Source organism: Streptomyces sp. IBSNAI002 (assembly GCF_052244475.1).
Classification (GTDB): Bacteria; Actinomycetota; Actinomycetes; order Streptomycetales; family Streptomycetaceae; genus Streptomyces.
In genome coordinates this window covers 4,777,501-4,832,607 of sequence record NZ_JBQPXG010000002.1, presented here as the reverse complement: position 1 = coordinate 4,832,607, position 55,107 = coordinate 4,777,501, and the positions used below count along the sequence as shown (strand labels likewise).

The following is a 55,107-nucleotide window of genomic DNA, read 5'->3' as shown; positions in this document are numbered from 1 at the left end:
CGCGCCGCGGGCTTCTCCTCGGAGTCGGAGGACGCCTCCGCGGCGGCCGGCTCGGCCTCCGCCTCCGGCTCGACGGCCACGGCGATCTCGACGATCTCCTCCGAGACCTCGCCGCGCCAGGCACGGACGGCCTGCTCGCCGTGCTCGGCGACCTTGTCGTAGGTCTCCTTGGCACGGACCGCGTACTCCGCGGCCACACCGACACCGCGCAGCGCCAGGTCCTGCGCGGTCTCCCCGATCTTCTTCGGGTCGATCGCGCCGAACACCTCGGCGACCTTGGCGGAGACCGCCTCCTGCGCCTCCTTGGCCGCCGCCGTGGCCTTCTCCTGCACGACCTTGGGGTCGGTGTTCTTCACGGCCTCGATGCGCGCGGGCGCCTCGGCGCGCAGCTGCTCGATGAGCCCCGGCACCTTCTTGGCCTGCTGGACGGCCAGGTCGGCCGTACCGGCGGCGAAGTAGAGGGGGGTGGGGTCGGTGAGGGTCTTCTTCAGGTCATCGGCGATGGCCATGTGCGGGTCCTCCCGGATCCAGTTCAGTTCGTCTTCGGCGGCATCTCGGCGGCGGGCGCGTCGGACCCACCGGGTACGTCGGACCCACCGGGTGCGTCGAGCCCTTCGGGCGCGTCGAGCGCGTTCTCCTTGCGGAACGACTCGTAGATCTGGAGCAGCACCTGCTTCTGCCGCTCGTTGATGGACGGGTCGGCGAGGATGACGGCCCGCGTCTCCACCTCGTCCCGGTCCCGCTCATCCAGGATCCCGGCCTGCACGTACAGCGTCTCCGCGGAGATCCGCAGCGCCTTGGCCAGCTGCTGGAGGATGTCCGCGCTCGGCTTGCGCAGCCCGCGCTCGATCTGGCTCAGGTACGGATTCGACACCCCCGCCGCGTCGGCGAGCTGCCGCAGCGAAAGCTGGGCCTGCCGACGCTGCTCACGGAGGTACTCGCCGAGGTTTCCGACGTTGAGCGATGCCATGCCCCGATCCTGCCCGACTCTGCTAACTATTGCAAGCAGGTGCTTGCAACATCTCCCACCCCTGGCTGTCGGAACGTCGTGCGATGCTGGGGCGGTGACCCTGGAGGACCTGGTACGGCTGCGCCGCGCGCGGGACGTGATGGACCGCGACTACGCGCTGCCGCTGGACGTTCCCGCGCTGGCCAAGGTCGCCCTCATGTCCCCCGGGCACTTCTCGCGCAGCTTCCGCGCCGCCTACGGCGAGACCCCGTACACCTACCTGATGACCCGCCGCGTCGAGCGGGCGAAGGCGCTGCTGCGGCGGGGCGACATGAGCGTGACCGACGTCTGCTTCGCGGTCGGGTGCACCTCGCTCGGGTCGTTCAGCTCGCGCTTCACCGAGCTGGTCGGCGAGACCCCGAGCGCCTACCGGGCCCGCCGGCACGAGGCGGGCGCCCCCATCCCGGCCTGCGTCGCCAAGGTCCTCACCCGGCCCGTCAGGAACAGGTAGGCCGGCAACGGCAGCCGGGCACCGGCCCGTGGGGGAGCGTGATCCGGCTGCGTCTCGTAGCGTCGGGGCATGGACATCAAGCTCTCGCAGTGCTTCATCGCCGTCGACGACCACGACAAGGCGCTCGCCTTCTACCACGACGCCCTCGGCCTGGAGGTGCGCAACGACGTCGGCTTCGAGGGGATGCGCTGGGTGACCGTCGGCTCCCCCTCGCAGCCCGACGTGGAGATCGTCCTCGAGCCTCCGCTCGCCGACCCCAACGCCGCCCCGGCCGACCGCCAGGTCATGGCTGAACTGCTGGCCAAGGGCATGCTGCGCGGGGTGATCTTCTCCACCGACGACTGCGACGCCACCTTCGAGAAGGTCAAGGCCGCCGGCGGCGAGGTGCTGCAGGAGCCGGTCGACCAGCCCTACGGCGTCCGCGACTGCGCCTTCCGCGACCCTTCCGGCAACATGCTCCGCATCACCCAGCCCCGCACGCGGTAGACCTCACCGCGCGGCGATCACCACCGTCGCGTACAGCTCCTCCGAGGTGGCCACGCGGGTCGTCAGCCCCGCCGAGGCCAGGGCCGAAGCGGTCACCGGGCACTGGCGGGCACTCGTCTCGATCAGCAGCCGGCCGCCCGGGGCCAGCCAGTGCGGGGCGTCCGCCGCGACCCGGCGGTGGACGTCGAGGCCGTCCGCACCGCCGTCCAGGGAGACCCGGGGCTCGTGGTCCCGGGCCTCGGAGGGCATGAGGCCGATCTCCTCCGTCGGCACGTACGGGGCGTTGACCACCAGCACGTCCACCCGCCCCCGCAGCGAAGCCGGGAGCGCGGCGTACAGGTCGCCCTCCCACACGCTGCCCCCGTACGGGGCCACGTTGCGCCGCGCGTAGGCCAGCGCGGCCGGGTCGATGTCGGCCGCGTGCAGCTCCACCCCGCCCGGCACCCGCGCCGCGACCGCCGCGCCCAGGGCCCCGACCCCGCAGCACAGGTCCAGCACCACGGCGCCGGGCCGGGCCGAGGCCACGGCCCGTGCCACCAGGAACTCGCTGCGCCTGCGCGGCACGAAGGCCCCCGCGCCCACCGCCACGCGCAGCCCGCAGAACTCCGCCCAGCCCACCACGTGTTCCAGCGGTTCGCCGCCGACCCGGCGGGCCAGCAGCTCCGCCAGGTGGCCGTCGTCGCGCGCGGCGGCGCGCAGCAGGTCCGCCTCCTCCTCCGCGAAGACGCAGCCGGCCGCACGCAGTTGTTCCACCAGGGTCGTCAATGCCTCGGTCCTCGGTTAGCGGGTAGCGGGTAGCGGGTAACGGTTGTCTCGCAGACGCCCGACGCTCTAGAACACGTCCGGGCACCACGGCCGGCGTGCCGTGCGGAACACCGCGTCGGCCAGCGCCAGCCTGCCAGGCCGCAGTTCGGCCACCCGCCCCAGGGCGCCCAGCCGCAGCGCGGACTCGTCGCCGAGGTACAGGGAACCCAGCGCGGACACGTCCAGCCGCAGGTCCGCCGCCTCCTCGGTGCGCTCGCACGTGCCGCTGCCCGCGTCCAGCCGGTAGCGGCCGTCCGCGAGCCCCGCCGCGTCCGCGACCTCGAGCACGAGGACCCCGGGCACGGCGTACGTCCGCGCGCCCAGCGCCCGTACGACGTCCAGCAGCCGCACCCACAGGAAGTCCGCCGAGGTCAGCGGCCGGGCCGAGCGCGGGTCGGGCAGGAACTGCGTGACCAGGTCGTCGGGGGCCCGGCCGCCGGTGCGGACCTTCAGCACCCAGTCGATGGAGCACAGGAAGTGCCACAGCGCCCGCTCGGCCTCCGGCGTGACCGCGATCAGGTCCTTGACCTGCACGGTGTTCAACGGAACCTTCGCGTCCGTCCAGTGGTCGTCGGCGGTGTAGACGGCCAGCCCGGCCACCTCGCCCGCCGCCGTCCGGTACACGGCGTGGAACTTGTCCTTGTACGGACGGTACGACATCTCCTCCAGGCCGGTCGCCAGCCGCCACCAGCGCTCGTCCCGGTTCACCGCGCCGTGCGTGGCCGCGCGCAGCCGCTCGTGCAGCGCCGGCCCCACCTCCCGGACCTCGTCCACGTCCACCAGGTCGATCCTCCCGCCGTCCGCGGGCCCCGACCAGCGCGGGTCCAGTCCGGTGCGCGGTACGTCGATCTCCCATTCCGCGATCGAGGCCGCGGGCCCGTAGCCGTACCGGCCGTAGATCGGGTACTCGGCGGCGATCAGCGTGGACAGCACGTCGCCGCGCGCGCGGGCGGCGGCCAGCTCGGCGGCCATCATCCGGGTCAGCAGGCCCTGGCGGCGGTGCGTGGGCAGCACGGCGACGTTCGAGACCGCGCTGGACGGGACGGCGGCCCCGCCCGGGACGGTCAGCCGCTGGTCGAAGGAGCGGAAGGTCGCCACGCAGCGGCCGGTCACGGCGTCGAAGGCACCCAGGAGCCGGGCGAGGTCGCTGTACTTGGCCCGCAGCGCGACGTCCGACTCCGTCACCCGCGTCGGCGTCAGGAACCCGGTGTTCAGGGTCCGCAGCCACTCGGCGAGTCCGGACGCGGCGATCGGCCGCACATCAGCAGTCATGACAGGCCACGCTAGTTGGCCGGCCGGCCCGCGTCGCCCGGATTTCCGGCGGCCCCGCGCGGGTGCCAGGGTCTGCCTCAGGCCAGCAGGTCGTCCACCTGCGCCTCGCCCTCCCGGTACCGGCGGGTGATCTCCGCACTGCAGTCGTCCACCGTGCGCTGGAGCTGCTGCCGGCGGCGCGAGACCTGCTGCTCGTAGCGCACCAGCTTGCCCATCCCGTCGTACAACTCGCCGTCCGTGCGCGCGGCCAGGTCCGAGAGCTCGACGTCGGCCAGCATCTCCGCCGCCAGCAGCCGGTACTCCTCGCTGTGCGGGGTGCCGAGCGTGACGTGCCGGGCCGAGGCGCTGCGGCTGGACGGTGCGTCGGCGAGGATCTCGGAGAGCCGGTCCACCACCGGCGCCTCCGTGTCCGTACGCCGGGCCAGCTCGGCCCGCAGGATGTCGATGCGGCCCTGGAGCAGGCGGCGCACGTAGCTCAGGTCGGCCTCGTCGCGCTGGGCGTCGCGGCGCAGCGTCCGCAGCTCCGGCAGCCCGAGGGCGCTGGTCGGGGCGCCACCCGTGGCCGGGGCCGTGGCCGGGCTGTCGGCGGTGCGCTGCGCGGGCGGTCGTACCGCGGCGGCGACGGCGGGCACCGGCGACGTGGCCCCGGGTGATGCAGGTACGGAGGTACCAGAAGTATTCATACGAACGGATCCGTCCCCTCGGCCGGTGCGGCGCACCCGCACCGCCTGCGTGCATGGTGCCACTCTCCGTGGCCCGGACGCAGTGCTACTCCACCCGATCGGCCCCGGACGGGTGCAAGCCTGGTACACAGGTGGTATGCGAGCTGTGGTGCAGAGGGTGGACGGCGCGAGCGTCGTCGTGGGCGGCGAGACCGTGGGCGAGATCGTCGGCGAGGGGCTGTGCGTGCTGGTGGGGGTGACCCACGACGACACTCCGGAGAAGGCGGCGGTGCTCGCCCGCAAGCTGTGGTCGGTGCGGATCCTGGAAGCGGAGAAGTCCTGCAGCGACGTGGACGCGCCACTGCTGGTGATCTCCCAGTTCACGCTGTACGGAGACGCCCGCAAGGGACGCCGTCCCACCTGGAACGCGGCCGCGCCCGGACCGGTGGCCGAGCCGCTGGTCGACGAGGTCGTGGCACAGCTGCGGGCGCTGGGCGCGACGGTGGCGACGGGCCGGTTCGGTGCGGACATGCGTGTCTCGCTGACCAACCACGGCCCGTTCACCATCGTCATCGACGTCTAGGCGCGCGCGTACGCCGGCGCCGGGCCCGGTGGGACCCGGGGCCCCGGTCCGGTCAGGGCGCTACGACGACCTCCTGCGCGGCGGCCGTGTCCCCGGCCAGCAGCGACGCGTCCAGCGGAACGTTCCGCTTGACCAGCGCGAGGGCGATCGGGCCCAGCTCGTGGTGGCGTACGGCCGTGGTCACGAAGCCCAGCTGCCGGCCCTCGGCGCCGTCGGCGGCGAGCCGGACGGGTGCGCCGTGCGGCGGGAGCAGCACGTCGGAGCCGTCCAGGTGCAGGAAGACCAGGCGGCGCGGTGGCTTCCCCAGGTTGTGGACGCGGGCCACCGTCTCCTGGCCGCGGTAGCAGCCCTTCTGGAGGTGGACGGCGGTGCCGATCCAGCCGAGCTCGTGCGGGATGGTGCGGTGGTCGGTCTCCAGGCCGAGCCGGGGCCGGTGCCCCTCGACGCGCAGGGCCTCGTAGGCGAGGAGTCCGGCGGCGGGGCCGTGGCCGGCCGCGAAGGCCTCCAGGCCGTCGCGCGGCAGGAAGACGTCCCGGCCGTACGCGGTCTCCCGTACGGCGTGCTCCTTGGCGACCTCGGCGATGGAGCCGGCGGGCAGGTGCACCACCGCGAACTCCTCGGTGCGGTCGGCGACTTCGACGCGGTAGAAGAACTTCATCGACTCCAGGTAGGCGATCAGCTCCCCCTGGGTGCCGGGCTCCACGTGCGCCCACGTGGTCTCGCCGTCGTCGACGAGGTAGAGCGCGTGCTCGATGTGGCCGTTGGCGGAGAGGATCAGCGCCTCGGTGGCCTGCCCGGCCGGCAGCTCGGTGAGGTGCTGGGTGAGCAGCAGGTGCAGCCAGCTCAGCCGCTCCGGCCCGGTGACGGTGACGACTCCGCGGTGCGAGAGGTCGACGAAGCCGCGGCCGTCCGCGAGGGCGCGCTGTTCGCCGTACAGCTCGCCGTAGTGGGCGGCGACGCCCTCGTCGCGGCCTTCGGCCTGCACGGCGCCGGGGAGATGGAGCAAGGGGCTGCTGGTCATGGGACCAAGCGTACGACTCGGCTACGCGTGCCCGGCACGGTGTTTCGCGGCACAGTCCTTGCACAGCCCGAAGATCGCGAAGTGCTTCATGTCGGTCTCGAACCCGAAGGTCGCACGGAGCTTGGCGGTGAACTCGGAGGCGATGTCGACATCCGCCTCGATGACCTCGCCGCAGTCGCGACAGACCAGGTGGATGTGGTGGTGCCGGTCGGCGAGGTGGTAGGTGGGCGCACCGTGGCCGAGGTGGGCGTGCGAGACGAGCTTCAGCTCCTCCAGCAGCTCCAGCGTGCGGTAGACGGTGGAGATGTTGACGCCGGAGGCGGTCTTGCGGACCTCGGCGAGGATCGCGTCCGGGCTCGCGTGCTCCAGGGTGTCGACCGCTTCCAGTACGAGCTGGCGCTGCGGTGTCAGCCGGTACCCGCGCCGCCGCAGGTCGGTCTTCCAGTCGACGTCTTCGGCGCGTCCGGTGCTGTCGGCGCTCTCGGTGCTCACCACCCGGCCAGTGTAAGCGCGGGAAGGGGACCGCGGGTCTTGCCCGCGGTCCCCTTCCCGTCAGCCGGGCGTCGGCGCGTCACGCGTCACGCGTCACGCCTCAGCGGAAGAAGGCGATGCCGTCGTCCGGCATGTCCGGGAGGTTGCGCGCCATCTCGGCGACCTCCTCGGGGGTGACGACCTTCTTCAGCTGGGCCGACATGTACGGGCGCAGCTCCACCTCGGGAGTGGCCTTCTCGCCGACCCACATCAGGTCGCTCTTCACGTAGCCGTAGAGCCGCTTGCCGCCGCTGTACGGGCCGGAGGCAGCGGTGCGCGCGACGGCGTCGGTGACCAGGTCGATCTGGGGCTTCTGGTCGGCGAGGTCGCCGTACCAGACCTCGACGACACCCTGGTCGCGGACCATGACGACCTCGACCTTGCGGTCCTTGTCGATGCGCCAGTAACCCGACTCGGACTCCAGCGGCCGCACCTTCTTGCCCTCGGCGTCGAGGACCCAGGTGTGGGAGGTGTACTCCAGGAAGTCCCGGCCGTCGTGGCTGAAGACGACCTCCTGGCCGAAGTTGCACTTGTCCTCACCCGGGAAGTCGAAGACTCCCGCGCCCTCCCAGTTGCCGAGGAGGAAGGCGAGGGGGACGAGTCCCGGGTTCAGGTCGGACGGGATCTGGATCATGGATGGCTGCTCAGGCGATCTGTGGGAGGGGTTCCGGGGCGGTCGGCGGAGCCGGAGCTCAGCGCTGGCCCTGGTAGAGCTTCTTGACGGCCAGGACCGTGAAGGCCATGACGCCGACGCAGACCAGGACCAGCAGGGAGGTGAAGACTGCCTCAAGCACGGGGTGCTCCTCGGAGGATTCGGTGCGGTGTACGGGCCGGTCCCCAAGCCTACTGGCCCGGGGACCGGCGCACTCTGCGAGGTCCGCCGGACGGACCTCAGCTCAGCAGCTGGCTCTGGAGGATCACCGTCTGGTGGAAGGGAAGCACCGGCAGCCCGCCCTTGCGGGACTGGATGATCACGCCCTGGACGTCACCCGTCTGCAGGCAGCCGAAGCGGACCTGCTCGTCCCCGAAGGGCTTGGACTCCTCGTAGAGGCTGATGTCGCTGGGGCTGAGGGTGCCCGCCCCGGGGCGGTCGCCGCTCCCGGCGTTGCCGGACTGCTCGTTCTTGGCCTTGCTCCACGACAGGTCGACCGAGAGCGCGTCGGCGCCGGTCAGCCGGGTGTTGATGGCGCAGCCGCGGAAGGTGTCCACGAAGCTGGAGGAGTGGAAGCGCAGCAGGTAGACGCGGGTTCGCGTGCCGTCGGGCATGGTCCAGGACCGGCCCGCGATCTGGCGCAGCCCCTCGTACTCGAAGCCCTCCTTGAGCTTCGCCCGGTCGTCGGCGGCGTACTCCTCCAGGAAGGCGTCCGGCTCCACCTTCCCGTCCTTGTCCGCCTTGACGGTGTCGTCGGGCCGGGACCCCTCGGGGGCGGGGAGCAGGAGGGCGCTCAGGGCGGCGTAGTGCGTGCCGTCCGGGTTGTCCGTGGCGCCGGGCAGCGGGGCTCCGGCCGGCAGCTCGGGCTTGGCCAGCTCCGGGTAGGTCCAGCGGCCGTCGGGCAGTGTGGACAGGCCGGGGATCTCCGTCCGCTCCGGCTGGACGACTCCGTACGCGGTGCCCGCGCCGACGGCGGCGAAGACGAGGACGGCGGCGGTCCACCGAAGGGCGGCGAAGAGCTTCCGGCGGTCCTTGGGCGCGGCCGGCACCGCCTCCTCGGCGGCCGGCTCGGGGGTTGCCTCGGGGGCCTGCTCGGCGACCGGCTCGGGGGCCTGCTCGGCCACGAGGTCCGGTGCCGCGGCGGGGGCGGCGTCGGTGGTGTTCTGCTCGGTCACGCGGACTCCCCGGGGGACTTCAGGTGGTTCAGCTGCCTCGTGAACAGATCGACGGCCGTCTTCACGTCGAACCGGGGCCGGGGACCGTACGAACGGAAGGTCACCAGCACGTCGCCCTCGACGGCGACGCAGTCGAGGGATTCGATCGTCTCGGGCTTCGACGACGCCTCGGGCCGTTCCTCGACGATGTCCAGCAGGACGCACTTGGCCTGCGGGAACCCTTCGACGGCGGGCGCCTCCTTCTTCTTCTCGCCCAGCGCCACGAGGACGTCGAGGAGCTTCTTGTTGAGGTCCGCGAACTTCACGAGTGCCTGCGGGTCCGCCTGCGTGAGCTCGATCTCGATGATCGGGCCGGCGTACGTGAGGGTGTAGCTGCGACCGGCCACGCCCTTGAGCTTCAGCTCGGCCACGGCCTTGTCCCGCTCGGCGCGCTCGGCGGCCGACAGCCCCGTCCGGGAGTCCTTCACGGCCTGGACCGCGCGCTCGCCCGACACGTAGAAGTCGTTGCCCTCGTCCTCCAGGTCGGGGCCCAGCTCGTAGCTGGCGGGGACCGGCAGCAGCTTGCCCGTGAGCTCGTTGGGCGGCACGGTCGGAACCGGGGCCGCCGAGGTGGTCGGCCGGGGGCCGTCCGGTACCCAGTAGCGCGTCGGGGAGGTCCGGTCGGCCTGGTCGATCCGGCCGGCGGCCCAGAAGCCGCCGCCCGCGAGGACGGCCAGGCCGAGCCCGCCCGCGGCCAGGGCCAGCGCCCGGCGGTTCACCCGGCGCGGCGGGCGCGCGGAGACCGCTGCGTCCTGCTGGGCCTCCGGACCGGCCACGGCGTCGTTCTGCTGCTCGGTCACAGCCGCTCCATCTGTCGCTTGGCCAGGTCGGTGATCTCGCCCTGGGAGACGTCACCCCGGTTGTTGGTGAGCTCGACGTCCATGACGATGTCCCCGCGCCGGAGGATGGCCCGGGCCTGGCGCAGCGGGAGGTACCCCGCCTTCGTCTTCTGCTTGTAGAGCCAGGCACGGCCGTAACCGTCGGGGACGCCGGGCAGCGCGAAGCCGTCGTTGCCCGCGCGCTTCTCCTCGTCCTGGTACGAGGACTGGCCCTCCTGGTACTTCTGGGCCGAGTGCTGGTCCTGGAACTGGAGCAGCCGGATCTCGATGAAGTCGTTCTCGCCCTGCCGCCAGCCCGCCGTGGCGATCCGGCGCACGTCCTGGGCGATGGCGTCGAAGCCGCGGTCGGGGGACTCGTAGTAGCTCGCCGCGAACATGTCCAGCGACTCGTAACCGGAGTAGCCGTCCTTCGCGCCCCCCGGGGCCTCCAGCAGCTTCTTGGCGAGGTCCTCCTCCGCCTTGTCCCACCGGTTGCCGTTGACGGAGCGGCGGGTGGTCGCCTCGTTCGGCGCGACGGGCGGCTGCACGGCCACGTTCTGCTGCGCCAGCGGCGGCAGCGGGGTCGGGGCCCGGTGGTACTGGACCGCGTAGCCCGTGATCGTCCCGGCGAGCACGCCGAGCACGGCCGCGCCGGCGATCAGGAGCGTGGTACGTCCCCGGCGGCGCCGCGGGACGAGGGCCGGCGCGGGTTCGGCAACGGGGTCGGGAGCCGCGAGTTCCCCCTCTTTCCGCTGCTCGGGGATGGTGTGTTCGTGTTCCAAGGAAGTCCCCCCACAGGCCTGGAGGCGCGGATTCGGATACCCGCGCGTACCGATGACCCGCCCTGGCGAGGACTGGTTGTACGAACCCTTATTACATTTTTATCTCACGGCGTTTCAATCCTCGTGACGCCGCTTTCCATCCAGTTCGTCCCACCACTCGTCGGACTTCGGATCGCCCGAGGGGTCGTCCCACCAGCGGTCCTCCGGTCCGCGCCGGTTCGCGACCACCGCGGCGACCGGCGGGATGACCATGGCGACCACGCACATCGCCACCGCGGCCTCCACCGACCACAGGCGCACGAAGGCCCAGGCGGAGACGAACAGGACCAGGCATCCGCCCATGAGCAGGAAGTAGACGCGTCGGCGCCGGGCGTACATGCCTCCAGGGTAGGAGCAGACGGCACGAAGGGCCGCACCCCGTTCCAGTGGCGTCCAACCCCCGGGGGTGCGGCCCTTCGGCCGATCAATCAGGCGATCACATGTGCGGTGCTCAGACCGCGATCGCCACGTCCGTCACGCCGCCGGCCTCGGCGACGACGACCTTGCGGTCCGCCGTCCCGCCCGGGACGAGCGCGCGCAGCGTCCAGGAGCCCTCGGCCGCGTAGAAGCGGAACTGGCCGGTCGCCGAGGTCGGGACCTCGGCGGTGAACTCGCCGGTCGAGTCCAGCAGGCGGACGTAGCCGGACACCGGCTCGCCCCCCTTGGTGATCTGGCCCTGGATGGCGGTTTCACCGGGCTTCAGCGTCGCGAGGTCGGGCCCGCCGATCTGTGCTCCACACATGTTCTCTGTCCTGTCCTGGAGAGTGGTTCTGATGACTACGGGCCTACGAGGCCCTGCATGCCCGGCAGGGTTACTTGTTGGCGCCGAGCTCGATCGGCACGCCGACGAGGGAGCCGTACTCGGTCCACGAGCCGTCGTAGTTCTTGACGTTCTTCTGGCCCAGGATCTGGTGGAGCACGAGCCACGTGAGCGCGGAGCGCTCACCGATGCGGCAGTAGGCGATGGTGTCCTTCGACAGGTCGACGCCCTCGGCCTCGTAGAGGGCCTTGAGCTCCTCGTCCGACTTGAAGGTGCCGTCGTCGTTGGCGTTCTTCGACCACGGGATGTTGCGGGCGCTCGGCACGTGGCCGGGACGCTGCGACTGCTCCTGCGGAAGGTGCGCCGGGGCGAGCAGCTTGCCGGAGAACTCGTCGGGAGACCGCACGTCGACCAGGTTCAGGGAGCCGATCGCGGCCACGACGTCGTCGCGGAAGGCGCGGATCGAGGTGTCCTGGGCCTTGGCCTTGTACTCGGTGGCCGGGCGGTTCGGGACGTCCTTGCCGTCGACCAGGTCGCGGGAGTCGAGCTCCCACTTCTTGCGGCCGCCGTCGAGCAGGCGGACGTCCTGGTGGCCGTAGAGCTTGAAGTACCAGAAGGCGTAGGACGCGAACCAGTTGTTGTTGCCGCCGTAGAGGACGACGGTGTCGTCGTTGGAGATGCCCTTGGCGGAGAGGAGCTTCTCGAAGCCCTCCTGGTCCACGAAGTCACGGCGGACCGGGTCCTGGAGGTCGGTCTTCCAGTCGATCCGGACGGCGTTGGTGATGTGGTTCTTGTCGTAGGCGGACGTGTCCTCGTCCACCTCGACGACGACGACGTTGGCGTCGTTCAGGTGGGCCTCGACCCAGTCGGCGTCTACGAGGACGTCGCTGCGGCTCATGGTGTTCTCCTCCGGGGCAGTGTGCGGCGGGGCTGTGCGGGGTGCTGAAGGGTGCTGGCGGTGCTGCGCACCTGCCGGCTGCGGATGGTGGTGCTGCCGACTGGTGCGGGCGTGCGTACGTCCGGGTGCACTCGCGGATCCGGTCCGGTGCGAAGGGGCGCCGGGGGATCAGGAGGCAGGTGCGGTCACGCGGGAAGGGCCGTCGTCCGGCGCTGGTGGAGCGATGCGCTCACACGTCACATGGATCGACAGAGCATGGCGGCGACGCGACACAGGTCTACTGCCCGCCGCTTCGTGAGGTCCGCCTGCTGATGCTTCATAGCCATGGATCGTAGGGACGAAACGGCCGCCCTGTCACCGGTGTGTCATATTCCGAGACAGGATCGTCCGCATTGTGGGATCGAAACGGAGTGAACGGCCGCCGCGCCGCTCACCGGCCCCCTCGTACGGCCCGTCCTTCTGCGGATCGGACCGCACCGTCTCACGATCCGGCCAGCACCACGTCCTCGCCGCCCAGCGTGAGGTGCACACCGGCCTCGTCCGAGGTCAGGGCCGACAGGTGCAGACCGGCGGGCAGCCCGCCGTCGAGGTCGCGCTCGAAGTCGGTCTTCTTGCGGACCAGCTTCTCGACCCCGGGGATCCCCTCGCCCGGCACCTCGTCGGCGCGCACCCGGACGATCTTGCCGCCCTTGCCGTCCTTCGCGTCCTCGAGGGTGATGGTCGACACCACACTGCGCGTCAGCGACTTGCCGAGGACGTCCACCGCCGCGGTCACCCGCACCTTGTTGGGCGCCCCGCCGTAGGACAGGGCCGCACCGGTCTGCGAGGCGGCGGTCAGGTCGGCGTAGGTGATGAGGCCGGTGCCCTCGGCCCGCTCGGCGGTGCCGCCGCTGTAGTCCCCGTTCAGCTTCACACCGCGGAAGGTGGCGTCGAGCTCGCTGAGCCGCGTCTTGCGGCCCTCGGCGGCCAGGTCGACGCCCCGGAGCCGCAGGTCGACCCGGTCCAGGTCGTGGCTCAGCGCCTGGGTCAGGAACGGGAACCCGTCGATCTCCACCTCCGAGGTCCCGGCCAGCCCCTGCCGGGCCTGGATCCGTTCGGCCAGCCGGTTCTCGGCGTAGCTCACCGCCCACCGGTCGGCCCCCACGAACAGGGCTCCCAGAACCACCCCGATGATCACAATGGCGCGCAGGAAACGCACGTGCCCTCCCCCTACTTGTCGGTACGTGCGCCCTAGTTGACCATGCGCCCGTCAAGCGGGGCTCAGCCCACCACCCGGCCGATCAGGTAGGCGGCGGGAGCCGCGACCGCCAGCGGCAGCGCGACACCGGCCGTCATGTGCACGAACTTCGACGGGTAGTCGTACGCCGCCACGCGCAGCCCGATCAGCGCGCACACCCCGGCCACGAGGCCGACCAGCGCACCGCCGCCCACCCCGGCTCCGGCCAGCGGGCCGACGGCGATGCCCGAACCGGCGGCCGCGGCCAGCGAGACGCCGACGGAGGGCGCGGTCGGCAGCGGCAGGGCGCGGGCGAAGACGGCCACCGCGACGGCGCCGGCTGCGACGGTGACGGCGGCGGTGTCCGCGGCCAGGTAGCCGGCGCAGACGATGGCGAGGGCGGCCGAGGCCACCGAGGCCATCAGGCCGTACATCCGCTCGTCGGGATCGGCGTGACTGCGCAGCTGGAGGACCAGGGTCAGCAGCACCCAGGCTCCGAGGGTGCCGATGATCGCGCCGGGGCCGTACGCCTCGTCCACCGCGAGCACCGCCGCATCGGCGACGAGGGCTCCGGCGAAGGCCAGCGCGATGCCCTGGCGGGCGGGCCACATGCCGTTGAGACGGAACCAGCCGGCCGCGGTGAGCCCCTGGAGGACGATCAGCGGCATGAGCAGGGCGTACTGGCCGACGGCCGCCGCCGCGGCGAGCAGCACTCCGAGGACGGCGGTCAGTATGGCGGGCTGCGGACCCGGGTCGATGACCGGCGACCGGCCCTCGGCACGGGCCTGCGCCGGGTCGACGGCGCGCAGGGTGTTGCCGCCGAGGGTGGGCGGGGAGTACTCCGGCTCCTCACCGGCGGCCGCGGCCTCCGACGGAACGGGCACCACGGGCCGCGCGGGCCGTACGGGCTCCGCCTCCGCCACCGGCGGCAGGTATGCGGTCTGCTCGGCGGCGGGCTCCGCGGCGGCCACGGGCGGCAGGTACGCCGTCTGCTCCGCCGGGGGCTCCGCGGCCTGCGGCGGGAGGTACGCGGGGTTCTCGGCCCAGCCCGCGGCGGGCGCGGGGGCCGCGGCCTCGTCGCGGAACCAGCCCTCGGGCGCGGCCGGCTGCTGCGCGGAGCCGGGGGCGTGGCCGTGGGCGGGGACGGAGTCCGGGCCGGCGTACGGCGGCAGGTACGCGGTCTGCTCGGCGGCCGGGGCCTGCTGCGACCAGTCCTGGGCCGCAGCGGGCGCCTGAACCGGGGCCTCGTCACGGAACCAGCCCTCGGGGGCGGGCGCGGCGGGCGGCGGATGGCCGCCCTGCCCGGCGGCCGGCGCCTCGTCGCGGAACCAGCCCTCGGGTGCGACGGGCTGCCCCGGCACCCCGCCCAGCGGCGGATGCACCGGCTGGTACCCGGTGTCCCAGGTGTCGGACTGCCAGGTCTGGGTCCCGTACGGGTCCTGGTACTGCTGCGGGGGCCCGTCCTGCGGCTGCTGCTGGTTCTGCTGCTGCTCGTACCGCTGCCGCTCGTACTGCTGCTGCTCGTACCGCTGCCGCTCGTACTGCTGCTGTTCGTAGCGCTGCTGTTCCTCAGGCGTGCTCATCGGCTCCCGCTCACCCGCCCGCGAACGGCGGGAGCACCTCGACGGTGCCCCCCTCGGTCAGCAGGACGGCATCGTGCGGGCGCTTGCCCACAGGCTCGTCGTTCACCAGGAAGGAGCAGCGCAGCAGGACCCGGGTCAGTTCCCCGGGGTGGCGTTCCCGCACGGCGTCGAGCGCCTCGGCCAGGGTGCGCGCCGAGTACGGCTCCTCCGCAGTCTTGGCCGCGGCCTTGGCCGCCGCCCAGTAGCGGATGGTTCCGGTTGCCACTGCAGCTCCTATCGTCGGCTCTCTACCGTCGGCCTCCATGATGACGCCTCCGCGCCTCCGCATCGGTGTGCGTGGCGGGAACCACAGAAGTGGACCCGCCGGAGTCCTCGGCCGGGCGAGGGGCCGTGGGCTATTCTGCTGGCGAGAGGATCCGGGCAACGTTGCCCCCGGGTCCTTTTGTGCTTTCAGCACGTTGAACGAACCGAGAACAGTGGTATCCATCCGGGCCTCAGGGCGCGGGGCCCGCATGGAGACCGGCAGAGTCACCGCGTCACCGTACGAAGCAGTACCGCGCATGTCCTCGACGGGACCGAGGAGGAACCGACGTGATGGACCAGCGATCCGTGCAGAACCGCCAGACCCGGGCAGGTGGTCGGGCATGAGCTCCCTTCTGCTGCTGACCAACGCCCTGCAGCCGTCGACCGAGGTGCTGCCCGCCCTCGGCCTGCTGCTGCACAACGTCAGGGTGGCCCCCGCCGAGGGCCCGGCGCTCGTGGACACCCCGGGCGCCGACGTCATCCTCGTGGACGGCCGCCGCGACCTGCCGCAGGTGCGCTCCCTGTGCCAGCTGCTCCGCTCCACCGGTCCGGGCTGTCCGCTGATCCTGGTCGTCACCGAGGGCGGCCTCGCGGCCGTCACCGCCGACTGGGGCATCGACGACGTGCTCCTGGACACCGCCGGCCCGGCCGAGGTCGAGGCACGGCTGCGGCTGGCCACCGGCCGCCAGCAGCTGGGCTCGGACGACTCCCCGATGGAGATCCGCAACGGCGACCTGTCCGTGGACGAGGCGACGTACTCGGCGAAGCTGAAGGGCCGGGTCCTGGACCTCACCTTCAAGGAGTTCGAGCTGCTCAAGTACCTCGCGCAGCACCCGGGCCGGGTCTTCACGCGCGCCCAGCTGCTCCAGGAGGTCTGGGGCTACGACTACTTCGGCGGCACCCGGACGGTCGACGTCCACGTACGGCGGCTGCGCGCGAAGCTCGGCCCCGAGCACGAGTCGCTGATCGGTACGGTCCGCAACGTCGGCTACCGCTTCGTCACGCCGGAGAAGGTCGAGCGGGCGGCGGCCGAGGCCGCGGCCCAGGCGGCGGCGAAGGTGGCCGCCCAGGCGGCACAGGCGGCCCAGGCCACCGCGTAGACAGGGGCTCGGGCCACGGCGCAGACCGGGGCTCGGGCCGCCCGCGTGGACAGGGCTCGGGCCGGTGCGCGCGGGCGTCACCCGGTCGGCCGAAGATCCTGTGAGCATCCACTCCGCAGGACGCCCTGCCCAGAGGGCGGTCACCCCGCGTAGACTTCCGCGCGTGGCCAAGGTGACGCGGGATGACGTGGCGCGACTTGCGGGTACCTCTACCGCCGTCGTGAGCTACGTCATCAACAACGGACCCCGGCCGGTTGCCCCGGCCACGCGCGAGCGTGTACTCGCCGCGATCAAGGAGCTGGGCTACCGCCCGGACCGGGTCGCCCAGGCGATGGCGTCACGGCGCACCGACCTCATAGGCATGATCGTCCCCGATGCGCGGCAGCCGTTCTTCGCGGAGATGGCGCACGCGGTCGAGCAGGCCGCCGCCGAGCGCGGGAAGATGGTGCTCGTCGGGAACTCCGACTACCGCGACGAGCGCGAGGTCCACTACCTGAGGGCCTTCCTCGGCATGCGGGTCTCGGGCCTGATCCTGGTCAGCCAGGGCATGAGCGAACGCGCGGCGTCCGAGATCGAGGCGTGGGACGCGCGCGTCGTGCTGCTGCACGAGCGGCCCGAGGCGATCGACGACGTCGCGGTCATCACGGACGACATCGGCGGCGCCCAGATGGCGACCCGGCACCTGCTGGAGCACGGCCACGCCTACGTCGCCTGCATCGGCGGGGTCGAGAACACCCCGTCGGTCGGCGACCCGGTGGCCGACCACGTCGAGGGCTGGCGCCGGGCCATGCTGGAATCCGGCCGTTCGGTGGAGGGCCGGCTCTTCGAGGCCCCGTACAACCGGTACGACGCGTACCGGGTGGCCCTCGAGGTCCTGTCCGGCCCGGACCGTCCGCCGGCGATCTTCTGCGCCACGGACGACCAGGCCATCGGCGTGCTGCGGGCGGCCCGCGAGCTGCGGATCGACGTACCGGGCGAGCTGGCCGTCGCGGGCTTCGATGACGTGAAGGAGGCGGCCCTCACGGATCCGCCGCTGACCACGATCGCCTCGGACCGGCCGGCGATGGCCCGCGCGGCGGTGGACCTCGTCCTGGACGACGGCCTGCGCGTGGCGGGCTCCCGCCGCGAACGCCTGAAGCAGTTCCCGTCGGCCCTGGTGATCCGCCGCTCCTGCGGCTGCCGCTAGGCGGGCCGGGGCGGGGCGGGTTTATATCGGGCATACGCGGTTCTGTCGGGCTTCTCAGGCCAGACTCAGGAAGCTCTCATCATCGGCGGACAGAGTCATAGCCATGAACGAGAGCTTCCGCCGCGAAGGTGAGTACCCGCAAGAGCACCGCCCGACCCTGGCCGGGGCGGCCTACCCGCCGCCGCCCTCGTACCCGCCCGCCGCACCCGGCTGGCACGAAGCGCACGAACCCCCGGTCATCCGGGGCGAGACCGTACCCGCGTCCCCCGTCCCGACGGCCACCGAGACCGCTCCCCCGGCCCGCCACCGCGCCAAGAAGCCCGTCGCCCTCATCGCCGCCGTGGCCCTCGCCGCGGCCGTGGTCGGCGGCGGCACCGCGGCCGCCGTCCAGCATCTGATGGGCAGCCAGGGCAGCACCGGGGGCGGCGGCGTCAACGGCACCAACGTCTCGCAGTCCTACACCGGCACGGTCTCCGGCGTCGCCGAGCAGAACAGCCCCTCCGTGGTCCGCATCGACACCCGCACCGGCTCCGGCCAGGGCACCGGCTCCGGCATCGTCATCACCGCCGACGGCGAGATCGTCACCAACAACCACGTCATCAACGGCGCCTCCGAGATCCAGGTGACGATGAGCGACGGCAAGAAGTACACGGCCAAGGTCCTCGGCACCGACCCCGACAAGGACCTCGCCCTCATCAAGCTGCAGGGCGCGAGCGGGCTCAAGCCCGCCAAACTCGGCGACTCCGACAGCCTCAAGGTCGGCGACCAGGTCGTCGCCATCGGCTCCCCCGACCGCCTCACCGGCACCGTCACCAGCGGCATCGTCTCCGCCCTGGACCGCGAGGTGAAGGTCGCCAAACCGGAACAGCAGTCCCCGCAGCGGCAGGGCGACGGCTGGCCCTTCTCGTACGGCGGCCAGCAGTTCAACGGGAAGACCGGCTCGGACACGGCCTCGTACAAGGCCATCCAGACGGACGCCTCCCTCAACCCAGGCAACTCGGGCGGCGCCCTGTTCAACATGAACGGCGAGATCGTGGGCATGCCCTCGGCGATCTACTCCCCCAACAACGGCGGCGACGCCGGCAGCGTCGGCCTCGGCTTCGCCATCCCGGTCAACACCATCAAGGCCGACCTGGACTCCCTGCGCAAGGGCGGCCCCGGCGGGGCGGGCTCCGGCGGCAACAGCTCCGGCAACAGCTCCGGCAACAACGCCCTCAACGGCTACGGCGCCTCGTACTAGCACCGCGGGCACCGCACAGGCCCGGCGTGCGAGGCTGGGAGACGCCCACCCGCACCGAACACCACCCAGGGGGACCACCCGTGCAGTCCACCGAAGGCGACCAGCACCGCATCCTCGTCGTCGACGACGAGCCGGCCGTCCGCGAGGCACTGCGCCGCAGCCTCGCCTTCGAGGGGTACGCCGTCCAGACCGCCGTCGACGGGATCGACGCCCTGGACAAGGCGGCCTCGTACGCCCCCGACCTGATCGTCCTCGACATCCAGATGCCCCGCATGGACGGCCTGACGGCCGCCCGCCGGCTGCGCGCCGCGGGCGGCACCACCCCGATCCTGATGCTCACCGCCCGCGACACCGTCGGCGACCGCGTCACCGGCCTCGACGCGGGCGCCGACGACTACCTCGTCAAGCCCTTCGAGCTCGACGAGCTGTTCGCCCGCGTCCGCGCCCTGCTGCGCCGCAGCTCCTACGCGGCCCCGCAGGCGGGCGACGACGGCCCCGAGGACGCCCTGACCTTCGGGGACCTGCGCATGGACCTGGCCACCCGCGAGGTGACCCGGGCCGGGCGCCCGGTGGAGCTGACCCGCACCGAGTTCACCCTGCTGGAGATGTTCCTCGCGCACCCGCGCCAGGTCCTGACCCGCGAGCAGATCCTCAAGACCGTCTGGGGCTTCGACTTCGAACCCAGCTCCAACTCCCTGGACGTGTACGTGATGTACCTGCGCCGCAAGACCGAGGCGGGCGGCGAACCCCGCCTGGTCCACACCGTCCGCGGAGTGGGCTACGCCCTGCGCGCAGGCGAGAGCGGTCCCGAGTGAGCCCCGCCGCCAGATTCCGCGCCCTTCCGCTGCGCTCCCGCCTCGCGCTGCTGGTCACGGTCGCGGTGGCACTGGCCGTCGCGGCCGTCGCCGCGGTGTCCTGGGTGATGGTGCGCACCCAGCTCCGCGACCAGCTGGACAGCTCGCTGCGCGCCACCAACGCGGGCGCCCAGGCCAATCAGGTGTTCGACGCCTTCGGCGGCTGCGTGTCCGGCGACGCCCTGCCGGAACGGCCCGCGAACAACCTCAGCGCGCAGGTGCAGATCGTCCTGCCGGACGGCAGGACCTGCTGGGTCGACGGCAAGAACACCCTGAAGGCCACCGACATCGACCGACAGGTCGCCCAGCGCCTGCGCGGCCCGGCCCTCTACGACTCGACCACCTCCGACGGCGTCCCGGTCCGCGTCTACACCCAGCCCGCCCTGGTGAACCGGCAGCTCGCCGCGCTGTCCGTGGCCAAGCCGCTCGCCGACGTCGACAAGCCGCTGTCCACGCTGGCCTGGGTGCTGCTGCTGGTGTCCGGCATCGGCGTGGTCGGGGCGGGCGCGGCCGGGCTGTGGGTGGCCCGGACCGGGCTGCGGCCCGTCGACGAACTGACCGGGGCCGTCGAGCACATCGCCCGTACCGAGGACCTCACCGTCCGCATCCCCGACGAGGGCGACGACGAGATCGCCCGGCTGTCGCGGTCCTTCAACTCCATGACGGCCGCCCTCGCCTCCTCCCAGGACCGGCAGGCCCAGCTGATCGCCGACGCCGGCCACGAACTGCGCACCCCGCTGACCTCGCTCCGGACCAACATCGAGCTGCTGGCGCGCAGCGAGGACACCGGCCGGGCCATCCCGCCCGAGGACCGCAAGGAGCTGCTGGCCTCGGTGAAGGCGCAGATGACGGAGCTCGCCGCGCTGATCGGCGACCTCCAGGAGCTGTCGCGCCCCGACGCCGTCTCCCCCGGCCCGCTCGGGGTGGTGGCCCTGCACGAGATCGCCGGGGCCGCGTTGTCCCGGGCCCGGCTGCGCGGGCCGGAGCTGGACTTCAGCTCGGCCCTGGAGCCCTGGTACGTACGGGGCGAGGCGGCCGCGCTGGAGCGGGCGGTGGTCAACGTCCTGGACAACGCCGTGAAGTTCAGCCCGCCGGGCGGCGCGGTGGAGGTGACGCTGCGGGCCGGGGAGCTGCGCGTACGGGACCACGGTCCCGGCATCCCGGCCGAGGACCTCCCGCACGTCTTCGAGCGGTTCTGGCGCTCGCCGACGGCCCGCGCCCTGCCCGGCAGCGGCCTCGGCCTGTCGATCGTGGCCCGTACGGTGGCCCGCGCGGGCGGCAGCGCCGAGCTGCGGGCGGCGGCCGGCGGCGGCCCGGGCGCGGAGGCGGTGCTCCGCATCCCGGGGGCGCCGTCCCCGCCGCCGCCCGCGGCCTCAGTTGTGCCGGATCAGTGAGGCGACGAGGCCGGAGCGGGTGTTGGGGAAGTCCATCGGGACGATCCCGAGGCCGGTCCGGCCGGCCATCTCCCCGCCGTCGACGAAGCCGTGCACCTGCGGATTGAGCCGGTCGGAGTTCCAGCGCGGCGGCATGTAGGCGGCGGTGCTGACGTAGTTCACGAAGAGCTTGCCGGGCTGCTGGACGGCCTTGCGGAAGTGGTTCTCGATCCGGCCGCGCTTGGCGAAGGGCTCGGTGTTGTAGTCGTCCTGGATGTCGAAGACGTTGCCGTCGCCGTAGCGCAGGCCGGGCAGCCCGGCGTTGTCGGCGAGCAGCACCACCTTGCCGCGGGCCTGGCCGAGCGTGGGCAGGGTGTCGGCGATCCGGAACAGCGGCCGCCAGCCGCGGTGGTCGAGGTAGTCGTCGAAGACCGCGCGGAAGGTGGCGTCGCCGTCGGTGGAGTACTCCTGCTTGACGCGCATCAGGACGGTCTCGGACGGGCGCGCCGCGAGGAAGTTCCAGCAGGCGGCGAGCACGTCGCCGAACATGAGGTCCTGGAAGAAGGCCGCGTGGTGGATGGCGAAGGAGCCGCCCGTGACCCGGCAGCGGACGTCGAGGAAGCGGATGCCGGAGTCGAGCTGCTGGGCGATCGAGGTGTTCTGGCAGGCGACGTAGAGGCCGCCCTTGGTGGCGCCGGAGTCGTGGGTGCCGGGGATGGTCATCCGCTGGAGGGGCGTCGAGTCGCCGAGGCCCGCCATCCAGTCCTGGGTGCCGAGCGCGGCGGCCGCGGCGGGTGGCGCTCCGAGCCCGACGGCCGCACCCGCAGCCAGTGCTCCGGCCAGAAACGTCCGCCGGTCCAGTCCCGTGCCCATGCCCATGTCCGCCCCTTTGCCGACCCAGTGGTGGGACCGGATTATGGCGTGCGGAACCAGTCTTTACTACCCGTCGGTACAGCCGAACTTCGAGACAACCACCTTGCACATCAGGCGAGTTGGGGCAGAGTGCGGCAGACGGTCTAGCCGTCCAGCAGTTCCGTCATCGCGCGCAGTCCCCGGGCGATCGCCTGCCCGTCGGGCGTGTGCTCCGGGTCGGTCAGGTGCTGGACCATCACGCCGGTCAGCAGCGCGATGTGCACCGACCCGAGGGCCCGTACGTCCTCCTCGGTGACCGCGTCCTCGGGCACCCCGCGCAGCTGCGCGGCCGCCATGCGCCGGGACCGGCGCTGGCCCTCGGCCAGGGTGGCGAGCAGTTCGGGGGAGGACTGCGCGTGCACGAAGGCCTCGACGTTGGCGGTCCACAGCCACCGCATGTCGCCGAAGTCCCGGATCTTGCGGTCCCAGGTGTCGGCGTAGCGCTCCCCGGCGGTGGCGCCCTGACCGGTGAGCCGCCCGGAGCCCGCGGCCCATTCGTCCATCGCGGCGAAGAGCGCCTGGTTGAGCAGCGCCTCCCGCGAGCCGAAGTGGTAGCCGATCGCGGCCATGCTGACCTTCGACGCCGTGGCGATATCGCGCACGGTCGTGCGGAGGTACCCCTTCTCCTCAAGGCAGCGCCGGGCTCCGGCCAGCAGGTCCTCGCGATTTCCCATGGCGGGATCGTATCCGCGCCAGGAATTGGGCAAGCGCCCTAAACAACCGTATTGCACGCTTGCCCAAATCCTGGCAGGGTGGAGTCACCGGAAGATCCACGGACCCACGGGAGGCACGAGCCATGCGCCACGAGCTGAAGATCGACGACCGCACCCTCTCCTACCTGGACTTCGGCGGCACCGGCCGCCCGCTGCTCGCCCTGCACGGCGGCCTCTCCGAAGCGGCCGCCTACACCGGCCTGGCCGCCGCGCTCGGCGACGACTGGCGGGTCATCGCCCCCGACCAGCGCGGCCACGGCGACTCCGACCGCACCCCCGCGTACGACCGCGAGGGCTACGTGGGCGACGCCGCGGCCCTGCTCGAACACCTGGACCTGAGCGGCCCGGTCCCCGTGCTCGGCTTCTCCCTCGGCGGCGCCAACGCCTACCACCTGGCCGCCGCCCGGCCCGACCTGGTCTCCGCCCTGATCAACGTGGACTCCCCCGTGGAGTTCGTCCGCAAGGACGGCCCGGACGCCTGGGCCTTCCTCCACGACCTCCCGTACACCGCGCCGACCCGCGAGGAACTCATCACCGCCCTCGGCCCGATGGGCCCCACCTACGCCCCGGCACTGCGCCCCGAAGGCACCGGCTGGCGGCTTCCGTTCCACCCGCAGGACACCCTGGCCACCCTCGCCGGCGGCCACGGCGACCGCTGGGACGCCTGGCTCGCCAGCGACTGCCCGGCCCTGCTCATCCACGGACTGCGCAGCGAGGTGCTCCCCCGGGAGCAGGCCGACGCGATGGTCGCCCGGCGGCCCGGGACCTCGTACACCGCCCTCGACACCGAGCACTTCGTGCCCTTCCAGGACCCGGAGGGCTTCAACCGGGCCGTCCGCACCTTCCTCGCCACCCTCCGGTGACCGCGGGAACGCCGGAGGGGCGGCGGGCCGTCGGGCCCACCGCCCCTCCGGGCGCGCTCTACGCGGGTGTCGCGGGTGTGGCAGGTGCTACTTGACGACCGTGATCCGGTCCGCCGCCGGCGGGACGATCGGGTTCTCCGCAGTCGACTTGCCCAGGTAGGCGTTGAAGCAGTCCAGGTCGGGCGCGCCGACCAGCTTGTTCTTGTGCTCCTTCAGGACGGTGAAACCGTCACCGCCGCCCGCGAGGAACTCGTTCATCGCGACCCGGTAGGTCTTGGCGGGGTCGATCGCCGCGCCGTTCAGCTTCACCGAGTCCACGACGATGCGGTCCGCACCGGACTTGGTCATGTCGAGGGTGTACGTGAAGCCCTTCGACACCTGGAGGATCTTCGGGTTCGCACCGTTGACCGGACCGCTCACCTGCTGCTGGAGCGCGGTGATCAGCTGCGCGCCCGTCAGGTCCACCACGTTCATCATGTTGTTGAACGGCTGGACCGTGTAGGACTCGCCGTACGTCACCACACCGTCGCCCTCGTCCCCGGAGGCCTGGTAGGCCAGGTCGGCACGGATGCCGCCCGGGTTCATGACGGCCAGCTGCGCGCCGCCCTTGTCGGCCGGGGCGAGCGCCTCGAGCTGGGCATCGGCGATCAGGTCGCCGAGCGGCTTCTCCGGCGCCTCCGAGCCGCGGCCCGGGATGTCGGCGGAGATGAAGCCCTGCGGCCGGTTCGCGATCGGGGCCGCGAGCTCGCTCCAGCGCTGGATCAGCTCGGTCATGTCCGAGGCCTTGGGCTGGTCACGGGTGACGACCTTGTTGACCGGCTTCGGCGAGCTGACCGGCGTACGGACGATGTCCTTGGTCTGCCGGTCGTAGGTGAGCGTGGTGTCCGTGAACAGCCGGCCGTAGGAGGCGGCCGAGGTCACCATGCGCGGGTTGCCCGCCGGGTCCGGGATGTTGCAGGCGTACGCCTGGTGCGTGTGGCCGGTGACCAGCGCGTCGACCTTCGGGTCGAGGTTCTTGGCTATGTCCACGATGGGGCCGGAGATGCCGGCGCCCGCGCCCGGGACGTCGCAGTCGTAGTTGTACGCGCCGTTGGCGGGCAGACCGCCCTCGTGGATCAGCGCGACGATCGACTTCACGCCCTGCTTGTTCAGTTCGGCGGCGTACTTGTTGATCGACTCGACTTCGTCCTCGAACTTCAGGCCCTTGACGCCCTCGGCCGTGACGACGTCCGGAGTGCCCTCCAGGGTGACGCCGATGAAGCCGATCTTCACGTCCCCCTTCTTCCAGATGAAGGTGGGGTTCATCATCGGACGCTTGGTCTTCTGGTCCGTGACGTTCGCCGCGAGGAACGGGAACTCGGAGCCCGTGAACTCCTTGCCCGGCTCGAAGCAGCCCTCGACCGGGTGGCAGCCGCCGTACGCCATGCGGCGCAGCTCGGCCTTGCCCTCGTCGAACTCGTGGTTGCCGACCCCGGTGACGTCCAGGTCGAGCTTGTTCAGCGCCTCGATGCTCGGCTCGTCGTGGAAGAGCCCGGACAGCATCGGGCTGCCGCCGATCATGTCGCCCGCCGCGGCGGTGACGGAGTACTCGTGGCCCTTGCGGGCTTCGCGCAGGCTGGTGGCGAGGTATTCGACACCGCCCGCGGGTATGGCCTTGGTGGTGCCGTCGGCCTGACGTTCGCTCACGTTGCCGGAAGAGCCCTGCGGGGGCTCCAGCGTGCCGTGGAAGTCGTTGAACGACAGCAGCTGCACGTCGACGGTCCGGCTCTTGGCGGCACCGCCACCACTCGCGGCGCCGGCCGGCAGAGCGGCGGCGACCATCGCCCCGGCCCCTGCCGTGACGGCGAGAGCGGTGAGGGTCAACCGGCGGGTGCGGCGGTGCCGTTGTGGCGTCGCTGACATTTAGTCCCCTTTGTGGACAGCGAGACAAACTTGGGAGGTCCGCCGCAGCCTATTGTCAACGCGCGTAGCACGACAGGGGGTATCGGGTATCGAGGTGGTTACGCGCAGAAGACGGACCGCTGCCCGGGGCCGCACCCGCCGGGCCGCCCGCCGCGGTCGTAGGCTCAGGGCATGACTGACGCAGCAGCGGCCCTGGAGCCGGGACGGCAGATTGAGACCCTCGACGAGCTGACGGAGGAACAGGCCGCAGCCGTACTCACCCTGATCGAGGACGCCGCACGCACCGACGGCACCACCGCCGTGTCCGAACAGGGCCGCCTCCAGCTGCGCGGCGGGCCGCGCGAGGGCATCCGGCACTTCCTGCTCACCGAGGGCGGCCGGCTCTGCGGATACGGACAACTGGAGGACACCGACCCGGTCGAGGCCCCCGCCGCCGAGCTCGTCGTCCACCCCGCGCTGCGCGGCCGCGGCCACGGCCGGGCCCTGGGCTCGGCCCTGCTGGCCGCCTCCGGCAAGCGGATCCGGGTATGGGCCCACGGCGGCAAGTCGGCCGCACGGCACCTGGCGCAGGTGCTCGGGCTGACCCTCTTCCGCGAGCTGCGCCAGCTGCGACGGCCGCTCGGCCCGGACGCGCCGGCGCTGCCCGAGCCGGTGCTCCCGGCCGGCGTGACGGTCCGCACCTTCGTGCCCGGCTCGGACGACACGGCCTGGCTCGCGGCGAACGCGGCCGCCTTCGCCCACCACCCCGAGCAGGGCGCGCTGACGCAGCGGGACCTGAACGACCGGATCGCGCAGCCGTGGTTCGACGCGGCGGGCTTCTTCCTCGCCGAGCGCGCCGGAGAGCTGGTCGGCTTCCACTGGACGAAGGTCCACGCCGCCGAGCAGCTGGGCGAGGTCTACGTGGTCGGCGTCCGGCCGGGCGCCCAGGGCGGCGGCCTCGGCAAGGCCCTGACCGCGATCGGCCTGCGCCACCTCGCCACGGCGGGCCTCCCGACGGCCATGCTCTACGTCGACGCCGACAACCCGGCGGCCCTCTCCGTCTACGAGGGCCTGGGCTTCACCACCCACGAGGTAGACCTGATGTACCGCACAGAAAGCTGACCCGCACCCGCCGGACCAGGGGGGTCCCTCCGGAGTGTCTCCTCGGCTCGCGCACCAAGCCCCGGCTGCGAAGCGCATGCCCGCGCAGGACGCGAGGGGTATGGGGCCCCGCTGTCGACTGCCCCGCCGCCGGGGTTCGGGAGGCGAGGGGGGTGGGGCCGTGCAGGGGTGTCCCCGCAGGACGAGCGCGCAACCACGGCCGAGACCCTCGCAGCCAAGCCATGGTGCGCGAGCCGAGGAGACACCCCGGAGGGGCCCCGCACCCCTCGCCTCCCGAACCCCGGCCCCCACCAGCCCCGCCGGCGATTGAGGCGCGGGGCCCCGGGGCAGCGCCCCCGCAACAAAGCCGCACCCGCAACCCCCGGCCACGGCCCAGCCGCAAGCGCCGTGCACCACCCCGGACCCCGGAAGCCACGCGCCATTAACCAGCCATTCAGACGCGCTTGCGACCCTCCCCGCATGCAGCCCCGACTCCGACTGACGGCCGACCCGTCCGACGCGCCTGTCCTCCCGCTTGCGCGGAAGAATGGAGTCATGAGCCACAAGCCCAGCGCAGGCCCCACCGAGGTCCCCGCCCAGCACCCGTCCCACACCTCCGCCGCCCCCGCAGGAACGGCCCCCACGGGCACGCCGGGCACGCCGGGCAACATGGCCGTCACCGGAGCCCACGCACGCATAGGTTCCATCAGCGCGCACCGCCCGCACGTCGACCTCGAGCCCGACCTCGACGCCGACCTGGACGCCTACGACGACAAGGACGGCGGTGAGCTGCCGCCCGGCCGCTTCCTCGACCGGGAGCGCAGCTGGCTCGCCTTCAACGAGCGGGTGCTGGAGCTCGCCGAGGATCCGACGACCCCGCTCCTGGAGCGCGCCAACTTCCTGGCGATCTTCGCGAGCAACCTCGACGAGTTCTTCATGGTCCGCGTCGCCGGCCTCAAACGCCGCATCGCGACCGGCGTCGCCACCCGTTCGGCCTCAGGCCTCCAGCCCCGTGAGGTGCTGGACCTGATCTGGACCCGCTCGCGCGAGCTCATGGCCCGGCACGCCGCCTGTTTCCAGCAGGACATCTCCCCGGCCCTGGCCGAGGAGGGCGTCCACCTCATCCGCTGGCCGGACCTCACCGAGAAGGAGCAGGCGCGCCTCTTCACCCTGTTCCGCAACCAGATCTTCCCGGTGCTGACCCCGCTGGCCGTCGACCCCGCGCACCCCTTCCCGTACATCTCCGGCCTCTCCCTCAACCTGGCCGTCGTCGTGCGCAACCCGGTCAGCGGTCACCGCCACTTCGCCCGGGTCAAGGTCCCGCCGCTCCTCTCCCGCTTCCTGGAGGCTTCCCCGCAGCGCTACGTCCCGCTGGAGGACGTCATCGCCGCGCACCTGGAGGAGCTGTTCCCCGGCATGGAGGTGCTCGCGCACCACATGTTCCGCGTGACCCGCAACGAGGACCTCGAGGTGGAGGAGGACGACGCCGAGAACCTCCTCCAGGCCCTGGAGAAGGAGCTCATGCGGCGCCGCTTCGGCCCCCCGGTGCGCCTGGAGGTCGAGGAGTCCATCGACCCGGGCGTCCTGGACCTGCTGGTGCAGGAGCTGAAGGTCAACCCCTCCGAGGTGTACCCGCTGCCCGGCCCGCTGGACCTGACGGCCCTGTTCGGGATCGCCTCGCTGGACCGGCCCGAGCTGAAGTACCCGAAGTTCGTCGCCGGCACCCACCGGGACCTGGCCGAGGTCGAGTCTGCGTCCGCTCCGGACATCTTCGCCGCGCTGCGCGAACGGGACGTGCTGCTGCACCACCCGTACGACTCCTTCTCCACGTCGGTGCAGGCCTTCCTGGAGCAGGCCGCCGCCGACCCGGACGTCCTGGCGATCAAGCAGACGCTGTACCGCACCTCCGGCGACTCCCCGATCGTGGACGCCCTGATCGACGCCGCCGAGGCCGGCAAGCAGGTGCTCGTACTCGTCGAGATCAAGGCCCGCTTCGACGAGCAGGCCAACATCAAGTGGGCGCGCAAGCTGGAGGAGTCCGGCTGCCACGTCGTCTACGGGCTCGTCGGCCTCAAGACCCACTGCAAGCTGTCGCTCGTCGTGCGCCAGGAGGGCGACCAGCTGCGCCGCTACTCGCACGTGGGCACCGGCAACTACCACCCCAAGACGGCCCGGCTGTACGAGGACCTCGGCCTGCTCACCGCCGACCCGCAGGTCGGTGCGGACCTCTCCGACCTCTTCAACCGGCTGTCGGGCTACTCGCGCCGCGAGACCTACCGCCGGCTGATGGTGGCGCCCCGCTCGCTGCGCGACGGGCTGGTGGCCCGCATCGACAAGGAGGCCGCCCACCACCGGGCCGGCCGCCCCGCGTACGTGCGCCTGAAGATGAACTCGATCGTCGACGAGGCCCTCATCGATTCGCTCTACCGGGCGTCCCGGGCCGGAGTGCCCGTCGACATCTGGGTCCGCGGCATCTGCGCGGTGCGCCCCGGAGTACCCGGACTCTCGGAGAACATCCGGGTCCGTTCGATCCTCGGCCGCTTCCTGGAGCACTCGCGGGTCTTCGCCTTCGGCAACGGCGGCGAACCCGAGGTGTGGATCGGCAGCGCCGACATGATGCACCGCAACCTCGACCGCCGTATCGAGGCACTGGTCAGGGTCGCCGACCCGGCCCACCGCGCGGCCCTGGACCGGATGCTGGAAACCGGGATGTCCGACGTCACGTCCTCCTGGCACCTGGGCCCGGACGGCGAATGGACCCGGCACAGCACGGACGCGGAAGGCCAGCCGCTGCGGCACGTACAGGAGATGCTCATAGACGCCCGGAGGCGCCGGCGTGGCTCAGCCAAACCATGACCCGATGGCAATGACGGGATGCGCGGGTGACGTGCTGGGCACGTACCTGCGCACCCAGGCCACCGCCTTCTTGCGCGGGCTGCGCCTGCACGAGGAATGGGGGTCGCCCCGGACGGAGCCGGGGGGAGGGGCGGACGCCTCGGAAGGAAGCGATGCGGCGCGCAGCCTGCGGGGGGCGGCGCGCCGGATCAGCGGTTCCCTGGCCACTTTCCGGGTGGTGACCGAGTCCTCCTGGGCGGACGGGCTGCGCACCGAGCTGGTATGGCTGTCCTCGACCCTGGCCGACGAGCACGCGTACGCCGCCCGTCTGGCGCGGCTGATGGACGCGCTGCACCGGCTGTCGGGCTCGGCCGAGGTCCCGCCGCCGCGGGGGACGGCCGGCGCGCTCACGGTGGGCTCGGCGCGGGCGGGCGCGCTGCTGGAGCGGCAGCTGACCCTGGCCCGTACCCGCGCCCATTCGGCGACCCTGCAGGCCCTGGGTTCGGCCCGTTTCCACGCGGTGGCGGACGCGGTGGCGGTGCTGGCCTCGGAGGTCCCGCTGGATCCGGTCGCGGCCCGCGGCCGTATCGAGGACGTCCTGGTGCCGCTGGCGGCGGTGGCCGAAACCCGCCTGTCGGCGGCGGTCGGGGCGCTGCCGCCGGCCGAGGGCACGCACCCGTACGACGCGGACCGCGACGGGCCCTGGCACGAGGTGCGCCGCCTCCTGCGGGTCCACCGGTACGCCCGGGAGGCGCTGGGCGAGGACGTGGCGCGTGCGGCGGCGGCGGGCGAGGCCCTGGACCGGCACCGGGACGCGGCGGAGGCGGCGAACGCCTCGGCGACGGCGGCGCGCACCCCGCGGATCGCCCCGGCGACGGCTTACGCCCTGGGGATCCTGCACGCGGACCAGCGTCACGCGGTGGAGTCGGCCCGTTTCGACTTCCGGCAGATCTGGCTCCCGGCCCCGTCGGACCAGCGCGGTCACGTCGAGATAACGGCGGGGTAACGGAAGCTTACGTCCGTGGGCGGACCGGCCGGATCACACCGGGTCGTCCGCCACGGTTCACCATCCGTTCACTCGGGCCGGTCGGCCGCTTCACCTGATCTGACTAATTTCTGCTGTGCAAGGTGCGAGCCGCCCGGAGGTCCGAGCAGCTCAGCCGGGCAACCGACGTAGTCCTCTTCGCACGCCGCCCCGATACAGAAAGCGGCCGGCGGCTTCTGGAAGGAACACCCGAAAGTGAAGCTTCAGCGCAAGAACATGCTTCGTGCCTCCGCCCTCGGGGCGCTTGTCGTGTCCGGCGCCCTGGTCCTCACGGCGTGCGGCTCGGACGACAACACGAAGACCGCCGACGGCACGGCGAAGCCCTCCGCCGCCGCCGGCGACATCAAGTGCGACGACGCCAAGGGCAAGCTCCTGGCCTCGGGCTCGTCCGCGCAGAAGAACGCGATCGAGCTGTGGATCAAGAACTACATGGCCGCCTGCTCGGGCGTCGAGGTGAACTACAAGTCCTCCTCCTCCGGTGAGGGCATCGTCGCCTTCAACCAGGGCACCGTCGGTTTCGCCGGCTCCGACTCGGCGCTGAAGCCGGAGCAGGTCGAGGAGTCGAAGAAGGTCTGCACCGGCGGCCAGGGCATCAACCTGCCGATGGTCGGCGGCCCCGTCGCCCTCGGCTTCAACGTCGCCGGTGTGGACAAGCTGAACCTCGACGCCGCCACGATCGCCAACATCTTCAACGACAAGATCAAGAAGTGGGACGACGAGGCGATCAAGAAGCTGAACCCCGGCGTCACGCTTCCCTCGACCGCGATCCAGGCCTTCCACCGCTCTGACGACTCGGGCACCACCGAGAACGTCACCAAGTACCTCAAGGCCGCCGCCCCCGACGCCTGGCCGCACGAGGCCGCGAAGAAGTGGGCCGCCCCGGGTGGCCAGGCCGCGTCCGGCTCCGCCGGTGTCGCCGCCCAGGTCAAGCAGGTCGACGGCGCGATCGGTTACTTCGAGCTCTCCTTCGCCAGCTCGCAGGGCATCAAGACGGTCGACCTGAACACGGGCGCCGCCGCCCCGGTCAAGGCCACCGGTGAGAACGCCTCCAAGGCCATCGCCGCCGCCAAGGTCGCCGGCACCGGCTCCGACCTGGCCCTGAAGCTCGACTACACCACCAAGGCCGAGGGCGCCTACCCGCTGGTCCTGGTGACCTACGAGGTCGTCTGCGACAAGGGCAACAAGCCGGAGACCCTGTCGACGGTCAAGTCCTTCCTGAACTACACCGCGTCGGACGCGGGCCAGAAGGTGCTCCTCGAGAACGGCTACGCGCCGATCCCGGCCGAGATCAACGCCAAGGTCCGCGAGGTCATCACCAAGCTCGGCTGATTTCCGAACCCTCCCGGTGCCGGGCGGATCCGGGGTCTCCCCCCGATCCGCCCGGCGCCCGGGAACCCTCCCCCTCCACCCGGGGGAATCCGGTGCACCGCCGCCAGGGGGCCTGCCCCCCACACAGACCGGAAAGACCATGGCTTCCACCACACCCACCCAGATAGACACGGCTCCGCCTGTCTCCAAGAGCAAGGGATCCACCGGCCGGGCCGGTGACAAGATCTTCGCCGGGCTCTCCAAGGGCTCCGGCATCCTGCTTCTGGTGATCATGGCGTCGATCGCCGCCTTCCTCACCTACCGCGCCACGATCGCCCTGTCGGAGAACGAGGGGAACTTCCTCACCACCTTCGACTGGAACGCGTCGGCCAACCCGCCCGTCTTCGGCATCGCCGTCCTGCTCTTCGGCACCGTCGTCAGCTCGATCATCGCGATGGTCATCGCGGTTCCGATCGCCGTCGGCATCGCCCTGTTCATCTCGCACTACGCGCCGCGCAAGCTGGCGGCCCCCCTCGCCTACGTGGTCGACCTGCTGGCCGCCGTGCCGTCGATCATCTACGGCATCTGGGGCGCCCTGTTCCTCGTCCCGCACCTGGCGGGGCTGAACCTGTGGCTCGACGAGTACCTCGGCTGGACCTACGTCTTCGAGAAGACCCAGGTCGGCGTGGCCCGCTCGCTGTTCACCGTCGGCATCCTGCTCGCGATCATGATCCTGCCGATCGTGACGAGCGTCAGCCGTGAGGTCTTCCTCCAGGTCCCGCGCATGAACGAGGAGGCCGCCCTGGCCCTCGGCGCGACCCGCTGGGAAGTCATCCGGATGTCCGTGCTGCCCTTCGGCCGCTCCGGTGTCATCTCCGCCTCGATGCTCGGCCTCGGCCGCGCGCTCGGCGAGACCATGGCCGTCGCGACCGTCCTCTCCCCGAGCTTCCTGATCTCGTTCCACGTCCTCAACCCGGGCGGCGGCACCTTCGCGCAGAACATCGCGGCGAAGTTCGACGAGGCCAACGAGTTCGGCCGGGACGCGCTGATCGCCTCCGGTCTGGTCCTCTTCCTGCTCACCCTGCTGGTCAACGGTGCAGCCCGGCTGATCATCGCTCGCCGCAAGGACTTCTCGGGGGCGAACGCCTGATGAGCCACGCACTCCAGGACCAGCGGCCCGCCCGGGCCCCGAAGTCCGCCGCCCCGGCAAGCCTCACCCGAGGCGGCCTGCCCCGCTGGGCCCCGGCCGCCATCGCGGTCCTCTCGCTCGCCCTCGGCAGCGGCATCGGCCTCGTCTTCGGCCTGCACAGCAAGGTCCAGTGGGGCCTGCTCGCGGCCCTCCTCTTCATCGCCGTCACGTACACGGCCAGCTCGGTCGTCGAGAACCGCCGCCAGGCCAAGGACCGGGTCGCGACCTCCGTCGTGTGGGTCTGCTTCGTCCTCGCGGTCATCCCGCTGCTGTCCCTCATGTGGACCACGGTCAGCCGCGGCATCGGCCTCCTCGACGGTGCCTTCCTCACCCACTCGATGAACGGCGTGACCAGCTTCGACGAGGGCGGCGGCGTCTACCACGCCCTGCTCGGCACCATCGAACAGGTCGCCCTGGCCACCCTGATCGCCGCGCCCATCGGCCTGCTGACCGCCGTCTACCTGGTCGAGTACGGCAAGGGCTCGCTCGCCAAGGCCGTGACCTTCTTCGTCGACGTCATGACCGGCATCCCCTCCATCGTCGCGGGCCTGTTCATCCTGACGACCTGGAACCTGATGCTCGGCTTCGGCCCCTCCGGCTTCGCCGGCGCCATGGCCCTGTCGATCCTGATGATGCCGGTCGTGGTGCGCTCCACCGAGGAGATGCTCAAGCTCGTCCCGAACGAGCTGCGCGAGGCCGCCCTCGCCCTCGGTGTGCCGAAGTGGCGCGTGATCCTCAAGGTCGTGCTCCCCACGGCCATCGGCGGCATCTCCACCGGTGTCATGCTGGCAGTGGCCCGCATCGCCGGTGAGACCGCGCCGATCATGCTGCTGGTCTTCGGCTCCCAGCTCATCAACGGCAACCCCTTCGAAGGCGCCCAGTCCTCGCTCCCCCTCTACATCTGGGAGCAGTACAAGGTCGGCAGTGAAGCCTCCTACGACCGGGCATGGGCCGGAGCGCTCGTCCTGATCGCCTTCGTCATGATCCTCAATCTGGTGGCCCGCGGCATCGCCCGCTGGAAGGCCCCGAAGACCGGTCGCTGACGCGACTGTATGAAAGCGAAGTGACCCCTCATGGCGAAGCGAATCGACGTCAGCGGACTGTCCGCCTTCTACGGCACCCACAAGGCCATCGATGACATCTCGATGACCGTGGAGCCCCGCTCCGTGACGGCCTTCATCGGCCCGTCCGGCTGCGGCAAGTCCACCTTCCTGCGCACCCTGAACCGCATGCACGAGGTCACCCCCGGTGGCCGCGTCGAGGGCAAGGTGCTGCTGGACGACGAGAACCTGTACGGCGCCGGCGTGGACCCGGTCGCGGTCCGCCGGACCGTCGGCATGGTCTTCCAGCGTCCGAACCCCTTCCCCACCATGTCGATCTTCGACAACGTGGCGGCGGGCCTGCGCCTGAACGGCTCCTTCAAGAAGTCCGAGCTCTCGGACATCGTGGAGAAGTCCCTCCAGGGCGCCAACCTCTGGAACGAGGTCAAGGACCGCCTGAACAAGCCCGGCTCCGGTCTCTCCGGCGGCCAGCAGCAGCGTCTGTGCATCGCCCGCGCCATCGCGGTCGAGCCGCAGGTCCTGCTGATGGACGAGCCCTGCTCGGCCCTGGACCCGATCTCCACCCTCGCCATCGAGGACCTGATCGGCGAGCTCAAGGAGCGCTTCACGATCGTCATCGTGACGCACAACATGCAGCAGGCGGCCCGCGTCTCGGACCGCACCGCCTTCTTCAACCTCTCCGCGGTCGGCCAGCCCGGCAAGCTCATCGAGATCGACGACACGGACCGGATCTTCTCCAACCCGTCCGTCCAGGCGACCGAGGACTACATCTCCGGCCGCTTCGGCTAGACCGACCGGACACCACGCGGCTGAGCCGCGTGCCCACAGACGTCCTGCGGTGCTGCATGGCGGTGCCACCGCAAGGCGAAAGAAAGAAAAGGGCCGGCTCCCCCTGGGTGGGGGGAGCCGGCCCGCTTTCACATCCGTACGCCGGTCAGTTCACGAAGGCCAGGTTCACGAGCCAGAAGCTGATCGCGGCCACCAGGGCCGCGGCCGGCATGGTGATGAACCAGCCGAGGATGATGTTCTTGGCGACGCCCCAGCGGACCGCGTTCACCCGCTTCGTCGCACCCACACCCATGATCGCCGAGGTGATCACGTGGGTGGTGGAGATCGGCGCGTGGAAGAGGAACGCCGAGCCGAACATGATCGAGGCACCGGTGGTCTCGGCCGCGAAGCCCTGCGGCGGGTCCAGCTCGATGATCTTGCGGCCCAGCGTGCGCATGATGCGCCAGCCGCCCGCGTACGTACCCAGCGACAGCATCACGGCGCAGGCGATCTTGACCCACAGCGGGATCGCGTCGTCGGCCGCCTGCACGTCGGCGATGACCAGCGCGAGCACGACGATTCCCATCGTCTTCTGCGCGTCCTGCAGACCGTGGCCCAGCGCCATGGCCGCCGCCGAGACCGTCTGCGCGATACGGAAACCGCGCTTGGCCTTGTGCGGGTTGGCCCGGCGGAACATCCACAGGATGACGACCATCACCAGGTAGCCGGCCACGAGGCCGACGACCGGCGAGACGAACATCGGGATGACGACCTTGTCGACCACCCCGTCCCACAGCACGCCGATGCCACCGGCCAGCGCCGCGCCCACCATGCCGCCGAACAGCGCGTGCGAGGAGGACGAGGGCAGGCCGAAGTACCAGGTGATCAGGTTCCAGACGATCGCGCCGACCAGCGCCGCGAAGAGGATCCACATGCCCCGGTTGCCGTGGGGCGTCTCGATCAGGCCCTTGCTGACCGTCTTGGCGACCCCGCTGCCCAGGAAGGCACCGGCGAGGTTCATCACCGCGGCCATCGCCAGCGCCGCGCGCGGGGTCAGCGCACGCGTCGAGACGGACGTCGCGATCGCGTTCGCCGAGTCGTGAAAACCGTTCGTATATGTAAAGCCGAGCGCGACACCGATGGTCACGACCAGTGCGAAGGTGTCCACGAGGTTCAGGACTCCTTGACCGCGATGGTCTCCACCGTGTTCGCAACGTGCTCGAACGCGTCGGCCGCCTCTTCGAGCACGTCGACGATCTGCTTGAGCTTCAGCACCTCGATGGCGTCGTACTTGCCGTTGAAGAGCTGGGCGAGCAGCTTGCGGTGGATCTGGTCGGCCTGGTTCTCGAGGCGGTTGACCTCGATCCAGTACTCGGTCAGGTTGTCCATCGTCCGCAGGTGCGGCATGGCCTCGGCGGTCAGCTCGGCCGCCCGCGCCAGTACCTCGATCTGCTGCTCGACGCCCTTGGGCAGCTCCTCCACGTTGTAGAGGACGACCAGGTCGACCGCCTCCTCCATGAAGTCCATGATGTCGTCGAGCGACGAGGCCAGGTTGTAGATGTCCTCGCGGTCGAACGGCGTGATGAAGGAGGAGTTCAGCTGGTGGAAGATCGCGTGGGTCGCGTCGTCTCCCGCGTGCTCCGCAGCCCGCATCCGCTCCGCGATCTCGACCCGGGCGGAAGAGTCCGCTCCGAGCAGTTCCATCAGGAGCTTGGAGCCCGTGACGATGTTGTCCGCGGATGCGGCGAACATGTCGTAGAAGCTCGTCTCCCTGGGGGTCAGACGAAATCGCACGTGAGGTCCTCGGGGTGCATTGGATTCGGTCAGGCTGATGCTAGGCGCATCCCCCGGCCACGGCTAACCGGCGGTTCCCCAGTGTCCTCCATCAGGCAGAGTGAGGACCACGGACCCCTGACCCCGCGGCCAGGGCCCAGTACCCTATACCCATGAGGGGTATGCACCCCTCGTTCCGGACCACGGGAGGACGCATGACGACCATCGAGGCGGAAGGTTCCCACGACGGCGGCGCCGTCCACGGCTACCACCACCAGAAGGACGAGCACCTCAAGCGGCTGCGCCGGATCGAGGGCCAGATCCGCGGGCTCCAGCGGCTCGTCGACGAGGACGTCTACTGCATCGACATACTCACCCAGGTCTCGGCGAGCACGAAGGCACTCCAGTCCTTCGCCCTCCAGCTCCTGGAAGAGCACCTGCGCCACTGCGTCGCCGACGCGGCCGTCAAGGGCGGCGGAGAGATCGACGCGAAGGTGGAAGAGGCCACCAAGGCCATCGCCCGCCTCCTGCGCACCTGACCGCGGGCGGTCAGCCCGACCAGATCCCCATCAGCACCTCGTCGATCCGGTCCTGACTGAGCCGCTCCTCCGCGGCCGCCGAGGCCGCGATGATCAACTCACCGCAGAGCTCGATCTCGGCGAGCGCCACATGATCCTGCACGGTCGTACCGCCTGCGGGAGTCACGCGTGTCACCTCAATCTGCCGTCTTCGGTCGTCGGCGCTCGACTTCTCAGCCTAGGGAGGACACCGCCCGCGGCGCATGACACGGATGGACCATTTCCGGATACCGGCCATGGCCCGACCGCACCGCTACTCGGCGATCTTCCCGGCGTAAATGTCCCCGCTTGCGGGCAATACGACGGTCACCGGTGTCCCGAATCCGTACAGCAGCGTGGTCGACGAGACATCGATCACGCCATTGTTGACGTACGTGAAACGGTGGCGGACCTTCCGCAGCCGTCCCTGCTCGTCCAGGTACGCGTCGAACGGCACGGTGTCCTTGCTGAACCCTTTCGCCGCCGCCTCGAGCGCCCCTTTCACCTCCGCCGACGCACTCCCCGCGGCCCGCCCGATGTCGGTGGTCCCCCGGTAGTGCCGCACCTTCGTGCCCGCCACCTCGGTCTCCCCCACGTACGTCACCTCCTGCACGCCGCGCAGCAGTTCGGCCGCGACCAGCGGATCGGTGGCCCCGCCCGTGACGAGGTTCCCGTCGGCGAGGGCCGTGGTGTCGACCCGGACCCACTTGTCGTCGGGGACGCCCGCGCCCCGGTTCTTCATGTAGAGAGCGCCGGGAACCAGCAGCTCCGTGATGGGCCGGTGCTCGGCCTTGCCCTTCACGTCGGCCGGGAGCATCACCAGCAGCTGGCCCATCCGGTTCTTGAAGTCGACCCCGCCCTCGCCGCGGATCGTGACCCTGGTCCCGCCGGTGGCCATCTCCATGGCCGTACGGGCCCGGGCACTGCCCGTCTTCGTCAGCGCGTCGGCCGCCCCGCGGATCACCGCCGCCGCGTCCGCGGGGGGCCGGTCGTCGTCGCCGGCTCCCGCGCACCCGCTCATCGCCGTGACCGCCAGGGTGACGCCGACGGCGAGCACGGCCTCACCCGCACGCTCGCGCCGCCGCTTGTGCTGGTGCACCACCATCGCCTGCCAACCCCCAACGCATGACCGCTGTTTGCCCGAGGCCCCCACCCGCTCCGGTTAACGAGGTCAAGGGTTTCCCGTCACGGCCCAGGGCCCTCCGCACCCGCTTCCGGTCCAGGTACCGTGGAGGCGTGGATCCGCACATGAAAGCGCCTCTGGCCCTTCCGCTTCCCGCCGCCGTGCCGCACCGGCCACAGCCGCCCACCACCGGGCACACCACTTCCACCGCCGACCGAGGATCGTTCTGCCTGGCCGTGTGCACCTGCGGCTGGAAGGGCCCGGCCCGCCGCTCCCGCGACCTGGCCCGCAAGGACGCCACCCGGCACATGGCGGGGTAGCGGGTACCCATGGGCCCGGAGCGGGCTCAGCCGGCCCAGGCGGTCCAGGCGGTCCAGGCGGTCCAGGCGGTCCAGGCAGTCCAGGCTGCCGGGGCAGTCCAGGCTGCCGGGGCAGGTAGCCCGTTCGGACGGCCCGGCTGGCCGGGGCAGGCCGGAACGGATGCCCTTGAGTCATGCCAGGACCCGCAGCCCGCCTCGCGGCCCTTCTCTGGGCCCTGCTCCTCTCGCTGACCCCGGCCGCCGCGGCCTGGGCCCGGCCGGTCGGCTCGGCGGACGGCCCGGCCGACGTGGCCCTGGCCATCGGGCTCACCGGCGCCGCCGCCGTGGCCACCGGCCTGTGGCTGCGCTCCCGCTACCGCCGCGACACCGAGACCGACCCCGACGGCGGCGACCGGTGACCCCGCGGCCCCGCCCGACGGCGGTCCGCCTGCTCTTCGGCGCGGCAGGCCTGTGCCTCGTGGTGGCCCTGCTGCTCTCGGTGTGGAACTCGTCCTAGCCGTCTCCCGGCCCGGTCAGGCCCGATCCCGCCCGGCCCGAACTGACCCGATCCGGCCCGATCGCGGCCGTCCCCGCGCGCGACGCTACGCGGCGAGGTCGCTCTCGTGCGGGCGCTGCCCGGCCGGCGGGGTGGGCTGCGCCTGCGCCAGGCCGACCGGCAGGGGCAGCACCCGGCCCTTGGCCCGGACCAGACGGCCCAGGCGCGGGGAGCCGGCCACCGCCCGCACCACCGGGGTCAGCAGCGCCATCGCGAGCGGCGCGAGCACCAGGACGACCGCGGTGCCGAGCGCGAACCCGCCGATCACGTCGGTGGGGTAGTGGACGCCCGCGTACACCCGGCAGACGCCCTCGACGACGGCCAGGGCGATCCCGATGAGCCCGAGCCTGCGGTTGGCGACGAACAGGCCCACGCCCAGGGCCATCGCGAGGGTGGCGTGGCCGCTGACGAAGGAGAAGTCGGAGCCCGACAGTTCGGCCCCGAAGCGCGTCCCGGCGCCCGAGTCGAGCACCTGGATCCCCTCGTGCTGCCGGAACGGCCGCGGCCGTCCCACGAATTCACGCAGCGGCGCGTTCACGAGGAGCGCCAGCCCGGCCGCGAGCGGGGCCCACACCAGCGCCGCGAAGGACTCGACGGCCGTGCTCTCGTCCTGCCGTCGGGCGCCGCGCCAGCACCACAGGACCAGCAGCACGAGCGCCAGCGGAATCCCGTACGCGCCGACCAGGCCGACCGACCGGTCCACCCAGTCCGGCGCGCGCAGGGCCAGTCCGTTGATCTCGTACAGCAGGCTGACATCCACGTTCGGCCCACCGGTCGTGAGTCCAGCCATGGTGATGCGGCCCCTTGCCCTTGCCGTGGTTCCCCTGCGGGCGCACGACGGTGTACGCCCCTTCGCCCCCCGATTGATCAACCCCCGTGTCCATGGAACGCCCGTTCTGGCAACTACGTTCCACTCTCCACCGAATGATCACTCCAACGTTATCGAAGAGAGACTCATCGCCGCAGCTCAGGGCCTTGGCTTAACGGAGCGTGGCTAGGGCGCCCGGTTGGCCCCAACTCGCTCCGGAAGGGCCTCCGCACCGTCCTTCGTCACGCGCGTCGCACCGAAGTAGTCAGGCGTGTCGATCTTGTCGAAGCGGATCACGGCGCCGGTGAAGGGTGCGTTGATCATGTAGCCGCCGCCGACGTACAACCCGACGTGCCGGATCTCCCGAGAGTTCGTCAGATCATCGGAGAAGAACACCAGGTCGCCGGGGAGCAGTTCGGCACGCGAGGGATGCGGACCGGCGTTGTACTGGTCGTTCGCCACGCGCGGCAGCTGGATCCCGACCGTCTCGTACGCCGCCTTGGTCAGCCCCGAGCAGTCGAAGCGCCCGTCCTGGTCAGGCGTTCCGTTGCCGCCCCACAGGTACGGCGTCCCCAGCTGCTTCTGCGCGAAGTAGATGGCGCCCGCGGCCTGTTGCGAGGGCGCGACCCGCCCGACGGGCCGGGCGAAGCTCTTCGCGAGCGTCGTGATCGTCTTCACGTACCCCTGGGTCTCCTTGTACGGCGGCACGCCCCCGTACTTGATGACCGCATAGGCCCCCGCGTTGTACGCGGCCAGCATGTTCGACGTCGCGTCACCCGGCACGCCCGCCACGTCCTTGGCCAGCTGGCAGTCGTACGAGGCCGCCGACGGGATCGCGTCGCTCGGGTCCCAGATGTCCCGGTCCCCGTCGCCGTCACCGTCGATGCCGTGGCCCGCCCACGTGCCCGGGATGAACTGCGCGATGCCGCGCGCGTCCGCGGGACTGACCGCGCTGGGGTTCCAGCCGCTCTCCGAGTACAGCTGGGCGGCGAGCAGCGCCGGGGTTATGGCCGGGCACAGGTTGCCCCACTTCTCCACCAGGGCCTGGTACTTGGCGGGCACCGCCCCCTTCACGAGCCCCACGGCACGGCCGCCCGCTCCGGCGGCCCCGACCAGGCCCGCGGCGGCCGAGTACGTCCCCACGACGAGCAGCGCCACGAAGGTCAGACACAGCCCGATCCCGATCCCACCGGCCATCCAGAATCTGCGCACCCGTCAACCCTCCCCCATCCCGGTCACTTCAACGTGTGATTCGGCCGTGTCGCATGCCCTGCCGGCCCACTCGGAAACCCGAACAGGCGATGCGGGCGCACGTCACCGCCTCATCCTCGACGCGACCGGAGCCCACCGTCCAGTCCGCACGGACGGCGGCCGGGGGCACGCCCTACCGGGGAGCGACGAACAGACTCTGCGCGCTGCGCCCGATGGGGCCCTTCTCGTCGTGGAGCCGCGCGTCGACGAGCCCGATGCCGCCCGCGTCCACACTCGTACGGGACTCCACGCAGGCCCACTCGCCGACCGGATGGCGGTGCAGATGGACCGTCAGGTCACCGTTGACGAAGACGAACCGGCCGTAGTCCAGCACGGAGCTGATGCCGTTGCCGGAATCGGCGGCGACGAGCACCCGGTCCAGCGGACGGACCTCCTCCCCGGCGACGAGCGGCACCCTCATCCGCATCCAGCAGGTGCCCGGACCGAGCTCCACGAAGGCGCCCTCGGTGAAACGGGCTTCCATGGCCGTGTGGTAGCCGGTCTCCCACGGCACCGGGAAGAACGGCACCGCCCCGGCCTCCCCCGGCGGCGGCAGCTGCGGCCCCGGCACCACGGCCGGCACCACGTCCTCGGCCACCCGGATCCGCAGCGCCCGCGCCACCATCACCGGCGCGGCCCCGCCCGCGGGGGTGAGGGAGGCCTCGACCACCTCGGTGCCGCGGCCCGCCCGCAGCACGCCGGTCGTGACCTCCAGCGCGCCGATCGGCACCGGCCGCAGGATCTCGTACGTGATCCGGGCGATCCGCATGTCGGCGCGCGCGTCCGGCCGCTCCTCCACGGCCCGCCCGAGCAGCGCGGCCGGCGGGCCGGCGTGCTGCGCGCCCGGGTCCCACGGCCCGCGCGTGTACTCCGTGGCCAGGAAACGGCCGGCGTCGATCCGCTCGAAGAACCCCTCCGCAGCACCCATGCCACTCACGCTACCCACAGGTAACCCCCACCACCAGCCCCACCACCGGGCCCACTCAGCGGGCGAAGCCGAGACCCAGCCCCAGCCCCACCAGCACCGACCCGATCGCCCGGTTCAGCGCCTTCTGCGCCTTCAGCATCCGGTCCCGCAGCCGGGAGTTGGAGAAGAACAGCGCCACCGCCCCGAACCAGCCCAGGTGCGCGGCCGACATGAACAGCCCGTACCCGGCCTGCTGCCACACCGGAGTGCCCGGGTTGACCACCTGCGTGAAGGTCGACACCACGAACAGCGTCGTCTTCGGGTTGAGCACATTGGTCAGGAACCCCGACCGCATCGCCCCGAGCCGGGTCAGCTGCGGCTTCGACTCCAGGTCCACGGTCACCTCGGCCCGCGCCCGGAAGGTACGTATCCCGATCCACACCAGATAGGCCGCGCCGGCCAGCTTGATCACGGTGAAGAGGGTGGTGGAGGAGGCGATCAGCAGACCGACCCCGAGCATCGTGTAGGAGACGTGGACCAGGACCCCGGCCGCCACCCCGGCGGCGGCGAACAGCCCGGTGGGCCGCCCGTACAGATAGCTGTTGCGGACGACCATGGCGAAGTCCGCGCCCGGACTGATCACGGCGAGCATCGTGATGACGGCGACTGCGATCACTTCTGTCATGGGCCGATGCTCACCGCCCACCCGCCCCGGGATCAAGCCCGTCCGCTCTCCTCGCACGTGAGAAACGCCCTCGGCCCGCCCGCCCCGGAATGCGGCTCACCGCCCCCGACCGGTGACAATGGACGACGTGTCCACGCGTCGCCCCCGCCCCCCGGCCGTCCCGGCCCTCCCGGCCGTCCCGGCCCTCCCCGTCCTGCAGGCGGACTGCTCGAGCTGCTTCGCGCTCTGCTGCGTCGCCCTGCCCTTCGCCAAGTCCAGCGACTTCGCGATGAACAAACCGGCCGGAACCCCCTGCAAGAACCTCCGGGAGGACTTCCGCTGCGGGATCCACACCCGGCTGCGCGACTCCGGCTTCCAGGGCTGCACCGTCTTCGACTGCTTCGGGGCCGGCCAGCAGGTCTCCCAGGTCACCTTCGGCGGCCGCGACTGGCGCACCCACCCCGAGACCCGGGCCGAGATGTTCGACGCCCTCCCGGTGATGCGGCAGCTGCACGAGCTGCTCTTCTACGTGGCCGAAGCCCTCACCCTCCCGGCCGCCGCCCCGCTCCACCCCCGGCTGCGCCACGCGCTCGCGGAGACCGAGCAGTGGACGCGCGCGGACGCGGCCGCCCTCGCCGCCCTGGACGTCGGCGCCCTCCGCCAGAAGATCAACACCCTGCTCCTGAAGACCAGCGAGCTCGCCCGGGCCGAGGTGCCGGGCCGCAAGAAGAACCACCGCGGAGCCGACCTGATGGGCGCCCGCCTCTCCGGCGCGGACCTGCGCGGCGCGAACCTCCGCGGCTCCTACCTGATCGCCGCCGACCTCATCGGCGCCGACCTGCGCACGGCCGACCTCATCGGCGCCGACTTCCGCGACGCCGACCTCCGCGGGGCGGACCTGCGCCAGGCCCTCTTCCTCACCCAGCCCCAACTCAACGCGGCCCGGGGCACCCCCGCCACCCGCATCCCCCCGCACCTGACCCACCCGGCGCACTGGGCCTGACGGACCATCGGACAAATCCGGCCGATATCCCCCGAGGACACACCGACCACTGCGCCGAACGGCGGCCACTCACCCCACCCCCCGTACGCCGAGACGACAATCATTGCCCGGCGTCACCCCCCGTGATACACAGAGTGACCATACGTTCTTTCGCATACACACCGCACCTGCGCAGGTCAGAGCACAGGGGCGGGACGCAGGCCGGGAGATCGGGTAAAGAGAGCCGTCAAGTCGACGACGGCGGCGGTTTCATCAGCGAAGATAGTGCGTGACCCCTGCCGTCGGGCACGGGCTTCCGGAACTACCCATACAGGGGCGGTGAGTTACATGATCCTGGCAGCCGAAAAGGGCGACATCACCACCATCATCGGCGGAATCGCCCCGAACTGGGGGCCGTTCGGCAGTCTCGGCAACGAAGCGAAGGTCATGATCGAGGTGGTCATGGCCGTAGCGATCCTCCTCTGCCTCGGCATCGCCATCTGGGGCGCGGCCAAACAGCGCATCGGCGCCACCGCCCTGCGCGACACGTTCAGCGCGGAACAGGGCAAGGGCCTGATCGTGGCCGGCCTCACGGGCGTCTTCATCATCGGCTCGCTGGGCACCCTCTTCACCATCGTCTACGGAATGGCCGTCTAGCCGGGCCACCCCGGCCGTAGCGCCGTACCGCAGGACCTGATGAGGACTCATCACACCGCACCCACGCGGTAACCAGCACTACCGTCGTACGACGCGGAGGGGGCCGAAACGGAATGAGCAGCGAGGACCAGTACGGCGGCACGGGCCAGACCCGCACCCGCCTCCCGGACTCCCCCGCCGACCCGTACGGCCCCACCCGCCGCGCCCCGCGCACCTCCCGCAGCCTCATCACGGTGGTCGGCGTGGTGGTCCTCCTGATCGCGGCCATCGCGTTCGCGAACCAGGGCCCGGACACCCCCACCTCCCCCCAAACGGACAACGCCCCGTCCACCACCTCCACAGCCCCAACAGGCACAACCCCGGTCACGGGCAAGAACGGCACCCTCCCCAAGGGCTTCGCCCACGACGAACAGGGCGCCCAGTCGGCCGCGGCCAACTACGCCGTGGTCCTCGGCTCCGACGGAATGTTCAAGAAGAACAGCCGGAACGCCATCGTGGACGGGATCTACACGTCCGAGGCCGGCCAACAGTTGAAGGGCCCACTGGACCAGGCCTACTCGGCGGCGTTCCTGAGCCAGATGGGGCTGGACGCCAACGGCAACGCCCCGCAGGGCAGCATCTTCGTCTCCCGGACCATCCCCGTCGGCACCAAGGTCGAGAACTACAGCCCGACCGCTGCCAAGGTGTCCGTCTGGTACATGGGCCTCATCGGTATGTCCGGGCCCCAGTCCACCGACCCCGTGCGGACCGTGTGGAAGACGTGGACGTTCTCGCTGGCCTGGACCGGCAACGACTGGAAGGCCGTCTCCGACGACCAGACGGACGGCCCCGCTCCGGTGCCCGGCGACCTACGGGCCTCCACGTCCGACGACATCAGCAAGGCCATCAAGGACTTCGGAGGGTTCACCTATGCCCGGTAACCTCCGGCGCACGGCAGGCCTCGCAGCCGCCGCGCACCTGGCCGTCGTCGCACTGGCGTCCCGCGCCTACGCTGCTCCCACGCCCACGCCATCGGCCCCTCCGTCGCCGCAGGCGAGCAACGACCCGTGCGACCTTCTCATCGGCCCCGCCAAGCAGTACTGCGAACGCGGCGAAGGCGCCACAACCGGAGGCGCGCCAGGCCTAGCGCCGAGCGACCCCGCCGACGCCCTGAACCCCCTGGCCTCCCTGGCCAAGGGCTGCGCCGACGCCGCCGCCTGGATCGTCGGCAAGCTCAGCGCAGCCGTCAACGGCTCGGCCAACGTCGACTTCACCAACGGCACCTTCCTCAAGCAGTACGCCGTCGTCTTCGCCGCCTCCACCATCCTGACCCTCGTCCTGTGGCTCTTCGCCGTGGCCAAGCGGGCCGTCCGCGGCGTCCCCCTCACCACCGCCCTCTCCGAGGCGATCGGCTTCCTCTGGCTCACCGTCCTCGCCTCCGCCTTCACCCCCCTGATCCTCTACACCGTCGTCTCCGCCACCGACGGCGTCACCGAGGTCATCGCCTCCGCCTCCGGCAGCCAGACCGACGTCTTCTTCGGCTCCTTCTCCGAAGCCCTCAAGAAGGGCGACGACATCGGCGGCGGCCCGATCATGCTGATCGTGGTCTCGCTCGTCACCGTCCTCGCCGCCGGCATCCTCTTCCTCGAGCTGTTCATCCGGGCCGCCCTCCTCTACGTCGGCGCCCTCCTCGGCGTCGTCGTCTACGCGGGCCTGGTCGACCGGAACCTCTGGGGCCACGTCCGCCGCTGGGCGGGCATCATGATCGCCGTCATCCTCGTGAAGCCGGTCATCGTCATCGTCCTCGGCCTCGCCGGAGCCCTCGCCGGCGAAGAGGGCCCCGACGCCTTCTCCGCCGTCGTCACCGGCCTCGCGATCATCCTCCTGGCGATCTTCGCCTCCGCGATGATCTACCGCTTCGTCCCCGGCTTCGGCGACGAGATCGCCTCCGCCCGCTCCAACCGCAGCAAAGCCACCGACGGCGCCCAGGCAGCCGCCGTCATCAGCTCCCCGGCCTCCCTCGTCTCCCAGGGCATCAAGACCCACAGCAGCCGCGGCGCCCACCGCGGAGGCGACGGCGGCGGCACGCCCCGCCCCGCCAACCCCCTCTCCGGAGGCGTGGCCGCCCACAGCAGCCGCCCCACCTCCGGCGGCGGAGCCGGCGGCGGATCTGTCCCCTCCGCCACACCCGCACCCCGCACGAGCTCGAGCACGAGGAACACAGGAGGTGACGGGCGTTGACGACCCAGTCCCACCAGATGCACCCGGTCGCGCCCCGCCGCACGTATCTCATCGGCCGGGCCCGGCCGAACGCGATCGTCGGCAAGAACCGCGAGACCGGCGAGATCGCCCTGATCATCGCCGGGGCGTTCTTCGGCATGATGAGCGGACTGCTCGTCCCCGACCTCACCCTGCGCATCGTCAGCCTCGCCGGCTTCCCCATGCTCGCGCTCGCCGCCGTGTACGTCCCGTACAAGGGCCGCACCTTCTACCGCTGGTTCGAGATCAGCCGCAGCTACAAGCGCACCCTGCGCCGCGGTACGACCTACCGCTCGGGCGCCATGGAAGCCGGCGTACGCGGCGCCGACGGGCGCGAGGTCGAGGTCGGCCCGCCCCCCGGCATCGGCCGCATCAGCTGGCTCGCCGCCCCCTTCGGCCCCGACGAGATCGCCGTACTCCTCCACGCCGACCGCAGAACGGTCACCGCCGCCATCGAGATCGAGGGCCCCGGCGTCGGCCTGCGCGACAGCGAGGACCAAGAAGCCCTCGTCGACCGCTTCGGCACCCTCCTCAAGCACGTGGCCAACGGCGACGGCTTCGTCACCCGCCTCCAAATGCTCGCCCGCACCCTGCCCGCCGACCCCGACGCCCACGCCAAGGACGTCGCCCAGCGCGGCGACACCCAGGCCCCCGGCTGGCTGCGCGAGTCCTACGACCAGCTCCAGTCCATGGTGTCGACCTCCTCCGAGCAGCACCGCGCCTACCTCGTCGCCTGCATGCACTACACCCGCGAACTCGCCGCCGAGGCCCACACCATCGCCCGCGCCGCCACCCCCCAGAAGGGCCGCAAGCTCAACCGCGACGCCGGCCTCGCCATCGTCATGGCCCGCGAGCTCACCGACATCTGCGCCCGCCTCGCCGAAGCCGACATCCGCGTCCGCCAGCCGCTGGGCCAGGGCCGCCTCGCCTCCCTCGTGCACTCCATGTACGACCCGGACCACCCCATCGACCACATCCAGGCCATGACCAAGCGCAACGCCTGGCCCGCCGAACTCGACGCGGTGGAACCCACCTACCTCCAGGCCAAGACCCGCGAATCCTCCACCCGCGCCCCGTGGTGCCACGCCACCGCCTGGGTGAAGGAATGGCCCATGACCCCCGTCGGCGTCAACTTCCTCGCCCCCCTCCTCGTCCACACCCCCGACGTCATCCGCACCGTCGCCGTCACCATGGACCTGGAGCCCACCGAGGTGGCCATCGAGCGGATGCTCACCGAGAAGACCAACGACGAGGCCGACGCCTCCCGCGCCGCAAAGATGAACCGCACCGTCGACCCCCGCGACATCGCCGCCCACGGCCGGCTCGACCAGAGGGGTGAAGATCTCGCCAGCGGCGCTGCCGGAGTCAACCTCGTCGGGTACATCACGGTGTCCTCGCGTTCACCGGAGGCCCTCGCCCGCGACAAGCGCACCATCCGCGCCTCCGCCGGCAAGTCCTACCTGAAGCTCGAATGGTGCGACCGCGAGCACCACCGCGCCTTCGTCAACACCTTGCCGTTCGCCACCGGCATCCGACGCTAGCTGGAGGGAAGTGCCGCCCATGCGAGATCCCATGACAGCGCTGACGGACGCCTTCACCAGCTTCCTCTTCGGCAAAGTCGAAACCACGCGCCTGCCCGTACGCACCTCCACCGGGCAGGCGCAAGCCGTCTACCTGCCCACCGCCGCCCCCGGACTCGGCGACTCCGGCGTCATCATCGGCCGCGAGGTCTACAGCGGCAAGGGCTACATCTACGACCCCTTCCAGCTGTACGGCCAGCAGCTCCCGGCCCCCCACTGGCTGGTCCTCGGCGAATCCGGAAACGGCAAGTCCGCCCTGGAGAAGACGTACGTCCTGCGCCAGCTCCGCTTCAAGGACCGCCAGGTCGTCGTCCTCGACGCCCAGGGCGAAGACGGCGTCGGCGAATGGAACCTCATCGCCCAGCAGCTGGGGATAACCCCCATCCGCCTGGACCCCATCGCAGCCAACGACTCCGGGATCCGCCTCAACCCCCTCGACCCGGCGATCACCACGACCGGCCAGCTCGCGCTGCTCCGCACCATCATCGAAGTCGCCATGGGCCACGGCCTCGACGAACGCGCCGGCTTCGCCCTCAAGGTCGCGCACGCCTACGTCGTCGACGCCATCCGGGACCGCCAGCCCGTCCTCACCGACATCGTGGAACAACTGCGCCACCCCGAAGCCGAATCCGCCCTCGCGATGAACGTCGACATAGACGACGTACGGGCCTGGGGCCTGGACGTGGCCCTCGTCCTCGACCGCCTCGTCGACGGCGACCTGCGCGGCATGTTCGACGGCCCGACCACCGTCGGCATCGACCTCGACGCGCCACTGATCGTCTTCGACCTCTCCCACATCGACCGCAACTCCATCGCGATGCCGATCCTCATGGCGATCGTCGGCGTCTGGCTGGAGCACACCTGGATCCGGCCCGACCGGAAGAAGCGCATCTTCCTCGTCGAAGAGGCCTGGCACATCATCAACAGCCCCTTCGTGGCGCAGCTGTTCCAGCGCCTCCTGAAGTTCGGCCGCCGCCTCGGCCTGTCCTTCGTCGCCGTCGTCCACCACCTCTCCGACGTCGTCGACGGAGCAGCCGCACGCGAAGCCGCGGCCATCCTCAAGATGGCCTCGACCCGCACCATCTACGCCCAGAAGGCCGACGAAGCACGCGCCACCGGCCTCGTCCTCGGCCTGCCCCGCTGGGCGGTGGAGATCATCCCGACCCTCACCCCCGGTATCGCCGTCTGGGACGTCAACGGCAACGTCCAAGTGGTCAAACACCTGATCACCGAGGCCGAACGCCCCCTCGTCTACACCGACCGCGCCATGACCGAGTCCTCGGTCCCCTCCCAGCTCCCCGACGAACTCCTCGCCGCCGAACTCGAGGCGGAGGAACGCGCCCTGTCCATCGAACGCCGCCGCGGCAACGGCGGCCCGGGTTCCGCGACCACGGTGGCCTGACCATGCACGACACGAGACGCACGGAGCCCCCCGCCCGCGCAGGGGGCGTCCCGGACGGCCTGCTGGTCGGACTCCTGGCCTTCCTGCTCGGCCTCGCGCTCCTGGTCTGGTCGGCGACCGGCCTCGCCGCGTTCTTCGCCAAGGGCGCCTGGCCCGACACCGTCACGTTCACCCGCACCCCGGAGGCCGTACGCGCCCTGATAGCGCAACCGCACGACCTCCCGGGCGCCTGGCCCGACACCGACCCGGCGGCCCTCTCCGGCTGGGGCCTGTTCTGGGGCCTGTTCCTCAGCCAGCTCCTGGTGCTGTTCGTGCTCACCGTCTTCGCCATCGGCGTGATCGCCCGCACCAAATCCCGCCGCGCCCTGGCCAGACAGGCAGCCGCCCAGTCCTCCGCACCGTACGAACCCCCGCCCGCGGCCCCGGCCCCCGATCCGGCCCAGGCGACCACGCACAAGCCCCAGCCCTACATCCCCACCCCGACCCCCGCACCGGCACCGGCACCGGCACCGGCCCAGGTCACTACGCCCCCGGCCCCACCCGTCACCCCCGCCCCTGCCCCTGCCCCTGCCCCCACGGACGAGGCCTACCGCTACGGCTTCGGCTACGCCCCGGCACCGCCCGCCCTCGCCGCACCCCACGCCCTCGCCACGCCCCAGCCCCGCCTGGCCTACGCCGGCCCCGCCGAACGCCACCGGCTGGCAGCGCAGAGCATCGCCACCGCCGAAGGCGCGGCCCTGGTCGTGACCTCCTCCCCCGCCCTCTGGGCCGAGACCAAGGACGCCCGCGCCAAACTGGGCCCGGTCCTCCTCTACGACCCCTCGCACCTGTGCGACACCCCGGCCCGCATGCACTGGAACCCGGCCGAGGGCTGCGCCGACCGCGAGACCTCCGCCGCCCGCGCCATCGCCCTGCTGGCCCCCGTACGCCCCCAGGCCCGGATGGACGCCGCGGTCGCCGACACCGCCGAGACCCTGCTCCGCAGCTGGCTCCAGGCCGCCGCCCTCGACGACCGCCCCTTCAAACAGCTCCACCGCTGGACCCAGGGCAACAGCGCCCAGGACCCGGTCCGCATCCTGCGCACCCACCCCCAGGCAGCCGCCGGCGCGGCCGGTGAACTGGAGAGCGCCCTCACCGCCCACCCCGAACGCCGCGAGCTGGCCCAGCACCTGACGGCCCGTGCCCTCTCGTGTCTGACCTCGATCCACATCCGCGAGGCCTGCAATCCGAACCGAACGGATTCGCTCACACTGGCTTCGTTCGTGACCGAGGGGGGCACCCTCTACATGGTGGGTGAGTCCCTGGAAGACCCCCGCACCCACCCGGGTGCGATGCCGTTGCTCACCGCACTCGCCGCTGACGTGGTCGAGCACGGCCGCCGCATGGCCGCACGGTCATCCCACGGTCGGCTCGACCCACCACTCACGCTCGTCCTGGACGACATCGCGGCGGTCGCCCCGATCCCCCAGCTCCCGGACCTCCTGACGGACGAGACGCTGCCGCTCCTCGCCCTGTGCCGCAGCCGCGAACAGGCCCGCTCCCGCTGGCCGGAAGCCGACCTGGCCTAGCCGGTCACAGGCCTCGGGAACACGTACTCGAGGTCCTTCGCGGACGGATCGGCCGACACGTACGCGACCGTGCCCGTCGCCTCGAACCCGAACCGCCGGTAGAACGCCTCGGCCCGCGCGTTGTCCTCGTGCACGAAGAGTCGTACGCACTCCAGCGCCGGCTGCTCCAACGACCAGCACCAGTCCAGCGCGGCCCGGAAGAGCCCCTCAGTGAGCCCGGTCCCCCGCTGCTCCGGCCGTACGAACACCCCGACCAGATGCCCCTGGTCCCGCTCGATGACCTGGTCGAAGATATCGGCGGACCCGCTCTCCTCCACGAGCACCGTCACCGACCCGACCCACTCCCCACCGGGCCCCTCGGCGATGAACTGCCGCGCCGACCGCCCGTGCGAAGCCCCCTCGGCACGCGCCTGCCAGAACTCGTCGGGCCGGCCCTCGGCCTCCGCCACGGTCTCCAGGAACGCCACGGGAGCCGCGGGATCCTTCAACGCGGCGATCCGCAGCTCCTTGACCTTGTCCCACTCATCGCCCCGCACCGGCCGTATCACGTACTGATTCATGGACCGACACTAACCCCGCCCCCATCCGGCCGTAAACGCAGAAAAGCCCCGCACCAGATACCTGGTGCGGGGCTTCCGCAATGATTGTTCGGCGGCGTCCTACTCTCCCACAGGGTCCCCCCTGCAGTACCATCGGCGCTGAAAGGCTTAGCTTCCGGGTTCGGAATGTAACCGGGCGTTTCCCTAACGCTATGACCACCGAAACACTATGAAATTTGAACGCTGGCATGAACACAGCTGTTCGTTATTTCAGAACTAACACAGTGGACGCGAGCAACTGAGGACAAGCCCTCGGCCTATTAGTACCAGTCAGCTTCACCCGTTACCGGGCTTCCACATCTGGCCTATCAACCCAGTCGTCTACTGGGAGCCTTACCCTCTCAAGGAGGTGGGAATACTCATCTTGAAGCAGGCTTCCCGCTTAGATGCTTTCAGCGGTTATCCCTCCCGAACGTAGCCAACCAGCCATGCCCTTGGCAGGACAACTGGCACACCAGAGGTTCGTCCGTCCCGGTCCTCTCGTACTAGGGACAGCCCTTCTCAATATTCCTACGCGCACAGCGGATAGGGACCGAACTGTCTCACGACGTTCTAAACCCAGCTCGCGTACCGCTTTAATGGGCGAACAGCCCAACCCTTGGGACCGACTCCAGCCCCAGGATGCGACGAGCCGACATCGAGGTGCCAAACCATCCCGTCGATATGGACTCTTGGGGAAGATCAGCCTGTTATCCCCGGGGTACCTTTTATCCGTTGAGCGACGGCGCTTCCACAAGCCACCGCCGGATCACTAGTCCCGACTTTCGTCCCTGCTCGACCCGTCGGTCTCACAGTCAAGCTCCCTTGTGCACTTACACTCAACACCTGATTGCCAACCAGGCTGAGGGAACCTTTGGGCGCCTCCGTTACCCTTTGGGAGGCAACCGCCCCAGTTAAACTACCCATCAGACACTGTCCCTGATCCGGATCACGGACCGAGGTTAGACATCCAGCACGACCAGAGTGGTATTTCAACGGCGACTCCACAACCACTGGCGTGGCTGCTTCAAAGTCTCCCACCTATCCTACACAAGCCGAACCGAACACCAATATCAAACTGTAGTAAAGGTCCCGGGGTCTTTCCGTCCTGCTGCGCGAAACGAGCATCTTTACTCGTAGTGCAATTTCACCGGGCCTATGGTTGAGACAGTCGAGAAGTCGTTACGCCATTCGTGCAGGTCGGAACTTACCCGACAAGGAATTTCGCTACCTTAGGATGGTTATAGTTACCACCGCCGTTTACTGGCGCTTAAGTTCTCAGCTTCGCACGCCCGAAAGCGCACTAACCGGTCCCCTTAACGTTCCAGCACCGGGCAGGCGTCAGTCCGTATACATCGCCTTACGGCTTCGCACGGACCTGTGTTTTTAGTAAACAGTCGCTTCTCGCTGGTCTCTGCGGCCACCCCCAGCTCACGGAGCAAGTCCGATCACCAGTGATGGCCCCCCTTCTCCCGAAGTTACGGGGGCATTTTGCCGAGTTCCTTAACCATAGTTCACCCGAACGCCTCGGTATTCTCTACCTGACCACCTGAGTCGGTTTAGGGTACGGGCCGCCATGAAACTCGCTAGAGGCTTTTCTCGACAGCATAGGATCATCCACTTCACCACAATCGGCTCGGCATCAGGTCTCAGCCTTATATGAGGGACGGATTTGCCTACCCCTCGGCCTACACCCTTACCCCGGGACAACCACCGCCCGGGCTGGACTACCTTCCTGCGTCACCCCATCGCTTACCTACTACAAGTCTGGTTCGTCGGCTCCACCACTTTCCTTTCCCCGAAGGGTCCGGAACGGCTTCACGGACTTAGCATCGCCTGATTCGATATTGGGCGTTTCAAAGCGGGTACCGGAATATCAACCGGTTGTCCATCGACTACGCCTGTCGGCCTCGCCTTAGGTCCCGACTTACCCTGGGCAGATCAGCTTGACCCAGGAACCCTTAGTCAATCGGCGCACACGTTTCTCACGTGTGTATCGCTACTCATGCCTGCATTCTCACTCGTGAACCGTCCACAACTAGCTTCCGCTGCTGCTTCACCCGGCACACGACGCTCCCCTACCCATCACAGCAGGCGTTGGCCCTATTGCTGCAATGACACGACTTCGGCGGTACGCTTGAGCCCCGCTACATTGTCGGCGCGGAATCACTTGACCAGTGAGCTATTACGCACTCTTTCAAGGGTGGCTGCTTCTAAGCCAACCTCCTGGTTGTCTCTGCGACTCCACATCCTTTCCCACTTAGCGTACGCTTAGGGGCCTTAGTCGATGCTCTGGGCTGTTTCCCTCTCGACCATGGAGCTTATCCCCCACAGTCTCACTGCCGTGCTCTCACTTACCGGCATTCGGAGTTTGGCTAAGGTCAGTAACCCGGTAGGGCCCATCGCCTATCCAGTGCTCTACCTCCGGCAAGAAACACACGACGCTGCACCTAAATGCATTTCGGGGAGAACCAGCTATCACGGAGTTTGATTGGCCTTTCACCCCTAACCACAGGTCATCCCCCAGGTTTTCAACCCTGGTGGGTTCGGTCCTCCACGAAGTCTTACCTCCGCTTCAACCTGCCCATGGCTAGATCACTCCGCTTCGGGTCTAGAGCGTGCAACTCAATCGCCCTATTCGGACTCGCTTTCGCTACGGCTTCCCCACACGGGTTAACCTCGCTACACACCGCTAACTCGCAGGCTCATTCTTCAAAAGGCACGCAGTCACGACGTTGCATGCAAGCATGCAACGCGACGCTCCCACGGCTTGTAGGCACACGGTTTCAGGTACTATTTCACTCCGCTCCCGCGGTACTTTTCACCATTCCCTCACGGTACTATCCGCTATCGGTCACCAGGGAATATTTAGGCTTAGCGGGTGGTCCCGCCAGATTCACACGGGATTTCTCGGGCCCCGTGCTACTTGGGAGATTCTTAAGCAAGCCGCTGATGTTTCGTCTACGGGGGTCTTACCCTCTACGCCGGACCTTTCGCATGTCCTTCGACTACATCAACGGTTTCTGACTCGCCGACCGGCCGGCAGACCGATCAAAAGAATTCCCACAACCCCGCATGCGCAACCCCTGCCGGGTATCACACGCATACGGTTTGGCCTCATCCGGTTTCGCTCGCCACTACTCCCGGAATCACGGTTGTTTTCTCTTCCTGAGGGTACTGAGATGTTTCACTTCCCCTCGTTCCCTCCACACTGCCTATGTGTTCAGCAGTGGGTGACAGCCCATGACGACTGCCGGGTTTCCCCATTCGGACACCCCCGGATCAAAGCTCAGTTGGCAGCTCCCCGGGGCCTATCGCGGCCTCTCACGTCCTTCATCGGTTCCTGGTGCCAAGGCATCCACCGTGCGCCCTTAAAAACTTGGCCACAGATGCTCGCGTCCACTGTGTAGTTCTCAAACAACGACCAGCCACCCATCACCCTGCACTCCGAAGAGAACAAGTTCACTGGGGCCGGCACTGAAGACATGACCATACGGCCGTACCTTCAGGACCCAACAACGTGCCAAGCATCTTCGTTCGTCCATCTCCTCTTTCCACGCCGAAGCAGTACTCGAGAACCATCAGACCGAAGATGCCAACTAATCAACGTTCCACCCATGAGCTGACCGTGCAGAACATTTGCCTGCAATC

Annotated in this window: 56 protein-coding genes and 2 rRNA genes (1 of these 58 only partly in view); 26 read left to right on the top strand and 32 right to left on the bottom strand. The window is 70.5% G+C overall.

Annotation, left to right across the window (positions count from 1 at the left end; translation table 11 throughout):
• On the bottom strand, positions 1 to 509 hold the 5' portion of the coding sequence (locus tag ACTVZO_RS23440) for a hypothetical protein (RefSeq protein WP_443300253.1). 64 nt of this gene lie to the left of the window's left edge; the window shows 509 of its 573 coding nt (coding positions 1-509); its start codon is at positions 507 to 509; the stop codon falls past the left edge of the window.
• 23 nt (positions 510 to 532) lie between these two features.
• Positions 533 to 970: a helix-turn-helix domain-containing protein gene (locus tag ACTVZO_RS23435; RefSeq protein WP_443300252.1), complete on the bottom strand. Its 438-nt coding sequence runs from the start codon at positions 968 to 970 to the stop codon at positions 533 to 535.
• A 94-nt stretch (positions 971 to 1,064) separates the two neighbouring features.
• Here ACTVZO_RS23435 and ACTVZO_RS23430 point away from each other — a divergent pair, with 94 nt between their 5' ends.
• On the top strand, positions 1,065 to 1,460 hold the full coding sequence (locus tag ACTVZO_RS23430) for a helix-turn-helix transcriptional regulator (RefSeq protein ID WP_443300251.1): 396 nt from the start codon (positions 1,065 to 1,067) through the stop codon (positions 1,458 to 1,460).
• Between the two features lie 69 nt (positions 1,461 to 1,529).
• Positions 1,530 to 1,946, top strand: coding sequence for a VOC family protein (locus ACTVZO_RS23425; protein ID WP_443300250.1), 417 nt, complete (start codon positions 1,530 to 1,532; stop codon positions 1,944 to 1,946).
• A gap of 3 nt (positions 1,947 to 1,949) precedes the next feature.
• Here ACTVZO_RS23425 and ACTVZO_RS23420 read toward each other — a convergent pair whose 3' ends face one another.
• The 3 genes from ACTVZO_RS23420 to ACTVZO_RS23410 all read right to left on the bottom strand — a co-directional run bounded on the left by ACTVZO_RS23420 (position 1,950) and on the right by ACTVZO_RS23410 (position 4,705).
• Positions 1,950 to 2,711 carry a putative protein N(5)-glutamine methyltransferase gene (locus ACTVZO_RS23420; RefSeq protein ID WP_443300249.1) on the bottom strand — a complete coding sequence of 254 codons (762 nt, stop codon included), beginning with the start codon at positions 2,709 to 2,711 and terminating at the stop codon, positions 1,950 to 1,952.
• Between the two features lie 66 nt (positions 2,712 to 2,777).
• Positions 2,778 to 4,022 carry a GNAT family N-acetyltransferase gene (locus ACTVZO_RS23415; protein WP_443300248.1) on the bottom strand — a complete coding sequence of 415 codons (1,245 nt, stop codon included), beginning with the start codon at positions 4,020 to 4,022 and terminating at the stop codon, positions 2,778 to 2,780.
• Positions 4,023 to 4,099: 77 nt separating this feature from the next.
• Positions 4,100 to 4,705, bottom strand: a complete 606-nt coding sequence (locus tag ACTVZO_RS23410) for an RsiG family protein (RefSeq protein WP_443300247.1) — start codon at positions 4,703 to 4,705, stop codon at positions 4,100 to 4,102.
• A gap of 136 nt (positions 4,706 to 4,841) precedes the next feature.
• Between ACTVZO_RS23410 and dtd the strand changes: the two genes are divergently transcribed.
• The gene (gene dtd / locus ACTVZO_RS23405) at positions 4,842 to 5,267 is read left to right on the top strand and encodes a D-aminoacyl-tRNA deacylase (RefSeq protein ID WP_443300246.1); all 426 of its coding nucleotides are present in this window, start codon (positions 4,842 to 4,844) and stop codon (positions 5,265 to 5,267) included.
• Between the two features lie 52 nt (positions 5,268 to 5,319).
• On the opposite strand, the gene ygfZ is transcribed toward dtd, so the two are convergent.
• From ygfZ to ACTVZO_RS23340, 13 genes are all read right to left on the bottom strand, one after another.
• Positions 5,320 to 6,288: a CAF17-like 4Fe-4S cluster assembly/insertion protein YgfZ gene (gene ygfZ / locus ACTVZO_RS23400; RefSeq protein ID WP_443300245.1), complete on the bottom strand. Its 969-nt coding sequence runs from the start codon at positions 6,286 to 6,288 to the stop codon at positions 5,320 to 5,322.
• A 21-nt stretch (positions 6,289 to 6,309) separates the two neighbouring features.
• Entirely contained in the window at positions 6,310 to 6,783 is a 474-nt protein-coding gene (locus ACTVZO_RS23395; protein ID WP_443300244.1) for a Fur family transcriptional regulator, read from the bottom strand.
• A 97-nt stretch (positions 6,784 to 6,880) separates the two neighbouring features.
• Complete coding sequence (locus tag ACTVZO_RS23390) at positions 6,881 to 7,453, bottom strand: FABP family protein (RefSeq protein ID WP_384218519.1); 573 nt, start codon at positions 7,451 to 7,453, stop codon at positions 6,881 to 6,883.
• A 257-nt stretch (positions 7,454 to 7,710) separates the two neighbouring features.
• Positions 7,711 to 8,646 (bottom strand): hypothetical protein, encoded by a 936-nt coding sequence (locus ACTVZO_RS23385; RefSeq protein ID WP_443300243.1) that lies wholly within the window; start codon positions 8,644 to 8,646, stop codon positions 7,711 to 7,713.
• Complete coding sequence (locus ACTVZO_RS23380; RefSeq protein WP_443300242.1) at positions 8,643 to 9,485, bottom strand: hypothetical protein; 843 nt, start codon at positions 9,483 to 9,485, stop codon at positions 8,643 to 8,645. The genes ACTVZO_RS23385 and ACTVZO_RS23380 overlap by 4 nt, the downstream gene beginning before the upstream one ends.
• A complete protein-coding gene (locus tag ACTVZO_RS23375; RefSeq protein ID WP_443300241.1) occupies positions 9,482 to 10,285 on the bottom strand; it encodes a hypothetical protein in 804 nt (267 codons plus the stop codon). The genes ACTVZO_RS23380 and ACTVZO_RS23375 overlap by 4 nt, the downstream gene beginning before the upstream one ends.
• A gap of 114 nt (positions 10,286 to 10,399) precedes the next feature.
• Positions 10,400 to 10,663 (bottom strand): DUF3099 domain-containing protein, encoded by a 264-nt coding sequence (locus ACTVZO_RS23370; RefSeq protein WP_443300240.1) that lies wholly within the window; start codon positions 10,661 to 10,663, stop codon positions 10,400 to 10,402.
• A 112-nt stretch (positions 10,664 to 10,775) separates the two neighbouring features.
• Positions 10,776 to 11,066, bottom strand: a complete 291-nt coding sequence (locus ACTVZO_RS23365) for a DUF1416 domain-containing protein (protein ID WP_361759364.1) — start codon at positions 11,064 to 11,066, stop codon at positions 10,776 to 10,778.
• A gap of 70 nt (positions 11,067 to 11,136) precedes the next feature.
• Positions 11,137 to 11,982 carry a sulfurtransferase gene (locus tag ACTVZO_RS23360; RefSeq protein ID WP_443300239.1) on the bottom strand — a complete coding sequence of 282 codons (846 nt, stop codon included), beginning with the start codon at positions 11,980 to 11,982 and terminating at the stop codon, positions 11,137 to 11,139.
• A gap of 236 nt (positions 11,983 to 12,218) precedes the next feature.
• The gene (locus ACTVZO_RS23355) at positions 12,219 to 12,302 is read right to left on the bottom strand and encodes a putative leader peptide (RefSeq protein ID WP_350206375.1); all 84 of its coding nucleotides are present in this window, start codon (positions 12,300 to 12,302) and stop codon (positions 12,219 to 12,221) included.
• A gap of 161 nt (positions 12,303 to 12,463) precedes the next feature.
• Positions 12,464 to 13,180, bottom strand: coding sequence for an LmeA family phospholipid-binding protein (locus tag ACTVZO_RS23350; RefSeq protein WP_443300238.1), 717 nt, complete (start codon positions 13,178 to 13,180; stop codon positions 12,464 to 12,466).
• A 62-nt stretch (positions 13,181 to 13,242) separates the two neighbouring features.
• Positions 13,243 to 14,781, bottom strand: coding sequence for a hypothetical protein (locus ACTVZO_RS23345; RefSeq protein ID WP_443300237.1), 1,539 nt, complete (start codon positions 14,779 to 14,781; stop codon positions 13,243 to 13,245).
• A 10-nt stretch (positions 14,782 to 14,791) separates the two neighbouring features.
• On the bottom strand, positions 14,792 to 15,046 hold the full coding sequence (locus ACTVZO_RS23340; protein WP_030718384.1) for a MoaD/ThiS family protein: 255 nt from the start codon (positions 15,044 to 15,046) through the stop codon (positions 14,792 to 14,794).
• 379 nt (positions 15,047 to 15,425) lie between these two features.
• Here ACTVZO_RS23340 and ACTVZO_RS23335 point away from each other — a divergent pair, with 379 nt between their 5' ends.
• The 5 genes from ACTVZO_RS23335 to ACTVZO_RS23315 all read left to right on the top strand — a co-directional run bounded on the left by ACTVZO_RS23335 (position 15,426) and on the right by ACTVZO_RS23315 (position 20,858).
• A complete protein-coding gene (locus ACTVZO_RS23335; RefSeq protein WP_443300236.1) occupies positions 15,426 to 16,184 on the top strand; it encodes a response regulator transcription factor in 759 nt (252 codons plus the stop codon).
• 163 nt (positions 16,185 to 16,347) lie between these two features.
• A complete protein-coding gene (locus tag ACTVZO_RS23330; protein WP_443300235.1) occupies positions 16,348 to 17,370 on the top strand; it encodes a LacI family DNA-binding transcriptional regulator in 1,023 nt (340 codons plus the stop codon).
• 103 nt (positions 17,371 to 17,473) lie between these two features.
• Positions 17,474 to 18,610 carry a S1C family serine protease gene (locus ACTVZO_RS23325; RefSeq protein WP_443300234.1) on the top strand — a complete coding sequence of 379 codons (1,137 nt, stop codon included), beginning with the start codon at positions 17,474 to 17,476 and terminating at the stop codon, positions 18,608 to 18,610.
• Between the two features lie 80 nt (positions 18,611 to 18,690).
• Complete coding sequence (locus ACTVZO_RS23320; RefSeq protein WP_443300233.1) at positions 18,691 to 19,425, top strand: response regulator transcription factor; 735 nt, start codon at positions 18,691 to 18,693, stop codon at positions 19,423 to 19,425.
• Positions 19,422 to 20,858, top strand: a complete 1,437-nt coding sequence (locus ACTVZO_RS23315) for a sensor histidine kinase (protein ID WP_443300232.1) — start codon at positions 19,422 to 19,424, stop codon at positions 20,856 to 20,858. The genes ACTVZO_RS23320 and ACTVZO_RS23315 overlap by 4 nt, the downstream gene beginning before the upstream one ends.
• Here the strand turns inward: ACTVZO_RS23315 and ACTVZO_RS23310 are convergent.
• Positions 20,838 to 21,716, bottom strand: coding sequence for a phosphatidylinositol-specific phospholipase C (locus tag ACTVZO_RS23310; protein ID WP_443300230.1), 879 nt, complete (start codon positions 21,714 to 21,716; stop codon positions 20,838 to 20,840). The genes ACTVZO_RS23315 and ACTVZO_RS23310 overlap by 21 nt on opposite strands.
• 137 nt (positions 21,717 to 21,853) lie before the next feature.
• Complete coding sequence (locus tag ACTVZO_RS23305; protein WP_443300229.1) at positions 21,854 to 22,423, bottom strand: TetR/AcrR family transcriptional regulator; 570 nt, start codon at positions 22,421 to 22,423, stop codon at positions 21,854 to 21,856.
• Positions 22,424 to 22,545: 122 nt separating this feature from the next.
• On the opposite strand from ACTVZO_RS23305, the gene ACTVZO_RS23300 reads away from it, so the two are divergent.
• Positions 22,546 to 23,325, top strand: a complete 780-nt coding sequence (locus ACTVZO_RS23300; protein ID WP_443300228.1) for an alpha/beta fold hydrolase — start codon at positions 22,546 to 22,548, stop codon at positions 23,323 to 23,325.
• A gap of 87 nt (positions 23,326 to 23,412) precedes the next feature.
• Here the strand turns inward: ACTVZO_RS23300 and ACTVZO_RS23295 are convergent, their stop codons facing one another.
• On the bottom strand, positions 23,413 to 25,227 hold the full coding sequence (locus ACTVZO_RS23295) for a bifunctional metallophosphatase/5'-nucleotidase (protein ID WP_443300227.1): 1,815 nt from the start codon (positions 25,225 to 25,227) through the stop codon (positions 23,413 to 23,415).
• Positions 25,228 to 25,398: 171 nt separating this feature from the next.
• Here ACTVZO_RS23295 and mshD point away from each other — a divergent pair, with 171 nt between their 5' ends.
• From mshD to pstB, 7 genes are all read left to right on the top strand, one after another.
• A complete protein-coding gene (gene mshD, locus ACTVZO_RS23290) occupies positions 25,399 to 26,328 on the top strand; it encodes a mycothiol synthase (protein ID WP_443300226.1) in 930 nt (309 codons plus the stop codon).
• Between the two features lie 534 nt (positions 26,329 to 26,862).
• Entirely contained in the window at positions 26,863 to 29,163 is a 2,301-nt protein-coding gene (locus ACTVZO_RS23285; RefSeq protein ID WP_443300225.1) for an RNA degradosome polyphosphate kinase, read from the top strand.
• A gap of 4 nt (positions 29,164 to 29,167) precedes the next feature.
• Positions 29,168 to 30,148 (top strand): CHAD domain-containing protein, encoded by a 981-nt coding sequence (locus ACTVZO_RS23280; protein WP_443300224.1) that lies wholly within the window; start codon positions 29,168 to 29,170, stop codon positions 30,146 to 30,148.
• A gap of 234 nt (positions 30,149 to 30,382) precedes the next feature.
• On the top strand, positions 30,383 to 31,516 hold the full coding sequence (gene pstS / locus ACTVZO_RS23275) for a phosphate ABC transporter substrate-binding protein PstS (protein ID WP_443300223.1): 1,134 nt from the start codon (positions 30,383 to 30,385) through the stop codon (positions 31,514 to 31,516).
• A 139-nt stretch (positions 31,517 to 31,655) separates the two neighbouring features.
• Entirely contained in the window at positions 31,656 to 32,645 is a 990-nt protein-coding gene (gene pstC, locus ACTVZO_RS23270) for a phosphate ABC transporter permease subunit PstC (protein WP_443300222.1), read from the top strand.
• The gene (gene pstA, locus ACTVZO_RS23265; RefSeq protein WP_443300221.1) at positions 32,645 to 33,727 is read left to right on the top strand and encodes a phosphate ABC transporter permease PstA; all 1,083 of its coding nucleotides are present in this window, start codon (positions 32,645 to 32,647) and stop codon (positions 33,725 to 33,727) included. Before pstC ends, pstA begins: the two co-directional genes overlap by 1 nt.
• A 30-nt stretch (positions 33,728 to 33,757) precedes the next feature.
• Positions 33,758 to 34,534, top strand: coding sequence for a phosphate ABC transporter ATP-binding protein PstB (gene pstB / locus ACTVZO_RS23260; protein ID WP_384218461.1), 777 nt, complete (start codon positions 33,758 to 33,760; stop codon positions 34,532 to 34,534).
• A 145-nt stretch (positions 34,535 to 34,679) separates the two neighbouring features.
• Here the strand turns inward: pstB and ACTVZO_RS23255 are convergent, their stop codons facing one another.
• Positions 34,680 to 35,681 carry an inorganic phosphate transporter gene (locus tag ACTVZO_RS23255; RefSeq protein WP_443300220.1) on the bottom strand — a complete coding sequence of 334 codons (1,002 nt, stop codon included), beginning with the start codon at positions 35,679 to 35,681 and terminating at the stop codon, positions 34,680 to 34,682.
• 5 nt (positions 35,682 to 35,686) lie between these two features.
• Positions 35,687 to 36,307 carry a DUF47 domain-containing protein gene (locus tag ACTVZO_RS23250; RefSeq protein ID WP_033225924.1) on the bottom strand — a complete coding sequence of 207 codons (621 nt, stop codon included), beginning with the start codon at positions 36,305 to 36,307 and terminating at the stop codon, positions 35,687 to 35,689.
• A 194-nt stretch (positions 36,308 to 36,501) separates the two neighbouring features.
• On the opposite strand from ACTVZO_RS23250, the gene ACTVZO_RS23245 reads away from it, so the two are divergent.
• Positions 36,502 to 36,825 carry a metal-sensitive transcriptional regulator gene (locus tag ACTVZO_RS23245; protein ID WP_384218457.1) on the top strand — a complete coding sequence of 108 codons (324 nt, stop codon included), beginning with the start codon at positions 36,502 to 36,504 and terminating at the stop codon, positions 36,823 to 36,825.
• A gap of 10 nt (positions 36,826 to 36,835) precedes the next feature.
• Here the strand turns inward: ACTVZO_RS23245 and ACTVZO_RS23240 are convergent, their stop codons facing one another.
• Both ACTVZO_RS23240 and ACTVZO_RS23235 read right to left on the bottom strand, forming a co-directional pair.
• Positions 36,836 to 36,991 (bottom strand): hypothetical protein, encoded by a 156-nt coding sequence (locus ACTVZO_RS23240; RefSeq protein WP_199808149.1) that lies wholly within the window; start codon positions 36,989 to 36,991, stop codon positions 36,836 to 36,838.
• Between the two features lie 126 nt (positions 36,992 to 37,117).
• Positions 37,118 to 37,948: a hypothetical protein gene (locus ACTVZO_RS23235; RefSeq protein WP_443300219.1), complete on the bottom strand. Its 831-nt coding sequence runs from the start codon at positions 37,946 to 37,948 to the stop codon at positions 37,118 to 37,120.
• A 143-nt stretch (positions 37,949 to 38,091) separates the two neighbouring features.
• Between ACTVZO_RS23235 and ACTVZO_RS23230 the strand changes: the two genes are divergently transcribed.
• Entirely contained in the window at positions 38,092 to 38,286 is a 195-nt protein-coding gene (locus ACTVZO_RS23230) for a hypothetical protein (protein ID WP_443300218.1), read from the top strand.
• Between the two features lie 173 nt (positions 38,287 to 38,459).
• Positions 38,460 to 38,684: a hypothetical protein gene (locus ACTVZO_RS23225; RefSeq protein WP_443300217.1), complete on the top strand. Its 225-nt coding sequence runs from the start codon at positions 38,460 to 38,462 to the stop codon at positions 38,682 to 38,684.
• 183 nt (positions 38,685 to 38,867) lie between these two features.
• Here ACTVZO_RS23225 and ACTVZO_RS23220 read toward each other — a convergent pair whose 3' ends face one another.
• The 4 genes from ACTVZO_RS23220 to ACTVZO_RS23205 all read right to left on the bottom strand — a co-directional run bounded on the left by ACTVZO_RS23220 (position 38,868) and on the right by ACTVZO_RS23205 (position 42,472).
• Entirely contained in the window at positions 38,868 to 39,611 is a 744-nt protein-coding gene (locus tag ACTVZO_RS23220) for a phosphatase PAP2 family protein (RefSeq protein ID WP_443300216.1), read from the bottom strand.
• Positions 39,612 to 39,815: 204 nt separating this feature from the next.
• Positions 39,816 to 40,826 (bottom strand): C40 family peptidase, encoded by a 1,011-nt coding sequence (locus ACTVZO_RS23215; protein WP_443303248.1) that lies wholly within the window; start codon positions 40,824 to 40,826, stop codon positions 39,816 to 39,818.
• A 187-nt stretch (positions 40,827 to 41,013) separates the two neighbouring features.
• Positions 41,014 to 41,808, bottom strand: a complete 795-nt coding sequence (locus ACTVZO_RS23210; protein WP_443300215.1) for a thioesterase family protein — start codon at positions 41,806 to 41,808, stop codon at positions 41,014 to 41,016.
• Between the two features lie 55 nt (positions 41,809 to 41,863).
• Positions 41,864 to 42,472: a LysE family translocator gene (locus ACTVZO_RS23205; protein WP_443300214.1), complete on the bottom strand. Its 609-nt coding sequence runs from the start codon at positions 42,470 to 42,472 to the stop codon at positions 41,864 to 41,866.
• A gap of 118 nt (positions 42,473 to 42,590) precedes the next feature.
• Between ACTVZO_RS23205 and ACTVZO_RS23200 the strand changes: the two genes are divergently transcribed.
• From ACTVZO_RS23200 to ACTVZO_RS23170, 7 genes are all read left to right on the top strand, one after another.
• On the top strand, positions 42,591 to 43,454 hold the full coding sequence (locus ACTVZO_RS23200; RefSeq protein WP_443300213.1) for a pentapeptide repeat-containing protein: 864 nt from the start codon (positions 42,591 to 42,593) through the stop codon (positions 43,452 to 43,454).
• A 327-nt stretch (positions 43,455 to 43,781) separates the two neighbouring features.
• Complete coding sequence (locus tag ACTVZO_RS23195) at positions 43,782 to 44,090, top strand: hypothetical protein (protein WP_008742356.1); 309 nt, start codon at positions 43,782 to 43,784, stop codon at positions 44,088 to 44,090.
• A gap of 113 nt (positions 44,091 to 44,203) precedes the next feature.
• Entirely contained in the window at positions 44,204 to 45,010 is an 807-nt protein-coding gene (locus ACTVZO_RS23190; protein ID WP_443300212.1) for a hypothetical protein, read from the top strand.
• Positions 45,000 to 46,310 carry a hypothetical protein gene (locus ACTVZO_RS23185; protein WP_443300211.1) on the top strand — a complete coding sequence of 437 codons (1,311 nt, stop codon included), beginning with the start codon at positions 45,000 to 45,002 and terminating at the stop codon, positions 46,308 to 46,310. The genes ACTVZO_RS23190 and ACTVZO_RS23185 overlap by 11 nt, the downstream gene beginning before the upstream one ends.
• The gene (locus ACTVZO_RS23180) at positions 46,307 to 47,869 is read left to right on the top strand and encodes an SCO6880 family protein (RefSeq protein ID WP_443300210.1); all 1,563 of its coding nucleotides are present in this window, start codon (positions 46,307 to 46,309) and stop codon (positions 47,867 to 47,869) included. The genes ACTVZO_RS23185 and ACTVZO_RS23180 overlap by 4 nt, the downstream gene beginning before the upstream one ends.
• Positions 47,870 to 47,888: 19 nt before the next feature.
• Positions 47,889 to 49,310: an ATP-binding protein gene (locus tag ACTVZO_RS23175; protein WP_443300209.1), complete on the top strand. Its 1,422-nt coding sequence runs from the start codon at positions 47,889 to 47,891 to the stop codon at positions 49,308 to 49,310.
• 2 nt (positions 49,311 to 49,312) lie between these two features.
• The gene (locus ACTVZO_RS23170; RefSeq protein WP_443300208.1) at positions 49,313 to 50,878 is read left to right on the top strand and encodes a type VI secretion protein; all 1,566 of its coding nucleotides are present in this window, start codon (positions 49,313 to 49,315) and stop codon (positions 50,876 to 50,878) included.
• Here ACTVZO_RS23170 and ACTVZO_RS23165 read toward each other — a convergent pair.
• The 3 genes from ACTVZO_RS23165 to ACTVZO_RS23155 form a co-directional block, all read right to left on the bottom strand.
• A complete protein-coding gene (locus tag ACTVZO_RS23165) occupies positions 50,875 to 51,438 on the bottom strand; it encodes a GNAT family N-acetyltransferase (RefSeq protein ID WP_443300207.1) in 564 nt (187 codons plus the stop codon). The genes ACTVZO_RS23170 and ACTVZO_RS23165 overlap by 4 nt on opposite strands.
• Positions 51,439 to 51,524: 86 nt before the next feature.
• Positions 51,525 to 51,641, bottom strand: a 5S ribosomal RNA gene (gene rrf / locus ACTVZO_RS23160).
• 76 nt (positions 51,642 to 51,717) lie between these two features.
• Positions 51,718 to 54,841, bottom strand: a 23S ribosomal RNA gene (locus tag ACTVZO_RS23155).
• Positions 54,842 to 55,107 lie beyond the last annotated feature (266 nt).

What these genes read in the sequence shown, in the direction of transcription:
- ACTVZO_RS23245 (WP_384218457.1), top strand. Translation starts at nt 36,502, where the DNA reads ATGACGACCATCGAGGCGGAAGGTTCCCACGACGGCGGCGCCGTCCAC.
- ACTVZO_RS23280 (WP_443300224.1), top strand. Translation starts at nt 29,168, where the DNA reads ATGGCAATGACGGGATGCGCGGGTGACGTGCTGGGCACGTACCTGCGC.
- pstC (WP_443300222.1), top strand. Translation starts at nt 31,656, where the DNA reads ATGGCTTCCACCACACCCACCCAGATAGACACGGCTCCGCCTGTCTCC.
- pstA (WP_443300221.1), top strand. Translation starts at nt 32,645, where the DNA reads ATGAGCCACGCACTCCAGGACCAGCGGCCCGCCCGGGCCCCGAAGTCC.
- ACTVZO_RS23310 (WP_443300230.1), bottom strand. Translation starts at nt 21,716, where the DNA reads ATGGGCATGGGCACGGGACTGGACCGGCGGACGTTTCTGGCCGGAGCA.
- ACTVZO_RS23345 (WP_443300237.1), bottom strand. Translation starts at nt 14,781, where the DNA reads ATGAGCACGCCTGAGGAACAGCAGCGCTACGAACAGCAGCAGTACGAG.
- ACTVZO_RS23215 (WP_443303248.1), bottom strand. Translation starts at nt 40,826, where the DNA reads ATGGCCGGTGGGATCGGGATCGGGCTGTGTCTGACCTTCGTGGCGCTG.
- ygfZ (WP_443300245.1), bottom strand. Translation starts at nt 6,288, where the DNA reads ATGACCAGCAGCCCCTTGCTCCATCTCCCCGGCGCCGTGCAGGCCGAA.
- ACTVZO_RS23205 (WP_443300214.1), bottom strand. Translation starts at nt 42,472, where the DNA reads ATGACAGAAGTGATCGCAGTCGCCGTCATCACGATGCTCGCCGTGATC.
- ACTVZO_RS23200 (WP_443300213.1), top strand. Translation starts at nt 42,591, where the DNA reads ATGGACGACGTGTCCACGCGTCGCCCCCGCCCCCCGGCCGTCCCGGCC.
- ACTVZO_RS23190 (WP_443300212.1), top strand. Translation starts at nt 44,204, where the DNA reads ATGAGCAGCGAGGACCAGTACGGCGGCACGGGCCAGACCCGCACCCGC.
- ACTVZO_RS23165 (WP_443300207.1), bottom strand. Translation starts at nt 51,438, where the DNA reads ATGAATCAGTACGTGATACGGCCGGTGCGGGGCGATGAGTGGGACAAG.
- ACTVZO_RS23225 (WP_443300217.1), top strand. Translation starts at nt 38,460, where the DNA reads ATGCCAGGACCCGCAGCCCGCCTCGCGGCCCTTCTCTGGGCCCTGCTC.
- ACTVZO_RS23425 (WP_443300250.1), top strand. Translation starts at nt 1,530, where the DNA reads ATGGACATCAAGCTCTCGCAGTGCTTCATCGCCGTCGACGACCACGAC.
- ACTVZO_RS23360 (WP_443300239.1), bottom strand. Translation starts at nt 11,982, where the DNA reads ATGAGCCGCAGCGACGTCCTCGTAGACGCCGACTGGGTCGAGGCCCAC.
- ACTVZO_RS23235 (WP_443300219.1), bottom strand. Translation starts at nt 37,948, where the DNA reads ATGGTGGTGCACCAGCACAAGCGGCGGCGCGAGCGTGCGGGTGAGGCC.
- ACTVZO_RS23220 (WP_443300216.1), bottom strand. Translation starts at nt 39,611, where the DNA reads ATGGCTGGACTCACGACCGGTGGGCCGAACGTGGATGTCAGCCTGCTG.
- ACTVZO_RS23325 (WP_443300234.1), top strand. Translation starts at nt 17,474, where the DNA reads ATGAACGAGAGCTTCCGCCGCGAAGGTGAGTACCCGCAAGAGCACCGC.
- ACTVZO_RS23355 (WP_350206375.1), bottom strand. Translation starts at nt 12,302, where the DNA reads ATGAAGCATCAGCAGGCGGACCTCACGAAGCGGCGGGCAGTAGACCTG.
- ACTVZO_RS23435 (WP_443300252.1), bottom strand. Translation starts at nt 970, where the DNA reads ATGGCATCGCTCAACGTCGGAAACCTCGGCGAGTACCTCCGTGAGCAG.
- ACTVZO_RS23210 (WP_443300215.1), bottom strand. Translation starts at nt 41,808, where the DNA reads ATGGGTGCTGCGGAGGGGTTCTTCGAGCGGATCGACGCCGGCCGTTTC.
- ACTVZO_RS23390 (WP_384218519.1), bottom strand. Translation starts at nt 7,453, where the DNA reads ATGATCCAGATCCCGTCCGACCTGAACCCGGGACTCGTCCCCCTCGCC.
- ACTVZO_RS23410 (WP_443300247.1), bottom strand. Translation starts at nt 4,705, where the DNA reads ATGAATACTTCTGGTACCTCCGTACCTGCATCACCCGGGGCCACGTCG.
- ACTVZO_RS23195 (WP_008742356.1), top strand. Translation starts at nt 43,782, where the DNA reads ATGATCCTGGCAGCCGAAAAGGGCGACATCACCACCATCATCGGCGGA.
- ACTVZO_RS23370 (WP_443300240.1), bottom strand. Translation starts at nt 10,663, where the DNA reads ATGTACGCCCGGCGCCGACGCGTCTACTTCCTGCTCATGGGCGGATGC.
- ACTVZO_RS23285 (WP_443300225.1), top strand. Translation starts at nt 26,863, where the DNA reads ATGAGCCACAAGCCCAGCGCAGGCCCCACCGAGGTCCCCGCCCAGCAC.
- ACTVZO_RS23365 (WP_361759364.1), bottom strand. Translation starts at nt 11,066, where the DNA reads ATGTGTGGAGCACAGATCGGCGGGCCCGACCTCGCGACGCTGAAGCCC.
- dtd (WP_443300246.1), top strand. Translation starts at nt 4,842, where the DNA reads ATGCGAGCTGTGGTGCAGAGGGTGGACGGCGCGAGCGTCGTCGTGGGC.
- pstB (WP_384218461.1), top strand. Translation starts at nt 33,758, where the DNA reads ATGGCGAAGCGAATCGACGTCAGCGGACTGTCCGCCTTCTACGGCACC.
- mshD (WP_443300226.1), top strand. Translation starts at nt 25,399, where the DNA reads ATGACTGACGCAGCAGCGGCCCTGGAGCCGGGACGGCAGATTGAGACC.
- ACTVZO_RS23300 (WP_443300228.1), top strand. Translation starts at nt 22,546, where the DNA reads ATGCGCCACGAGCTGAAGATCGACGACCGCACCCTCTCCTACCTGGAC.
- ACTVZO_RS23335 (WP_443300236.1), top strand. Translation starts at nt 15,426, where the DNA reads ATGAGCTCCCTTCTGCTGCTGACCAACGCCCTGCAGCCGTCGACCGAG.
- ACTVZO_RS23230 (WP_443300218.1), top strand. Translation starts at nt 38,092, where the DNA reads ATGAAAGCGCCTCTGGCCCTTCCGCTTCCCGCCGCCGTGCCGCACCGG.
- ACTVZO_RS23185 (WP_443300211.1), top strand. Translation starts at nt 45,000, where the DNA reads ATGCCCGGTAACCTCCGGCGCACGGCAGGCCTCGCAGCCGCCGCGCAC.
- ACTVZO_RS23170 (WP_443300208.1), top strand. Translation starts at nt 49,313, where the DNA reads ATGCACGACACGAGACGCACGGAGCCCCCCGCCCGCGCAGGGGGCGTC.
- ACTVZO_RS23415 (WP_443300248.1), bottom strand. Translation starts at nt 4,022, where the DNA reads ATGACTGCTGATGTGCGGCCGATCGCCGCGTCCGGACTCGCCGAGTGG.
- ACTVZO_RS23305 (WP_443300229.1), bottom strand. Translation starts at nt 22,423, where the DNA reads ATGGGAAATCGCGAGGACCTGCTGGCCGGAGCCCGGCGCTGCCTTGAG.
- ACTVZO_RS23175 (WP_443300209.1), top strand. Translation starts at nt 47,889, where the DNA reads ATGCGAGATCCCATGACAGCGCTGACGGACGCCTTCACCAGCTTCCTC.
- ACTVZO_RS23295 (WP_443300227.1), bottom strand. Translation starts at nt 25,227, where the DNA reads ATGTCAGCGACGCCACAACGGCACCGCCGCACCCGCCGGTTGACCCTC.